Genomic DNA, 42,462 nt, shown 5'->3' with positions numbered 1-42,462 from the left:
GGGAACAAGTGGTTTAGGTGTTTTGATAGGTGTCCCGTTTTCAGGGTTCACTTCAAAGTATTGGGGCTTTTTCTCATTAGCTATAGTGAATAAGGTTGTGGTGGATTCTTCAAGAGGAAAGAGTGAATGAAGTCTAATGTAAATGAAATGAAACCTTGAGTGATGCTTAGTTATAACGCAGTCTTATTCAGGGGTTCGTTAGTTCATTTTCTAAATTTAGGGAATAAATATAGCTTAGTACCTTGCAATAAACAATACCAAGTGGTATATTATGGATAAAACAGGTACCGTGTATTGAACAGTACTAAGATAGGAAAGGAGGATGGCACTTGAACGTTCAGTTTAAAAAAGGTGTGCTTGAACTTTGTGTATTAGCACTTGTAAAACGTAAAGATAGTTACGGTTATGAACTTGTTCAGCAAATTTCTAATAAATTTTTAATATCGGAAGGGTCAGTATACCCTTTATTGCGCCGTTTGACGAAAGAAGGGTATTTTCAAACGTATTTAAAGGAATCTACGGAAGGGCCACCTCGTAAATATTATCAATTAACAGAGCAAGGGGAAACGCAATTTCATTTGTTAGTAACAGAATGGCGTGATTTTGCGAAAGGGGTACAAGAAATTATTGAAGGGGTGGAATGGGATGAGTAAAGAAGGGTTTCTTAAAGAATTATCAAGTTATCTTAGAAAGTTACCAGAGGAAGAGAGGCAAGATATTTTATCGGATTATGAAGAGCACTTTCAGTTTGGGATAGAAGAGGGGAAAACTGAATCAGAAATAATACAGGGCCTCGGTTCTCCGAAAGTAATCGCAAAAGAATTACTTGCGATGTATCGCTTCGATGAAATGAAAAAAAATCCATCGACTTCAAATGTGACAAGAGCTGTTATGGCAGCGATTGGACTTAGTTTGTTTAATTTTATTATTGTGTTAGGCCCGTTAGTCGCAATTATTGCTTTTATATTTTCTTTTTGGATTGGTGGTATTGCTAGTGTAGTAACACCATTTTTCGTGATTGGAAAAGTATTTATGGGTACTTTTATATGGTTGGATCTTTTCGTTAGTATAACGTTTGTTGGAGTAGGTTTATTATTATGTATTATCGCTTTTTATAGTACAAAGTGGTTTAAGAGATTGTGTGTACGATATGTAATATGGAACTTCAAAATGATAAAAGGAGAGTAAATGATGAAAAAACTATTTTTAATCGCTATCGCTTGTATCATTATTGGAGTAATAGGAATTTCCCAAACATATGAAAAAGCAGTACAAACTGCTGAAAAAGGCGATAAAGAAAATATAATTAAAAACGAAACATTAAAAAATATAGAAGTTAAGTTAGATGCCGGGGATATTATTGTCCAAAAATCTCCTGACTCTTCTTTTTATATCAAGCAATCAGGAGATGTACGTAAACAAGAGATTCGTATCGCAGAAGATGGTGACACATTAAAAATTATTGGGGAAAGAGAAAAAGGTGCTTCATTTGATTTTTCTTTTTACGATTTTAGGTTTCAAACGTCTAAATTGACTCTCCTTGTGCCCGAACGCTCTTACCAAGATGTAAAAGTAAATTCATCTGCTGGACAAATCGAAATGAGTGATGTGAAAAGTGATAGCGTAAGTGTTAGAACACTTGCTGGAGAAGTAGAGTTGAAACAAGTAACGGCTAAGAATGTGGAGGGATCGACAAAAGCTGGTGAGGTGAACTTTAAGAAGGTATTAGGGAAAGTGACCGCAAAAACAACAAGTGGGGAAATAAATATTCAAGATCATGATTCTAAGTATAATCTAGAAGCAAGTTCAACTGCGGGAGATATAGATATTACTTTATCGGAAAAACCACAAGATGCGGTAATTACTGGGCAAAGTGCTGCCGGAGATGTAACAATTTTTAATGAAGAAAATAATAACGTAACAATTGGAAATGGTAGTAAAAAGATTAGCGGTAAAACGGCTGCTGGAGATGTGACGATTGAAACTCGTTAATAAGAAATAGAATGTATGGAAATCTATCAAAATACAAAAAAGAAGATAATTACCGTATATAAATAAGGTAATTATCTTCTTTTGTTATTTTTAATGTAAATCACGATATACGCCAATTACTTTCCCGATAACTGACACTTGTTTTAAAATGATAGGTTCTAATGAAGAGTTTTCTGGTTGTAGACGGAAATGGTCTTTTTCTTTATAGAAACGTTTAACAGTTGCTTCGTTATCTTCTGTTAAAGCGACTACAATTTCACCATTATATGCAGACTGTTGTTGGCGAACAACAACTAAATCTCCATCGAAAATACCAGCTTCAATCATACTATCTCCAGAAATACGTAACATGAACACTTGGTCTGCTCCAGCAACAATACTAGCTGGAAGTGGGAAATGTTCCTCTACGCTTTCGACAGCTGTAATTGGTAAACCAGCAGTAACTTTTCCGACAATTGGAACTTGAATAACAGATTGTGTTTCTGTATCGATTCGGTCTACGCCTAAAATTTCAATCGCTCGTGGTTTCGTTGGATCGCGTCGAATGTATCCTTTTTCTTCTAATCGTGATAAATGTCCGTGCACTGTAGAACTAGAAGCGAGGCCGACTGCTTGACCGATTTCACGTACGGAAGGTGGATATCCTTTTTCTTGTACTTTTAGCTTAATAAAGTCGAGAATGTCTTGCTGGCGTTTCGTTAACTTTTCCATGTTTTCTAACACCTCGTTTTCTTTCATTTTTCTTATTAATAAGTATAACATGTGAAAAAACATTCTACAAACATAAGTTCGAACAAATGGCTGATTTATGTTACACTATAGGGAAATAATAGGGAGAAAGAGGGGTTCAAAATGAATGCAATTATTTATGCACGTGTGAGTACAACGAAAGAAGCACAAGAAACATCATTATTACGTCAAAAAGATGAATTATTGCATTTAGCTGAGCGCTATCAAATGAATGTTTCTAAGGTGATTGAGGAGCAGGCTAGTGGATATACAATTGAGCGTGACGGTATATTAGAGGTGTTGGATACAATTCGAGACGAACAAATTGATGTGTTACTTATACAAGATGAAACGCGACTTGGTAGAGGAAATGCGAAAATCGCATTAATGCATTGTTTACATAAAGAAGGTATAAAAGTATATACGCATACACATAATGGTGAATTACAATTGTCGGATTCTGATTCGATGGTATTAGATATTATTGGTATTGTTGAAGAATATCAAAGAAAGATTCATAATTTGAAAATTAAACGAGGTATGCAACGTGCAGTAGAAAAAGGCTATCGTCCAGAAAAAAATTTAAAAAATCGGCATTTAAGTGTAGGAAGAGAGAAAAAAGAAGTGCCAATTGAGGAAATTGTACGTTTGCGAAAAAGTGAACTCACGTTTGAAGAAATTGCAGCAACACTACGTGGATTTGGTCATAATGTTTCAAAGGCGACTGTACATCGTAGATATGTAGAGTATACGAAGCAATTGCTTGATAAAGAAGAGTAACTATTGTATGATAATAATCAGTTTTGATTAGAAGGGGGATTCGAGATGATTAATCACGAACTCGTTGAACGCATTAACTTCTTAGCGAAAAAAGCAAAAGCTGAAGGTTTAACTGAAGAAGAGCAACGTGAGCGTCAATCGCTACGTGAACAATATTTAAAAGGATTTCGTCAAAATATGTTAAACGAACTTAAAGGAATTAAAGTTGTTAACGAAGAAGGTACAGATGTTACACCGACGAAATTAAAAGCTTTAAAAAAGCAAGATAATGCAAAATTAAATTAAAAGATGGGCGAAGCCCATCTTTTTTTATTTGTAAAAATCGTTATTTAATAACTTTCCAGTTGTTATTAACTGTTGCTTCTATCGTTTTATGTTCCAATATATAATTAGCGATAAGTTCAGACATATCTGTTGGTATATCTTTTACTACCGGTTTGTTTTGAAACATAAAGAAATTTCCACCGCCACTTGCACGATAATTATTCATTACAACGTCATATTCTTCATTCATATTAAGAGGAACACTGTTGTGCTGTAAAGATTCTACTCTTTCACCAATTGGTTTTGAAATGTTTAATACGTATGAAATCCCTTCCCACATATCGTAATTATAATGTTGTGGCTTTGGTTCTATGTAGGTAGGACTTACGATGATGGACCCATCTGTTTTTAATGTGAAATAAGAAGCAGAGAGTTCAAGAGCATCTTTTATATCTGCTCCAGTTATTCTAATTACTTTTAATGTGTTTGGATAAATATAATTAGAAACGATGTCACGCATTGTTACATGTTCCGGAAAACCTGGAGATGTATTATGGAACAAACTTGTACAAGAAATGGATACATTAGCTATATCCATCTGTATTTTATTTATAAATTCGATAAAAGGATGATCATGCAAACGAGTTTGCATAGCATCTGAAATTTGCATGTTTCCCTGAATGATTCCAATAGGTTGATCAAGCCACTTTTGTGTTTTCTCTTCGTAATCGGCTACCAATGAAAGTACATTTTGGTCCGCTTCAACTCCTTGTACAGATAATAATTCAGAAGAGCTCTCTTTTTTCACCCATTTATGTTTTGTTTTTTCGAATGTTACTTTTACTTTTCCAACTGAGTGTCCATTGCATCCGGTCTGTAAAATTGTTATACCGTTAGCCATTGTGTGAGAAATTTCTCGGTGTTGATGACCTGTTAGTAAAAGGTCTATACCTTCAATTTCATGGCACATTGCATATCCTTGGTTTTCACCTGTTAACACTTCAGTCGGTTCCCCAGTTTGTAAATCTCTTTCGAATCCACCGTGATAGGCTACGACTAATAAATCTGGTTTCTCATGTTCGTGAATATAAGAAACCCATTTTTTTGTAGTCTTTAATGCATCTTCAAATAGTAAATCTTTAATGTGATGGGCCTGTTCCCAATTTGGGATGTAATGTGTTGTTACCCCTAAAATAGCAATTTTTATATTGGATTCAATCTGTTTGATTATATAAGGTTTTCCGAAATAGGGTTTTTTTATGTTTTTATCTAAAATATTTGCTGATAGGTACGGGAAGTTCGCAGTAGTCACAGCATTATTTAATATATCCATTCCGTAATTAAATTCATGATTGCCGATAATTGCAGCGTCATACTGTAAGTGATTCGCTAATAAGGACATTGGGTTTTTTTTGTTTTTTTCGTATGTAACATAATGATAAGTAAATGGTGTTCCTTGAATAAAGTCGCCATTATCAATTAAAAGAACGTTTATATTTTGGGAACGTTCTTTTTTTATAAGAGTAGAAATTTTAGCTAAACCAAGTTCTGCTGGGGAGTTATCTTGGTAGTGAATGGGATAAACAGTGCCATGTATATCGCTTGTTAATAAGATGTTTAAAGTTACAGTTTGATTATGTTCCAATATGACTCACCTTTTCTATTGTTATCTTCCAATTAATCATATCAAATATGTGAAGTGAATTTTGATGTGAATGTATAGAATGTGTAAAGATTCTGTAAATAACCAATTGTGTATCAAAATATGTGATATATTTCTTCATGTTTACGGAAGGTTATTTTATAACAAGAAAAATGGAGGCATTAATATGTTGAAAAAAGTTTTTGCAATGAGTACAACAGTTGTACTAGCGGCCGGATTATTAAGTGGCTGCGGGACGAAAGAGTCAAGTGCAAGTAAAAATGAAGATACGAAAAAAGGTTATGTACCAAAGACCTTAAATGTTCAATTTGTTCCTTCTCAAAATGCGGATACGTTAGAGGCAAAGGCAAAACCATTGGAAAAGCTATTAAGCGATAAATTAAATATTCCGGTAAAAGTTAGTATTTCAACTAACTACAATACAATTGTAGAAGCGATGGCATCTAAACAAGTAGATGTAGGGTTTTTACCACCAACAGCGTACGTATTAGCACATGAAAAGAAGGCTGCAAATGTAATTTTACAAGCGCAACGTTTTGGAGTAGAGGATGAAACAGGAGCTCCTACAAAAGATTTAGTAGACTATTATAAATCTGAATTTGTTGTTAAAAAAGACTCTAATATAAATAGTGTAAAAGATTTAAAAGGTAAAAAAATTGGTTATCAAGATGTAACATCATCAGCAGGGTATGTATGGCCTGCAGCTGTTCTATTAAAAGAGGGAATTGATCCGCTAAAGGATGTGAAACCTGTTACATTAAAAGGTCATGATCAGTCACTTATTGCTCTTTTAAATGGTGATGTAGATGCAGCTGTTGTATTCCAAGATGCTCGTAATATTGTAAAAAAAGATTATCCAAATATATTTGATCAAACGAAAATAGTGAAATTTACTGAGAAAATTCCGAACGATACAATTTCTGTACGCTCTGATTTAGATGCAGAGTGGAGCAAGAAATTACAAGATGCTTTCATTGAAATTGGAAAAAATGAGGAAGGCCGTAAAATCATTAAAGAAGTATATTCCCATGAAGGATATATTAAATCTGATGATAGTAAATTTGATATTGTTCGTGAATATGGAAAGACAGTGAAGACGCAATAATACATAGTGAACTGGCGGCTAGCTGGAAGGTGTGAGATTTCAGTTAGTTTGCCGTTTTTTAGTTATTGATAATACATTGAAAGTAGGTAAGATGTGTGATAGAGTTTCGAAATGTTTCCAAAATGTATCCGAATGGCACAAAGGGATTGAATAATATAAATTTAAAGATTCAAAAAGGTGAGTTTATTGTAATGGTCGGGTTATCCGGAGCTGGAAAATCTACACTTCTCAGATCCGTAAATCGTCTTCATGAGATTACCGAAGGAGAAATCATTATTGAAGGTGAGTCTATTACTTCTGCGAAAGGAAAAGGATTAAGGCGTATGCGCCGGGATATCGGTATGATCTTCCAAAGTTTTAACCTTGTAAAGCGATCAACAGTATTAAAAAATGTATTAGCTGGTCGTGTTGGCTATCATTCCACATTACGTACAACGTTAGGTTTGTTTCCGAAAGAAGATGTGGAACTCGCATTTCAAGCATTAAAAAGAGTGAATATTTTAGAAAAAGCATATGCACGTGCTGATGAATTATCAGGAGGACAACAGCAACGTGTATCGATAGCTAGAGCATTGGCGCAAGAAGCAAAAATCATATTGGCAGATGAGCCTGTTGCATCGTTAGATCCACTTACGACAAAGCAAGTGCTAGATGATTTGAAAAAAATTAATGAAGATTTTGGAATCACGACAATTGTAAATTTACATTCTATTGATTTGGCTAGACAATATGCGACACGTATTATCGGATTACATGCAGGAGAAATTGTTTTTGACGGTTTAGTAGAAGAAGCAACGGATGAAAAATTTGCTGAAATTTATGGGGACGTTGCTCAGAAAAGCGAATTATTAGAGGTGGCAGTAAAATGAATGACGTGACGATATATTCAAATGAAATACCGAAGCCGCCGAGTAAATTGAAACATATATTAACGTTTATTTTAGTTATTTTAATGCTGTGGAGTAGTAGTGTACAAGTAGATGCATCATTTTCAAAACTGGTAGACGGTTTTCCAAATATGGTAGATCTATTGAAAGAAATGGTGCCACCTGATTGGAGTTATTTTCAAGTTATTACAACAGCGATGTTAGATACAATACGTATGGCGATTATTGGGACGACTTTAGGAGCGATTTTAGCCATTCCACTTGCATTGTTTGCAGCAAGTAATGTGTTTACTAACACATTTTTATACAGTCCAGCTCGAATGATTTTAAATTTTATACGAACGATACCAGATTTATTATTGGCGGCTATTTTCGTAGCAATTTTTGGAATTGGGCCACTCCCAGGTATTTTGGCTCTTACTTTTTTCTCAATTGGACTCGTAGCGAAATTGTTGTATGAATCAATTGAATCAATTGACCCTGGCCCACTAGAAGCGATGACAGCTGTAGGGGCTAATAAGGTGCAATGGATTGTTTATGGAGTCATTCCACAAGTAAAAGCGCACTTTGTTTCCTATGTACTATATACATTTGAGGTGAATGTACGTGCAGCAGCTGTCCTAGGTTTAGTAGGAGCAGGTGGTATTGGACTATATTATGATCGTACACTTGGATTTTTACAATATCAACAAACTGCTTCTATAATTATTTATACCCTTATTGTTGTTTTGTTAATTGACTACATTAGTACGTTGTTGCGGGAGAAACTATAATGAATAGAACGACGATGATTGTTCCAAAACCGAAGAAACCGAGTATATATCGCTGGATTATTTTAATAGCACTTACAGTTGTATATGTATGGGCCTTTTCAGGAGTGCCATTAGAAGGGATAAAGGACACAGCAGGTGAAATCACGAAAGCAATTATGACAGGGATATTGAATCCAGACTGGTCGTATGTATCTTTGCCAGATGGTGAAGATTTATTACATGGATTAATTGATACGTTGGCAATTGCGATATTAGGTACATTTATTTCTGCATTTTTATCTGTTCCGTTTGCCTTTTGGGCGGCAACGAATATGAGTAGTGGAAAATTAACTTCAGGATCTGGGAAATTTTTACTTAGTTTTGTTCGTACGTTTCCTGAATTAGTTATGGCTCTTTTATTTATAAAAGCTGTTGGTCCAGGCTCTTTTGCAGGAGTATTAGCCTTAGGATTACATTCTATTGGAATGTTAGGGAAACTATATTCAGAAGGAATTGAAAACATAGATAAAGGACCGACGGAAGCGTTACTAGCAACAGGAGCAAATCGTTTTCAAATACTTTGGTATGCAGTGTTACCACAAGTGTTACCGGATTTTCTATCGTATACGTTATACAGATTTGAAATTAATGTACGATCCGCTGCGATTTTAGGGGTTATTGGAGCAGGAGGGATTGGTACACCGTTAATTTTTGCGCTGAGTTCACGGAATTGGTCTCGTGTTGGGATTATTTTATTAGGTATCATTTTAATGGTAATTATAATTGATTTGATTTCAAGTTCGATTCGGAAACGGATTGTTTAACTTATTTGAAAAGCATCGAAGTTAGATGCTTTTTTATGTTTTTAAAAACATATTGAAAAAAGTAAGTATAGAAAAGAAGTTTGTATAAATATACAGATAATTCTCTTTCTTTTTAAAATAAAAATAATGAAAAAGTATGTCATATTGAATGCCCATACATTCCCGGAAACATTGATTTTTTTATGAAAAACCAAAAAAATATCAACATATTTGTCGATACATGTTGTATAATCTTGCGTGGGAAGCTATCATATAAATGTATAAAACGTTTACTAATATAAGCGAAGGGAAGAATAGCATGTCACATTCAATCGAACAACTTTCTATCAACACGATTCGCACATTATCCATCGATGCGATTGAAAAAGCAAACTCTGGTCACCCAGGAATGCCAATGGGTGCAGCACCAATGGCTTATACATTATGGACTCAATTTATGAAACACAATCCAAATAACCCAACGTGGTTTAACCGTGATCGTTTCGTATTATCTGCAGGTCATGGTTCAATGTTATTATACAGCCTACTTCACCTATCTGGTTATGATGTAACAATGGATGACTTAAAGAACTTCCGTCAATGGGGAAGCAAAACTCCAGGACATCCTGAGTACGGTCATACAGCTGGTGTAGATGCAACGACTGGTCCACTTGGACAAGGTATTGCAACTGCTGTAGGTATGGCAATGGCTGAAAGACATTTAGCTGCTAAATATAACCGTGATGCGTATAATGTAGTAGATCATTATACATACGCTATTTGTGGTGATGGAGATTTAATGGAAGGCGTTTCTGCTGAAGCATCTTCATTAGCTGCTCATTTACAATTAGGTCGCCTTGTTGTGCTTTATGATTCAAACGATATTTCATTAGATGGCGATTTAAATCGTTCATTCTCTGAAAGTGTAGAAGATCGTTACAAAGCATACGGATGGCAAGTAATCCGTGTTGAGGATGGAAACGATATTGAAGCAATCGCGAAAGCAATTGAAGAAGCGAAAGCTGACGAAAAACGCCCAACGCTAATTGAAGTAAGAACGACAATTGGTTTCGGTTCTCCAAACAAATCAGGAAAATCAGCTTCACATGGTTCTCCACTTGGCGTAGAAGAAACAAAATTAACGAAAGAAGCATATGCTTGGACTGCTGAGCAAGACTTCCACGTAGCAGAAGAGGTATACGACAACTTCCGTAAAACAGTACAAGATGTTGGTGAAACTACGCAAGCAGAGTGGAACACTATGCTAGGTGAATATGCACAAGCATACCCAGAATTAGCAAACGAATTCCAAGCAGCAATGAACGGTCAACTTCCAGAAGGTTGGGAGCAAAACTTACCAACTTATGAATTAGGATCAAAAGCAGCAACTCGTAATTCTTCTGGTACTGTAATTAATGCAATTGCAGAGTCTGTACCATCATTCTTCGGTGGATCTGCTGACCTTGCTGGTTCTAACAAAACATACATGAATAACGAAAAAGACTTTACAAGAGACGATTACAGCGGTAAAAACATTTGGTACGGTGTACGTGAGTTCGCAATGGGTGCAGCAATGAACGGTATTGCACTACATGGCGGTTTAAAAACTTACGGTGGTACGTTCTTCGTATTCTCTGATTACTTACGTCCAGCAATTCGCCTTGCAGCATTAATGCAATTGCCAGTAACGTATGTATTCACACATGACAGTATCGCTGTTGGTGAAGATGGTCCAACACATGAACCAATCGAGCAATTAGCAGCGCTTCGTGCAATGCCAAACGTTTCTGTTATCCGTCCAGCTGATGGTAACGAATCTGTTGCAGCTTGGAGACTAGCTTTAGAATCTACAAACAAACCAACTGCTTTAGTATTAACTCGTCAAGACCTTCCAACATTAGAAGGTGCAAAAGATGATACGTATGAAAAAGTAGCAAAAGGTGCATATGTAGTTTCTGCAAGCAAGAAAGAAACGGCTGATGTAATCTTACTTGCAACTGGATCTGAAGTAAGCCTAGCTGTTGAAGCTCAAAAAGCATTAGCAGTAGACGGCGTTGACGCATCTGTTGTCAGCATGCCATCTATGGATCGCTTTGAAGCTCAAACTGCAGAGTACAAAGAATCTGTATTACCAAAAGCAGTAACAAAACGTTTCGCAATCGAAATGGGTGCTACATTCGGATGGCACCGTTACGTAGGTCTTGAAGGAGATGTGTTAGGTATCGATACATTCGGTGCTTCTGCTCCTGGTGAGAAGATTATGGAAGAGTATGGATTTACTGTAGAGAACGTTGTTCGTAAAGTAAAAGAAATGCTTTAATGATTTCAGAAAAATCTCTCCGGCATGGAGAGGTTTTTCTATGTAAATGAGTTTTTTCGACAGAAAAAGTTTTTTATCTCTCCGCAGTCAGACAATCATTGCAAATTTTCTTATATATAATGAAGAGAAAAGGTTGTCCAGATTGGGAGTGGAAAAATGAAAACGTATGAATTGTATTTAATTCAAGAGGATATTGCGAAAGCTTATTTTGGTCGTGAATATTTGTTTTTTGATTTATTTGCTCGATTTTCAGAATCTGGGTCCCTTTCGGAGAAAAAAGTGTTATATAAGCAAATGATGTATATAACGATGCCATTGCAAGTAATGAAAATTCATCATAAATTAGAACAAGCTTTGCGCGTTCTTGGTAAATATGATAGAACACATCATACACATACACTTTATACGGGAGCGGAGTACGGCGAAATAATGGTGAAACCGCACTATATTCGTATGAATACCTCTGGAAATGTCTCTATGGAAACGACTTTCTTTGAGGTGTTAAGAAAGTGTGAATTAACATTTTTAGCTATGGATTATGAAAATACAAAGTACGGATGGCTGAATCCTCTAAAACAAGTACGAACATATGTGTAAAAAATGTCGAATTGTATCTTGTCTTATTGAAAAGGTTTTAGTACACTGTAAGGTAGACAACATGAAGGAGGAAAATATATGCCAATTTGGTTAGGTATTCTAGTGGGCGTAGTAGCACTAGTAGCAGGCGTGGCGTTAGGATTTTTCATTGCCCGCAAATACATGATGAATTACTTACAAAAAAATCCACCAATTAACGAACAAATGTTAAAAATGATGATGATGCAAATGGGACAAAAACCTTCCCAAAAGAAAATCAATCAAATGATGAGCGCTATGAACAAGCAACAAATGAAATAAGCGCTAAAAGACACTCGCCAAGAGTGTCTTTCTTTTTGTTAGTTATAGTTTTTAAAACTTTTAAAAATTCTGTATTTTTGATAAACTGAAAACATCGCTCATTTTAAGGGAGGAGGAAAAAAATGAAAGTGTTTATGAATTTAGCGTGGTTTTTTAAACAAGAAAAACGAGCGTACATAACCGGAATTATTTTATTATTTGGCGTTGCACTTTTAGAACTTGTAGCACCAAAAGTAATTGGAATCGTTGTAGATGAAATTAATGATGGAACATTGACGACCGATAAGTTACTAAATTGGGTTGTACTATTAGTAATTGTAGGTATTACGATGTACATATTACGCTACATATGGCGTATTATGATTTTCGGGTCTTCGTTAAAATTAGCTCGCCAATTACGAAAAAATTTATATGAACATTTTACAAAGATGAGTCCATCTTTCTATCAGTCAAATCGAACAGGTGATTTAATGGCACATGCGACCAATGATATTCAAGCGATTCAGCAAACTGCTGGAGCGGGTGTTTTAACGCTTGTTGACTCATTAGCTGTTGGGGGATGTGTACTCGTAGCGATGGGTTTTACAATTAGTTGGAAGTTAACATTGTTAAGTTTAATTCCGATGCCGATTGTAGCCATTTCGACAAATTATTATGGAACGTTATTACATAAAAGGTTTCATAAAGCACAGCAATCGTTTTCGGAAATTAACGATAAAGTGCAAGAGAGTATGAGTGGAATGAAAGTGATTCGATCGCTTGGACAAGAGAAAGAAGATTTGCAGGCGTTTCGAAAAAAATCAGAAGATGTTGTGCATAAAAATGTGTTAGTCGCACGTATTGATTCGTTATTTGATCCGACAATCGCTCTTATCGTTGGATTTTCTTTTTTAATTGCAGTATGTTACGGATCGGTATTAGTTGTAAGAGGTGAACTAACAGTAGGTGATCTCGTTACATTTACGACATATTTAGGTACCCTCGTTTGGCCAATGTTAGCGTTTGGATGGTTGTTCAATATTATGGAGCGTGGGCGTGCTTCATATGACCGTGTAGAAAAAATTCTTTCACAAAAATCAGATGTAGTAAATAGAGAAAATGCTGTACATACAATAGCGAGCGGTAATGTTTCGTTTGCTGTTGATTCATTTTCGTATAAGAAAAATGAACTGTTACATTTAACCGATATTCACTTTGATTTGAAGAAGGGCGAAACGCTAGGAGTTGTAGGACGTACAGGTGCAGGGAAAACGACTTTATTAAAATGTTTAATCCGTGAGTATGATCATTTTAATGGTGAATTAAAAGTTGGGGAGCGAGATATTCGAGATTTAACACTTCATGGTGTCCGTTCTGCTATTTCATACGTGCCGCAAGATCATTTTTTATTTTCAGCAAGTATTGGTGAGAATATTGCCTTTGGAAAGGCGGATGCTACATATAATGAAATTACCCAAGCTGCAGAGATTGCTTGTATTCATAATGACATCCTCCAATTTTCAGAAGGATATGAAACAGTAGTAGGGGAAAGAGGCGTTTCGTTATCTGGTGGTCAAAAACAGCGAATCTCTATTGCTCGTGCTTTATTAACAAATGCTGAAATTTTAATTTTGGATGATTGTTTATCAGCGGTAGATGCAAAAACAGAAGAGACGATTTTAAGTGCCTTAAAGAGGGAAAGAGCAGGGAAAACGACGATTATTACTGCGCACCGATTAAGTGCAATTCAGCATGCCAATCTTATTCTTGTTGTTGATGAAGGTAGAATTGTACAAAGAGGTACACATGAGGAATTAATGAAGGAAAACGGCTGGTATAAGGAAATGTATGAAAGCCAGCAATTAGAAGCTTTAGTCGAGAAAGGAGGCGTATGATGGTAGAGAAGAAGCGAAGTGATTTAAGTAGATTGCTTTCTTATATGAAGCCATATAAAGGGTTGCTATCTTTAGCATTTATTTTTTTAGTTGGTGCGACAGTAACGGAAATGATGGGGCCTTTTTTAATTAAACAATTCCTCGATGAACACCTAGTACCGCGGGATTTTGAACGATCAGCACTCGTTACTTTATTTGTAATTTACATAGTTGCTCATTTATTAAAAGTATTATTTACGTATTTAAATCTATTGTACTTTCAGAACATTGCTTTTAAGATTGTTCAAGATATGCGAGTTGAAGTATATGAACATGTTCAAAAGCTGTCATTAAGTTTCTTTGATCGTACGCCAATTGGTACGCTCGTATCTCGTATAACGAATGATACGGAAGCGATTAAAGATTTTTATGTCAGTGTATTATCAACATTTGTGAAAAATGTAGTCTTTTTAGTAGGTATTTTAATAGCGATGTTTTTATTAGATGTAAAATTAGCGCTATTTTCTCTCGTATTAATTCCGATAATGTTCGCGATTATGGTATTATATCGCCGGAAAAGTGCAGCTTTTTATTTAGAAGTACGTAATCAACTAAGCGTGTTAAATGCAAAATTGAACGAGTCCATACAAGGAATGAATATTGTTCAAGTGTTCAGACAAGAAAAACGTATGAGAAAAGAGTTTGAAGAAGTGAATAATAAACATTATAGTGCAGGGCGACGTACTTTGAAGTTAGACGCATTACTTTTACGACCAGCTACGGATTTAGTACATATTGTAGCTATTGCGTTAGTACTAGGTTTATTTGGGATTGATGCTTTAAAGAGCCCTGTTGAAGTAGGAGTTTTATATGCTTTTGTTAACTATATACATCGTTTCTTCCAACCTGTAAATGAGATGATGATGAAATTGTCCTTTTTCCAACAGGCACTTGTTTCGTCATCACGTGTATTTCATTTAATGGACGAGAAAGATTTAGCACCGGTTCAAAAAGGCAATGAGAATCCTCAAGTTGTGGATGGAGATATTGAATTTAAAAATGTTACTTTTTCGTATGATGGAAAGCGTGACGTTTTAAAAAATGTATCATTTCACGTGAAACAAGGGCAAACGGTTGCTTTTGTTGGGCATACTGGTAGCGGAAAAAGTACGATTATGAATTTGTTAATGCGATTTTATAATATTAAGTCAGGAAATATTGTAATAGACGGTGTAGATTTAGAAAAATTTGAAGAACGAGAAATTAGAAAGAAAATAGGACTCGTATTGCAAGATGCATTTTTATTTGCTGGAAATGTAAAGCAAAATATTCGTATGTATAATGAAGAAATTACGGATGAAGAAGTAAAAGAAGCTGCTCGATTTGTGCAGGCGAATACGTTTATTGAAAAGTTACCAGAGCAGTATGAAACAGAAGTAGTAGAAAGAGGTGCAGCATTTTCAAGCGGTCAACGACAATTAATTGCTTTTGCTAGAACGATAGCAACGAATCCGAAAGTATTAGTATTAGATGAAGCAACAGCTAATATCGATACAGAAACAGAAGAGGCTATTCAAACAGCGTTGCAACAAATGCGAAAAGGTAGAACGACGATAGCCATTGCGCATAGGTTATCTACAATTCAAGATGCAGATCAAATTTTTGTGATGCATGATGGAGAGATAGTAGAAAGAGGAACACATCAAGAATTACTAAGTGAGCAAGGTTTGTATTATAATATGTACTTGTTACAAAATAAAGGGAGTTTGCAAAAGGCCTTGTAAATACAAGGTCTTTTTTATTTTGTATACAAAATATATTTACTCTTTGTTTCTATAGCATAAATGTCGTGTCCTCTTATGAAACTTGTACATATTGTATGTATACGAAGTAAAAAAATTGATAGGAGATTTTATATGCAAAATAGATCGAGTTCAAATGTTACGTTTATTGATGTGTCTCATTGGGAAGGGAATATTGATTGGAATGCAGTGAAGGCATCTGGAATTCCAGCAGCGTATGCAAAAGCGACAGAAGGTGTAAATTACATTGATCCTACTTTTACTAAAAATGTACAAGCAGCCCGAAGTGCGAATATATTAATTGGTGCATACCATTTTGCACGCCCAGAACAAAATGATGCAATTTCAGAGGCAAAATATTTTGTGAGTATATTACAAAGTAACCAGACAGACTTAATGCCAGTTCTGGATTTAGAATCACCAACAGATCCGAGTAATAGTAATTTAACTGGTAGCGCTATATCGAATTGGGCAAGAAGCTTCATAAATTATGTGAAACAGGCTACTGGAAAAGATGTAATGTTATATACAGGAGTTTGGTATATTAATGAGTTCGGAATCAGCGGATTAAGTGATATTCCACTTTGGATTGCTAAATACTCGAGTACACCGCCTGCTGATGCTGGTGGATGGACAGCGTGGACAGCATGGCAGTACACAGATTCTGGACAAATTTCAGGTGTAGGAAATTGTGATGTATCAGCTGCAGTTTCACTAGAAGCTTTACAAGGGAATGGAGCAAGTGGTGGAGGGAATGTTTCTCCGCCTAATAATGCAACTCCAGTGTATGGGGTTGCTATAATTAATGGAGATAATGTGAATTTGAGAAGTGGACCATCTTTGCAGTCTAGTGTAATTCGCCAATTGAATCGTGGCGAAACATATGAAGTTTGGGGAGAACAAGATGGATGGCTTTGTTTAGGGACAAATCAGTGGGTATATAATGATCCGAGTTATATTCAGTATAAACATTATGTGGCGACTATTACTGGTGATAATGTAAATTTGCGTGACGCTCCATCATTAAAAGGAAATGTTATAAGACAGTTACATCATGGTGAATCGTATCGAGTATGGAGTAAGGAAGATGGATGGCTTTGCTTAGGGACAAATCAATGGATATACTACGATCCAAGTTATATTCAGTATGGTGTACAATAGAGTAAAAATAAAAGGTGCCCCGTCAGAGGTGCCTTTTATCCCGCATTAACTGGCGGTAAGACCCCCACCTCAAAATTCAGCGGAAGCAAAGAAGTTAGGTGGGGGATCAATTGCCAGTAAACGCCCGATTGGTTCAACTAATAATCAGTGGGGAATGAACAAAACCCCCACTGATTAAAGTTTCACTTTATTAAAAATGTACAACTTTTACAAAGTCTATATCGAAACCATAGTATACTATAGTAGATATATTTATAAAAAATAATAGAAAATGAAATAAAGGGGTAAAAATATGAATTATGTGCTAATAGGTGCGGTTTTAATATTATTAGCTGTAGTATTTGTGCTGTTTTATAAAAATAAACAGTTAGAATCAGAGAGTCAGCAAGTAGAATTTGAAAAGAAACAAGCAATTGAAACGTATGAAAATGAAATTGCAGCTACGGTGATAGAGCATAAAGAACAACAAAATAATTTAAAAAATATGGAACAGAAAAAATACAATGATTTACAAGTAAGTGCAAATAGAGAAATTGAAAATATGCGTATGATGAAAAATCAATTAGCTATACAACATAGTAAAGAACGTAGTGAAATACAAAATAAACATAATAACGAAATACATATGTTTCAAAAATTAATTGCAAATTTACGAGAATATACTAAAAACGGCGCTGAAATGAATACGTACGAAACATTACATTATATGAAGCGAGGATTCATAGAGCAAGGCATCATATTAGATGCTGAAATTGAAATCATGCCGAATGTTTTTATTAAAAATAATAGTGAAATAAACGATAATCGAATCCATCATCTCATCTTGTGCAAAACTGGTATTTATCTACTTGAGACGAAAGAATGGGAAGAGAAATTAATTCATGGTTTAACGAAAGAAAATGCTGGTATATATTCATTTATGATTGATGAAATGGGTAAGTATCAACAAGAAGTTGAAAAAGAAGAGACATTTGAATATATAGTAGGTAAAGATTCGTCAACTATACAAGTGAAAAATGAAGGGAACCCAGTATATAAGGCGAAGAAACTATCTCAAATTTTATACAATTGTTTGAAAGAAATGCAGGCTAATAGTATAAAAGAAAAGGTAAAACCAGTTGTATATTTTTATAATGAAAATGGAAAAGAAATAATAGATCTTTCAAGTGAGGAAACACCTAGATTAAAAGATCGGGAGCAAATTGTAACGTTCTTCAGAAATGAAATCTTAGCAGGGAAAATAGTATATACAGTGCAAGAATTAGAACAGATTCGAGAAATGATTAGCAGGATGAATTATATAGTGAGTTAAAAGGGGAGATCTTTCTGAGCGCTATGTTACGTGGCATTTTGTATGTCTATTTTTGTTTGTATATAGTAATGTACATTCTATTTATATTCGTCATCGATATGATCCATATGCCCTTAAGTGTAAGGAGCATTTTTGTAGTATTCATACCATTTGTTTTATTAGTCATGGTTCAAAGGGCTATTTTATATGTTTCTAAAAATCGTAATGAAGAAAAGAAGCAAATGTCTGGGGTTTTAATAGTAGCACTCATACCATTAATAGTATGCACTGTACAACTAAGTGTAAATGAATATACGTCAAAGTTTAATCAAAATAGATGGTTAAATCATGCAGAGAAACGGGTATATATGGTAGATGATCTATTACAAAAATATAAATTAATAGGGAAATCAAATGAAGAAATTACACAATTGTTAGGAGCTCCAACGGACACGAGAAGTGGGGAAGAAGGAGGTATCACTTTGTATTATCTTGGGACTGAACGTGGCTTTATTCCAATAGATAGCGAACAGCTTGTTTTACAATTTGATAGAGATGGTAAAGTCATGGAATATACGGTGCATAAAGATTAAAGAAACGTAGAGGGAAGCTATATGTTATAGCTTCTTTTTTATTTTTCAATATGTCACGGAAGGGAGAGAAGGTTTTTGAGTGGAATAAGGAATGAAAGCGGAGGTGATGCATATATATAGATGCATTGGGTGATTATTAACCCGATTGATGAGGGTTAATAATCAATAAGGGTGGGCAAAAACCCCACTGATTAAAATTTCACTTTATCATATTGTATAAATGAAAAGGAGGTAAGACGGTGAAAGCAATCCCGACTGATGTCCTGAGTAAAGAATTGATGGAAAGAGAAGGAGTTATATCTATTACAGTAAAGGAATTTGAAAAGATAGAAGTAGCTGGAGTAGTGGTCGCTGGTCCAGCGGTTATTTTGATTAATCAAGATTAAGTACATATCATTGAAATAAAAAGCATCCGTCTAGGATGCTTTTTATTTGTATGTAAGGATAAATATGATGGATAATTGTGTTACTGGAGGGAAAGTCTGTGGCAATTATTATAACAATGTTAGTAATGGGTATTTTATTAGGATTTGTTGGAGCTGGAGGAGCTGGGTTTATTATCGCGGTACTCACTTTAGTATTCCAAATTCCTATTCATGTTGCTCTTGCAACATCTTTAACTGCAATGGCATTTACGACATTATCAGGTGTTGTAAGTCATTACCGTGAAGGCAATGTTGCACTTATTATAGGCGGGATTGTTGGGGGATTTGGCGCAATTGGCTCTTATATTGGTTCTAAATTTGGTTCACTTATACCAGCACATCTTCTTCATTGGTTTACAGCTGGGATGTTATTTTTATCGGCAATTTTTATGTTTATTAAATTAATTATGTTCAAAAACAAAGAACAGTCGTCTTTATATAAACATAAAGAGTTTTCCGCGAACTACTTGTTGAAATGTGTATGCCTTGGATTAGTTACTGGAATGATGGCTGGTTCATTTGGGATTGGTTCTGCACCGTTTATTCAACTTGGATTAATGGTTCTATTGGGACTTACGATTCAGCAATCTGTAGGGACAACAATGCTTGTTATATTACCGATTGCAATTGGAGGCGGGCTAGGATATAGTTCGGAAGGATATTTAGATTATATATTGTTATTGCAAGTATTGATTGGGACCATGTTAGGGGCATACATTGGCGCGAAGTTTACAAATTATGCACCGCGAACGCTTTTGAGGTTTTCGATGATTATGACACCGGTTTTAGCTGGATGTATGCTATTGATGGAATAAAGTGAAATTATAATCAGTAGGGGGTTACTGCCTACAAATAGCGGGATAAAATTAATATAGCAAACTATTAATATATTTTACGAATGAATTATATAGGTAATTCATATTTCCCATATAAAAGGATTTGTTTTAATATTATGAGTGTAAAGTTCGAGTATTCGAAGTACTACTTGAATTATATCCCTATCCCTTTTCTAAAAATGCGAACAAGTTTTGCCCTATTCTATTCAATAGTTAATTGCATAGAAATATATTGTTCGATGACCATTATGGAACGTACATAATGGGAAAATCCCGATCCTTAAAGAGGATGCCCCTAATCTTCATGTGAAAATATGATCGGATATGAAAGCTGACCAATTTATGGTCAGCTTTCTTTTTGTTCGAAAATTATTTCTTCTTTAATTTCTGTTTACAATAATACAGTTTTTCCGAAGCGACGTTTGCATTCCGCGCGCACTTTTTCAAGGGCTAGTAGCTGAGTAGTGGCGGGAACTGTGACAATAGCTTGGCGAGGTTTTCGATTTTCTTCACAAAAGACACATTCCACAACATAATTAGAAATCATATTTTCATCCTTCCAGTTTTAATTTCTAAGAAGGGATTGTCTATGAAGTTGATGTAACTTTTCGTCATTGTTTTATTATTTTCCTCTTTTTTTCAAGGGGAAAATAATAAAGAAGGCGAATTTTAGTAGGGGAGGGATGTTTATGGAGAGATGGATAGGTAGTGCAGCGGTATGTGTAAATGAAAAAAATGAAGTTTTAATGGTATTGCAGGGCAAAGAGGGAGAAGAAAAAAGGTGGTCTGTCCCAAGTGGAGGACTTGAAAAGGGAGAGACACTAGAAGAATGTTGTATCAGGGAAGTTTGGGAAGAAACAGGTTACAATGTGGAAGTTGTAAATAAAATATATGAAAAAGAGGGTATTACATACGGAATTCCAGTGTATGTCCATTATTATTTTGTTAAACAAATAGGCGGTAATATGAAAATCCAAGATCCTGATGAGTTAATACATGAAATTGCTTGGAAAGGGATATATGAAGTTGAACAATTGTGTTTAGCTTTTCCAGAGGATTATGAATTGCTGTGCCAATATATAAATAAAGAAGCAAGTATGTAAATACTTGCTTCTTTAATGTATCCAAGACAAGAAAAGCGGAACGATAACTAAACTAGCGCCTGCTGTTAAAAGCATGGATAAACTTGCAATTGTTCCTTCCACAGGACCGATTTCGAATGCTTTTGATGTACCGGTTCCGTTTGCGCTCGTTCCTAACATAATACCTTTTGCAATTGCTGTTTTAATACGGCAAATACGTATGAGAGAAGGACCGAGCAATGCTCCTGTTAAGGCAGTTAAAACGACAAAGACAGCAGTTAATTGTGACATACCACCAATCATTTCTGAAATAGCCATTGCGATTGGTGTTGTTACGATATGTGGCGCTAAACTATGTTCTAGTGATGAATCAATTTGAAAATAATTTGCTAGTAGTGCTGAAGTAATGACTGATAAAAACGAACCGACAATGACATTAAGTAAGATAGCCATTCCGTGTTTCTTTAATAAATCAAAGTATTTATAGATTGGCCATGCAAAAGCAACTGTTGCGGGTTTTAATAATTCAGTTAACCAGTGACCACCAGTTTCGTATGTTTCATAAGGTGTATCTAATCCGAGCAATAAAGCAATTAAAATAATGGGACAGACGAGAAGAGGAGAGAGTAGACTCCAATTCCAGCGTTGATATATTTTTTTTGATATCCAATATGTGAATAGTGTTAATAGTAAACAAAGAAATCCGATCATTGCGTTGATCCTTTCCGCTTTAGTAGCAATTCTGTTAAAAGTCCTGTAACTAAGGTAACGCAAAGAGTGCTAATCATAATAATTAAAATGAGATCGATTCCATATTGTGTTAGTGTATCTCTGTAACGTATGACAGCGACTGCAGAAGGGATGAAAAATAAAATAAGTTCTTTTAATAAAAAATCTGCTCCGTCCTGTATCCATTCTTTTTTAACTAGGTTAAATTTTAATGAAATTAATAATAAAAAAATACCGATTATACTTCCTGGAACTGGGAGGTGTGCCTGTTTTGCAATCCATTCACCTGTCCAAGCGAAACAAAATAGTAATAAAATTTGTCCGCTTAACTTCCACCATTTCATACAGTAACCTCTCTTTCTTTTTTTACATAAAAATTGTAAAAAAGAATTAACAATTTCTACTATACGTTCATTCAAAATATTTGTCTAATATATAAATTATATGTTATTAATATATTAGACATATTAATCGAAAGTGAAAAGGGTGTCCAAAAATGGAATTACGGCATTTGCAATATTTTGTTGTTGTGGCAGAAGAGTTACACTTTGGACGGGCGGCTGCTCGTTTACAAATGACACAACCACCACTTAGTCAACAAATACAGCAATTAGAAAAAGAAATGGGAGTTACATTATTTTCAAGAACGAAAAGAAAGGTTGAACTAACAGAAGCAGGAGAAATGTTTTTGAAAGAAGTAAAAAAAGCGTTTGAACAAATTGAAAAAGCAGTAGAAGTTGCACAAAGTGCGCAAAGGGGAGAAGTAGGATCACTTTCAATTGGTTTTGTAGGTGCGGCGATATATGATATTTTACCATCAATTGTTAGGGAATATAGAAAGAAATTTCCGAGAGTGTCTGTTGCATTACATGAATTGTCAACACCAGATCAAGTTCATGCACTTCATGATAACCGTATTGATATTGGCTTTTTACGTCCACCAATTCCAACGCAATTATTAGAATTAGAGCCAATTCAAAGGTTATCTTGCACCTTATGTTTACCAAAGGCACATCCGCTTGCAGAGAAAAGTGAAATACATATAGAAGATTTACGAGATGAGCCGTTTGTATTTATTACGAGACCAGTATGGCCAGCTTTGTATGATACAATTTTATCTCTTTGCAGAGAAGTTGGATTTAGTCCGCGTATTGTACAAGAAGCAACAGAGTATCAAACAGTTATGGGGCTTGTAGCAGCAGGGATTGGAATTACAGTAATACCCGTGTCGGCAAATAAGTTATATAAAACAGAAGTTGTATATAAAGAGTTATATGATTCTAATTTTGTTGCAGAAATGTCAGTGGCTTACAAAAAAATGAATAGTAATCCAGAGCTGCTAGAGTTTTTAAAAATTGCAAGAGAGAAGAAAAGAATAGAAGTAGAAGACGAGTAATAGTAGTAACAGAAAATGGATTTAATTCAAATCCATAAAAGTACACCTTATTAAACAATAAAGCGGAAATGCAACTTAAGTTGCATTTCCGCTTTATTGTTCTTTTTTTAGCTCGATACTAAATAGATAAACGTGTTCATTTTCTTTTAAGAGTAGATCAATACCTGTTTCTTCATCAATGATAGGAACGCTTACAGTTTCTTTACTGGTTTGGATTACAGCAGCTAAAATTGTTTTTTGATTGTATTTTAGATTTTTTATAGATTGGATTGTAGTAGTTGCAGAGCTATTTACGCTTGGTGGCGCTTCTTCAGGAACAAGTGTTGAACCACCATTAATATTAATATACCATTGCCCTTTTTCTTGTACATCTTCATTAAAGTGGGGGTATGGCGATATGAAAGAGAGTTTTATTTTCTTTTCTAGAAAATGTGAGGTAGCAATGTAAGCAATTTCTTTTGTTTTTTTACCATTGTTATAATAATCAATTGTAGCATTTAATTCATCTTTATCATTTTTAAGCGTAATGTTATAAAACATGCTATTTCCTTCTTGAAAAGGAGTCATTTGTAAAATAGAAGCTTGCTCTTTTGTTAATTTGTATGGCTCAACAATGGCAACTTCATTGTTTTTTATTTGGCTACAACTTGTGAGTAATAATAAACACAAGATTGATAGTAATTTTATACGCATGCAATCTCCTCCTTTTTACAATTATATTCTAAATGTGATTTTTTATCATTTCGTTTTCTAGGACTAAAGACTTAGAAGAAATTCCGATTGTAGTGCGATGTTTAAAATGTCATATTTTTATACACTAGTAGTATAGAATGCGTATGTAATAAGGTAGGGGAAGAATTTTATGTCTTTATGTCGGTTAGCGAGAAAAAATATTAGAACATTTGCTACCAAAAGGATGAAGCAATTTATTTGGATTGCTATGAGTACTATGATTTTGTTTTTTATGATATCGTTACAATTTAATGAAGGAGCTATTTTGAAAGTAGGGGATACATTTGTATTTCAAATGTATTTTTACACACTGTTTATTGTACTAATTTTCATATGTATTTTTACTACATATAAAATGATGTACTCCCTTTTGCTAGTGAGGAGAGAGGAGTTTACATCTTATGTAGCAGAAAATATGAAAAGAAAAGAAGTACTATGTTTATTATGTCAGGAGCAATTATTCATTTATGGAGCAGCATTTGTTTTCGGATTAATTAATGGGATGCTATTTTTGAAATTATTCACGGTTATCTTTATGAAAATCGCAGGGATACAAGGAGTAAATAGTGCGCCAATTACAATATATGCAGTTGTAATTATTAGTGTAATTATGATGACTGTCGTTTTAATATCGATGATGCAATGTTATCGATTTGTTCGAAGTTTAAAAGATGAAAATTCGTTGCGGTTTAAAGAAAGGGCATGAGAAATCATGCTTTTTTCTATTTTACACATAAAAATAATCATGTTACAGTGAAAAGACCTGACAAAGAATGGGAAGGAAAGGTTGTATAGAATGACAAATGAACAATCAATTGTAAAAGTCGATCGGTTAACGAAGCGAATCGGCTCAAAGACACTTGTACAAAATATTAGTTTTGAAGTGAAAAAAGGCGAGGTTGTCGGTTTACTCGGACCAAACGGTGCTGGAAAAACGACTTTAATGAGAATGATGGTTGGTATGATCCGTATGACAGAAGGTGAAGTATGGATTGATGGTCAATCTGTGAAACAGCAATTTGAAAAAACCGCTGCGAAAATTGGGGCGGTAATTGAGACACCCGAATTTTATCCTTTTTTGAGCGGGTATGAAAATTTAACATATTTCGGACGAATGAATGGTAATGTGACCGAAGAACGTATCGATGAAGTAGTGAAATTGTTAGGAATGGGACAAGTAATTAATCGTAAAGTAAAAGCATATTCACTTGGCATGAGACAACGTTTAGGAATCGCTCAGGCGCTTATTCACGATCCGGATGTGTTGGTACTAGATGAACCGACGAATGGATTAGACCCTAGTGGAATACATGAAATGAGAATGTACATAAAAAAAATTGCACATGAACAAGGAAAAGCTGTACTTGTATCGAGTCACTTACTTTCAGAAGTTGAATTAATGTGTGACAGAGTTATCATTATTCAGCACGGGGAATATGTGGCTACGCAAAACATTCAGCATAGTCAAAGTGAAGAGATGGAGACGATCCGTATACGTGTAGATGATGCGAATAAAGCAGCGGAAATGTTAGGGCATGATGTTTTAGTAAAAGATAATGAATTAATTATTAACGTAAAAGATGAAGAAATCCCAAATGTTATTCGTACATTGCTTGAGAAAAACATTCAAGTGTATCGTGTATATGAAGAAAGAAAAACGTTAGAAGAGCAATTTTTAGAATTAACAGGGGGAAAAGATATTGTTTAATTTAGTATATAACGAACTGTATAAAATATTTAAGCGGAAGCGAACGATTATTCCATTTGCGGTTATTGCAGTATTAATAATCGGATTAGGGTGGGTTACGGTAAAGTATTTTGAACCAGAAACAAAAGGATGGAAAGTAGATTATACAGAACGTACTGTAGAAATTGAGAAAAAGCTTGGCATGAAAAAAGAAGCTATTTTAGCAGAAAAATCAGGGGATGAGCTTGTAAAAGAATACCAGCTTAAGATGAAGCATTTAGATACGGATACAGCACCGGCAAGCAGTTCTCCACTTTCTTTCATGAGAGATACAGGTTTTATCGTATTTCCAATTTTGCTCCCATTTATCCTCGTGTATGCAAGTACAATTTTTGCAAATGAATATAGCTGGGGAACATATAAATTTTTAACAATCCGTCCGGCGAGTCGATTTAAAATTTTAACAGCAAAGTTTTTAGCGATCGTTATATTTGCAGCTTTATTGTTTATATTTAATATGATTTTCTCCGTTTTATGTGGACTTGTTATTTATAAATTCCAACAGCCTGCATGGAGTGAGTTTATTTTCCAAGATGGAAATATAATAAAACAAAATATTTTTGTGGAAGCAAGTAAATATTATGTTTTATCGTGGTTACCAACGGTTGTGTATGCATCGTTTGCATTTATGATTTCTGTGTTAACGAGATCTAGTGGAGGTGCAATTGGTATTTCACTATTCCTTGCTTTATCAGGCAATATTGCGTTATTAGCAGCCACTAGATATAACTGGGCGAAATATTTATTGCCAGCAAACACAGATTTATATAGTATTTCAAAGAATGGAAGTTTTATTGATGGAGTAACATTCCCGTTTGCATCATGTATGTTACTACTTTATTTGTTCGTATTTTTATGTATTTCATATACTGTGTTTTTAAAACGTGATTTAACTTAATAAGAAAAGCCGTTCAGGGTGCTGAGATGCACTTTGAACGGCTTTTTTTATGAGAATTGTTTAAGTGCTCTTTCGGCTAGTAAAGCAAAGTATTCGGCACTTATAGGCAGTGCCTCTTCATTAATTGTAAAAGCAGGATGATGCCATTCATGTGTACCGCTCGTTCCCATAAAGACGAATGAACCTGGTATTTCCTGTTGGTAAAATGAAAAATCTTCTCCAGCCATTGACGGACTAGGCGAGATGATATTAAGATTCATCTTTGTGGCAACGTGAGTAGATAAGTCTGTAAGAGCTTTATCGTTGTGAACAGCAGGAGGACCTGAAAAAAAACGGAATTCCGTTTTTACACCTAATGCATCAGATACACCTTTAATAATACGCTCCATGAGTGCTGGGATCTTTTCACGTGTTTCAGCTTGGAACGTGCGAATAGTTCCTTCTAACGTAGCTTTTTCAGGAATCACGTTCCACGTATTTCCTGCATGAATATTTGTAACACTAACAACCGCATTATGAGATGAACTTATATTTCGGCTTACAATTGTTTGCAGTGCCATCACAAGTTGAGAGGATGCGACAATAGGATCTACGCCAGCATCTGGTACAGCCGCGTGTGTACCAACTCCGTGAATTTCAATTTCAAATCGATCAACTCCGGCCATCAGTGGACCATCTTTAATGCCAATTGTACCTACTGGTAAATCAGGTTTATTATGCATGCCGAAAATCGCTTGCACATTACGTAAATGTCCAGCATCAATAACTTTGCAAGCGCCATTACTACTTTCTTCAGCTGGTTGGAATATGAAGCGAATCGTTCCATTTAGGGAAGATTCTCTTTCTTTTAATAAGAAAGCAGTACCTAAAATAGCAGCTGTATGAAAATCGTGTCCACAAGCATGCATTTTCCCTCGTACTTTAGATGCATAGGACAAATGTGTTTCTTCTTGAATAGGAAGGGCATCAATATCAGCACGAACTGCTACAATTGGCCCGTTTTTATTACCAGACACTTCAGCGATAATTCCTGTTTCTAAATTGGAATCAATGATAGTAATGTTTTTCTCTTCTAACCAATTTTTTATTGCTTTTGTTGTTTCGAACTCTTCATATGATAGTTCTGGATACTCATGTAAATGTCGGCGGATGGAAATAAGTTTTTCTTTTAGTTGATTTGAAATAGATACCATGTAGTATGCCTTCTTTCTTCAGCAAAATATTTACCATAAGTATACAACAATAAAAGAGAGGATTCTCAAATGAAAATCCTCTCTCGTTTATCCCATAAAAGCCCGATTGGTTCAACTAATTAAAGTTTCACTTTATGCTGCGACTTTTTTATGCGTATGATGTTTACGATAACGTCCACGCATTGCGTATGCAATTTGCGGGATTGCAATCCCAATTAATATAAGTGATACACCGAACCATTGTGAAGATAGTACAGCCTCTTTTAAAACGAATACTGACATAATTGTTGTAACTGGTAGTTCCGCTGCACCAAGAATAGTCGCTAAGCCAGAACCGATTTTTGGAATCCCGATTGTAAAGGCAATAGATGGAATTACGATACTAAATGTTCCTAATCCTAAACCGTATTTCCAAAGACCTTGAGAAATGGCACCATTAAAAATAAATGTTGGTGGGAATACAATCATGACTAAAGTTAAAGCACCAGTCATTAAGAGAACACCGCGCGGTAATGAAGGTACTTCAACAGCAACTTTTCCGCTCACGAAAATGTATGTTGCGAATGTAACAGCAGATAATAAACCTAAAATGATCCCAGTCGTATCGAAAGCACCTGCTGATTGTTCTAGTAAACCACTTGATAAAAATGTCCCTACAAGTAAGAAAATAACAGAAATAACTTTTTCTTTTGAAGGTAATGTTTTTGTTGCGACTGCTTCAATGATAATTCCGACCCAAACGAATTGGAATAAAAGAATAATTGCAATAGAAGCTGGTACAGTTTTTAAGGAAGCATAATAAAAAATTCCGGTAAAACTTGCAGATGTTCCTGCAACGAATAAAAGTAATGCTTGCTTTAAAGGAACGCGATGTCTAGAAAATAGGAGTGTAATAGCAAGCAAAATAATCCAACCGAACAAATATTGGCTGCCAATTACCTCTCCAAGTGAAAATCCTTCTGCATATGCAAGCTTAACAAAAATAGCTAAAATTCCATAACTACACGCTCCTAATAAAACTAAAAGAGAATAACGAAGCATGAAAAATTCCTCCCATCTATATGAAGTTGTTCCGTATCGAAAATATATAACTAGAGGGAAGTATACAAAATTAGAAATAAAGGGTCAAATGAAAGAAAAGTATGACATTTTATAGAATAATAATAAAAGTATGATATTTATGCATAATCTTGAAATTATTAATAGTAGAAGTATTATAAAATCAACTTTGCATTGTATAGAGACAGCATTTGAAAAAAATATTTTTTAAACCAATATGTATATAGACGTACTAGTAGCGTGCTAATTATTTGAGAAACTATGTTGCCTTTGTTATGGTAATAACAATTAAAGGAGTTTCATAATCCATTTGAGTTTTTTCTATATAATAGAAGGAAATGAAAACGTTTTATTAGAAACTGTGAGGAAGTATGTTTTTCTTATTACCACGTTGTAAAAGTGATTTCACGAATTGTTCATAGTATTTTTATGTGTTTTTGTTACAATATTTAGGGAGAGGAGTGGAATGATGCAAGATATTAGTATTTTTTTAGCGTTTGGCGCCGGGTTCTTATCATTTATTTCCCCATGTTGCTTACCGCTTTATCCGGCATTTTTATCGTACATAACAGGTATGTCGGTTTCTGAATTGAAAGAAGAAAATGCAATGCTTCGCAAAAGAAGTATGATACATACAGCGTTTTTCTTACTTGGATTTTCAATTATATTTATTGCAATTGGATTTGGTACAAGTTTTATTGGAGGAATCTTTACTGACTATAAAGATTTAATCAGACAGTTAGGTGGTATCTTTATCATCGTGTTCGGTTTAATTATTGTCGGGGTGTTTAAGCCGAAATTTTTAATGCAAGACCGTAAATTTACATTTAAAAATCGTCCAAGTGGCTATTTTGGATCAGTACTAATTGGATTAGCCTTTGCAGCAGGGTGGACGCCATGTACCGGACCAATTCTAGTGTCCGTAATTGGATTAGCAGCAACAAACCCAGAATCAGCAATGATTTACATGATTGCTTACATACTAGGGTTTGCTATCCCGTTTTTCGTACTGTCATTCTTTATTACGAAAATGTCTTGGATTAAAAGAAATAGTATGGCCTTCATGAAAATCGGAGGATATATTATGATTGTTATGGGTGTCTTCCTATACTTTAACTGGATGACGAAAATTATCGTATATTTCTCAAGTTTATTTGGTGGTTTTACCGGTTTTTAGTATTATTCTGCGAAAATGTTGGAAATACTAACGGAAAAGCATATAATGAAAGTATATTTTGCATATAGCCACAAAAAAGGATGAGAAAATATGAACATAGTTGTTTTATCCAGTATCGTTGCTGTTTGTATGGCTGTCGGTGCGATGTTTATTCGTTTAAAAGCAGCTAAGAAACCTGCAACATTGAAAAAAATTATACTTCCACCATTTTTTATGAGTACGGGCGCATTGATGTATGTTTTTCCTGAATTTCGATTAACTCCAGCAGAAATGTTAGAAGCGATTGGTGTCGGTTTGATTTTCTCTATTTTTCTTATTAAAACATCTAAATTTGAAATTAGAGGACAAGAGATTTATTTGAAGCGTTCAAAAGCCTTTGTTTTTATATTAATTGGATTACTTGTAGTGCGGATTGTATTTAAAACATACTTAAGTCAATCTCTTGATTTAGGACAACTTAGTGGCATGTTCTTCTTACTAGCGTTTGCGATGATTGTGTCATGGAGAATTGCAATGTATCGTTCCTTTACGAAATTACAGAAGGAAATGGAAAAAGAAGATGGTTTTTATAATGAAAAAGATATGAAGTTAACTTAAAAACTGTATATGTACTAAATAAAAAGACAGCGTTAAAGGCGCTGTCTTTTTATCGAAAATAATATGAAGTTACTTTGCGAGTAAAGATTGATAGTTAGAATAATCAATCTTTTTTTCTTGTAGTTTTTTTATTAAAAATTTATGATCACGCTTTGGTGTGGCAATGATATATCCTTTAATAATTAAGTCTTGTGTAATTTGAGAGGCATTTTCTTGTAATGCAAGTTCCCCGATTTTTCCAGCGATCTTTGATTTTGCAACATCGCGAAATAGTTCTGGAACAGGACTTACAAGCTCTTCTAACAATTGTTTTTGTTCGTCAGCCCATAAATGTCTCGTTTTATTTATGTAGTGTTCTTCCCAATCTAGAATGGACATGCCGTCTTCTTTTGGTAAACGTTTTAAAAATTTTCTGAACATAAAGTATCCACCGATAGACATAAGCCCTAATAAAATAACCGTCCATAATACAATGAACCAACTGAACCATCCTTCGAGCAAGCATATCCCCCCCTTAATGATAGCGGTTTTCTTTTATTCATATTATATACAGTGAGATTCATAGAAAGCAAGAACGCTTGGTCATTTTGACCAAGCGTTATAGTTTAAACGAAGTATAGTTGTTCAACACATAAATTATTATTATCGTCTTCAACATACTCAATAATAAGTGTGCCAACTTTACGATCTTTATCTTCAGTTGTGAAAATAGAGTAAGAAGTAAAACGTGTTTTTGATAGGCCGCTTATATGTGTAGGTAAAGAAATGTAGTCGTTATCGCGGAAGAATTCCATTAGTTCAATATCCTCAAATTCTTTTCGGTCAACTTGTTTGTTTGTATAGCGGCGTTGAAGTTGTTTTAAAGATTCATTCCAAGAAATTGCTTTTGTGTCGTATACCATTGTTCTATCTCCTTACTGTATGTAATTATTAAGAACATACGTTCTAATATAGTATACTCTTTTTATTAGAAAAGGGAAAGCAAAAAATAATGTAAGCTTGGATTTCCAAGCTTACATTATTGATGCGTCCGTCATAATCTCTATTTTTCATTATAAGTTAGATAAGAATAAGAAACAAGATGATATATATAATGTTGAGAGTTTTCAAAATTCTGTATATTATAGGTGTACTAAAGTGTAAGGGAATGATAGGCGTGGCATACGTAATTTCACTGCAAGGGCCGATGGCTAGCGGAAAAACAACATTAGCAAAAAGATTAGAAAAGAGAGGGTTTCGAGTTATATATGAAAATCCATATCCAATTGTAGAGAAGCGAAAAAAATTGAATTTAGATATGAATTCAAAAGTAGGGTTTATTATGAATCAAAAAATGTTTATGGAAGCAAAAATTAAGGAGTTTCAAAATGTGAAAGATTCAGTCGTAATTTTTGATCGCGGACCAGAAGATATTGAGTTTTTTACACTCTTTTATCCAACGATTATAGGGGAAGAGTGGGATATAGAAGCTGAATTGAAAGATGAATTATATGAATTAAGAGAATGCCGTTCGGATGCGATTTTTTACTTAGATGTTACGAAGAAGAATGTATATGATAGAAAAAATAATGATAGAACAAGAAACAGAAGTACGTTTGAGGAGCAATTTAAATTAGTAGAAACTGAAAAAGACTGGTATAAACAATTTCCTGTAACTTATGTGGACACGAATAGATTAACAGTGGACGATTTAGAGGTATATTTTATGGACTGGTTAAAGGAGAGAGAGCTATGAAAAAAATACTTTTACTTGTATACCCAACATTTGCAGAGTTTGAAATAACAGTAGCAACGGCATTGCTGAAGAATAAATTTGAAATCATTACAGCGGGCTTAACAAAAGAATTGATTATAAGTGAAACAGGTTTGCAAGTGCAACCACATATAGAATTAAGGGAAGTGCATGTAGAAGAATATGAGGGAATTATTATTCCAGGCGGGGATGAGATACATATGAAGGATGCAGAAGGACTCTTTTCAGTCATTCGCCAATTTCACGAACAAGAAAAATTAGTAGCTGCTATTTGCGCTGGACCGTATGCGCTAGCAAAAGCAGGCTTATTCAAAGAAATCTCGTATACAGTGACCATAGATTATCAAAAACTTGATTGTTTTCCAGTAGAAAATTTTGTGTATAAAGAAGTTGTGCAACACTCAAATATTATTACAGCACAAGGACATGCATTTGTACCATTCGGAATAGCGATTGCCTCTTACTTTGGGATAGCGAACGAACATAATACAAATTTTTATGGCGGTAAGGGTAATGTGATGATGGAGAAACTTTTATCTGAAAATGTATAAAAGCTAGCGAATGCTAGCTTTTTTCTTTTTTACACCGATAAATAACTAAAGTTTTCGGATCGCGCCATATACCGTTATGAAGTGATAATTCATTTTCTACTTCTTCTTTTAGCCATACCTTCATTTCCGCGTGAAGAAGTGTATTATCAGGTATATTTAGCGACGGAAACATGCTAGAAATATAGTTTACTATTGGGGTAGAATGATGAAAAACGAGCGCATTATGAATAACTGTTTCTTCAACCGTTGGAAAAACGGATTGTAATATCTCTTTACCATTTTCTAAACAAAATGGAGTGACTGATGATGTTGTTTTCGGTAAATCAAATGCGTCTAACATGCGGTTACACATTTCAACTATACGAGGTAATGTAACACTAGAATTTGTTGTAGCTAAAAGTGAGCCACCGGGACGAATTACTTTATGGAATCCTTGAATTGTTTTTTCAACATCTTTCATGTGATATAACATATGTCTTGCGATTATTAGGTCATAATAATTTGTTTCGAAAGGGAGTTTACTAGCATCCCCTCGTTTCCATTCTATTAAGTTATTCGTCTTAGCAGCTTCAGCAAGCATAGCTTCGGATTGATCCAACCCGGTTAATGGGCCTTTATGACCATTTGTTTGTAAAAGGGAAAGGGATTTTCCGCTAGCGCACCCAACCTCTAATATGTTTTCTTCCCCTTGAAGTTGTAAATGTTCAATAACGATTTCATCTAAATTCACTTGTTTTTCTTCGTAATGTTCATGCGTATCGATACGTGTTTGTAAATTGTTACTGACGCTATATTGCCTTTTTACATCATTCATTTTTTCATATTCCACTTTCGTACAAAATTGTTGGATCGCATGTGTTAATACATCCGTTTTCTTTAAACCTTCGTAATGGAGTGCAGCTTCAAACCTTGCAAGTAATTTTTCTTCAATTCGAAAATGAATATCTTTTCGCTTCGTCATTGAAATCTCGCCCCTTTGCATCTGTTAGTGAGACTATAGCATGCTTGGAAAAATTGTGTAAATAATTTGTGTACACAAATGGAGGGGATGAAAAAATTGTTTGAATGTGAGTTTAAACTATTGACGATTTAACCGTTTTCATATATTCTTAAATTAAGTAATATTCAAATAATTCAAAAGAAATGAGAGAGTCACATGCTTCTTCAAGGAACACATCGAATTGGTCGTATGGCCATGCTGTTGGCACTTGCGGATGAAAATGAAAGTCCTGTATTATCCATTCCGAAAGGTTGGAAGTATTGTACGGGGAAAGTGGGTTCGATGAATTCGCAAAAGGTTGTCGCAGCAATGGAAACAGCGGCTAAGAGCAACCAAGTTATTGAAACAGATGTTTACAGAGAAACACATGCACTTTATCATGCAATTATGGAAGCTTTGTACGGAGTGACGAGAGGTCAAATTCAGTTAGCAGACGTTCTTCGTACAGTAGGACTTCGGTTTGCGATTGTGCGCGGTACACCATACGACGGAAAAAAAGAAGGCGAATGGGTTGCTGTTGCATTATATGGAACGATTGGTGCACCTGTAAAAGGATCTGAGCATGAGGCGATTGGTTTAGGAATTAATCACATATGATTTGCCCATAGTCTATTAGTTAGAAGGGGGCCTTACTTTTTTTAGGACAGAAGTCTGTCTTAAAAAGATAAGGTCCCCTTTTGCCTTTTTAAGGAGGAAAAATGATGATTACGTTAACAGGACATACATTGACAGTTGAAGAAATGAAGAGGTTATTACTTGAAGGAGAAGGTGTAACAGCTTGTCCAACTAGTATGCAAAAGGTAGCGGAGTGCCGCGAAGTAGTTGAGAAAATTGTAGAGGACGGAAAAGTCGTTTACGGTATTACAACTGGATTTGGAAAGTTTAGTGATGTGCTAATTCAAAAAGATGATGTAAAGGCACTTCAACATAATTTAATTCAGTCACATGCATGTGGGATAGGTGATCCATTCCCGGAAGAAGTATCGCGCGGAATGTTAATTTTACGAGCAAACACGATGCTTAAAGGAGTATCAGGCGTAAGACCGCTTGTTGTAAATATGCTTCTTGAGTTTGTAAATCGTAAAATTCACCCAGTTGTCCCGCAACAAGGTTCGCTTGGTGCGAGTGGAGATTTAGCACCTTTATCTCATCTTGCGCTCGTATTATTAGGCGAAGGTGAAGTGTTCTATAAGGGGAAACGCGTTCATGCAATGGTTGCTCTTACAGAAGAAGGTCTTGAGCCGATTGAACTTGAAGCGAAAGAAGGTCTTGCATTAATTAATGGTACGCAGGCGATGACAGCGCAAGGAGTTCTTTCTTATATAGAAGCAGAAGCAACGGCGTATCAAGCTGAATTAATTGCTTCGATGACAATTGAAGGGTTACAAGGCATTATTGATGCATTTGATGAAAATGTTCATAAAGCACGTGGTTATAAAGAGCAAGTGGATGTAGCAAGCAGAATTCGTGACATTCTTCATGATAGTAAGTTAACAACAAAACAAGGAGAACTACGTGTACAGGATGCCTATTCACTTCGCTGTATCCCGCAAGTACACGGTGCTTCTTGGCAAGTTTTAAATTATGTGAAAGAAAAGCTAGAAATTGAAATGAATGCAGCGACAGATAACCCACTTATTTTTGATGGCGGAGAAAAAGTAATTTCAGGTGGTAACTTCCACGGTCAACCAATTGCATTTGCGATGGACTTCTTAAAAGTAGGGATGGCAGAACTTGCAAATATTTCAGAGCGTCGTATTGAGCGTTTAGTAAATCCGCAATTAAATGATTTACCTCCATTTTTAAGTCCAGAACCAGGACTTCAGTCTGGTGCAATGATTATGCAGTATGCAGCAGCGTCACTTGTTTCTGAAAATAAAACGTTAGCACATCCAGCGAGTGTAGATTCAATCCCGTCGTCAGCTAACCAGGAAGATCATGTAAGTATGGGAACAATTGCTTCACGCCATGCACATCAAATTATTCAAAATGCAAGACGTGTTCTTTCAATTGAGATGATTTGTGCGATGCAAGCGGCAGAATATCGCGGAATTGAAAATATGAGTACAGTGACGAAGAGTTTCTACCATCAAGGGCGTCAGCAAGTACCTTCTATTACAAATGACCGCATATTCTCAACGGATATTGAAAATATTGCACATTGGTTAAAAACGAATTATTCGATAAAAGAAAGATTAGATGTAAACGCAGCACTATAAAATGAGAAAAGGGAGAGATTGAAATGGAAAAAGTACAACAAACAATTCGCGCGCCAAGAGGTACAGAGTTACAAACAAAAGGTTGGGTGCAAGAAGCAGCACTTCGAATGTTAATGAACAATTTAGATCCTGAGGTAGCTGAAAAACCAGAAGAATTAGTTGTATATGGCGGAATTGGCCGTGCAGCTCGTAATTGGGAAAGCTACAATGCAATCGTAGATTCATTAAAAACGTTAGAAAGCGATGAAACGTTACTTGTTCAATCAGGAAAACCAGTAGCAATTTTTAAATCGCATGAAGACGCGCCGCGCGTTCTATTAGCGAACTCAAACTTAGTACCAAAATGGGCGAATTGGGATCACTTCCGAGAACTAGAGAAAAAAGGACTTATGATGTACGGACAAATGACAGCTGGTAGCTGGATTTACATTGGAACACAAGGGATTCTACAAGGAACATATGAAACATTTGGTGAGGCAGCTCGTCAACATTTCGATGGTTCATTAAAAGGTACATTAACACTTACTGCTGGTTTAGGTGGTATGGGTGGTGCACAACCTCTTGCTGTAACGATGAATGGCGGTGTTGTCATTGCGATTGATGTAGATAAGCGCAGCATCGATCGTCGTATTGAAAAGAGATATTGTGATAAGTATACAGAATCATTAGAAGAAGCATTGGCTATTGCAAACGAGTATAAAGAGAAGAAAGAGCCTATTTCAATTGGATTATTAGGTAATGCAGCAGAAATTTTACCTGAGTTAGTAAATCGTAATATTATCCCTGACTTAGTTACGGACCAAACATCTGCTCATGATCCATTAAACGGTTATATTCCAGTAGGTTATACGTTAGAAGAGGCAGCGAAACTTCGTGAAGAAGACCCAGAACGTTACGTACAATTATCAAAAGAAAGCATGACAAAGCACGTAGAAGCAATGCTTGCGATGCAAGAAAAAGGCGCAATTACATTTGATTATGGAAATAACATTCGACAAGTTGCTTTTGATGAAGGTTTGAAAAATGCTTTCGATTTCCCGGGATTTGTTCCAGCATTTATTCGTCCATTATTCTGTGAAGGAAAAGGACCATTCCGCTGGGTAGCTCTTTCTGGTGATCCAGAAGATATTTATAAAACAGATGAAGTAATTTTACGAGAATTCGCTGACAATGAGCATTTATGTAACTGGATTCGTATGGCGCGTCAACAAGTGGAGTTCCAAGGACTTCCATCACGTATTTGTTGGTTAGGTTACGGTGAGCGTGCGAAGTTTGGCCGCATCATTAATGAAATGGTGGCAAATGGTGAATTATCAGCACCAATCGTTATTGGTCGTGACCATTTAGATTGCGGTTCAGTAGCATCTCCAAACCGTGAAACAGAAGCGATGAAAGACGGTAGTGATGCAGTAGCAGACTGGCCAATTTTAAATGCATTAATTAATAGTGTAAACGGTGCGAGTTGGGTATCTGTTCACCACGGTGGCGGCGTTGGTATGGGTTATTCACTTCACGCTGGAATGGTTATTGTTGCAGATGGAACAGAAGCAGCAGCAAAACGTATTGAGCGCGTATTAACTTCTGACCCTGGTATGGGTGTTGTTCGTCACGTTGATGCAGGGTATGACTTAGCAGTGGAAACTGCGAAAGAAAAAGGCGTTAACATTCCAATGATGAAATAAGGGGGAGAAAACATGCTGGACACTTTACTAATAAATATCGGTCAATTACTAACAATGGATCAAGAAGATGGCTTGTTAAGACGGGAAGCGATGAACACGCTTCCTGTTATCGAAAACGGTGTGGTTGGAATTGAAAATGATGTAATCACTTTCGTTGGAACAGCGGAAGAAGCGAAAGGACTTCAGGCGAAAGAAGTTATTGATTGCGGCGGAAAAATGGTTTCTCCTGGTCTTGTCGACCCGCATACTCATCTTGTATTTGGTGGATCTCGCGAAAATGAAATCGCACTAAAATTACAAGGAGTTCCGTACTTAGAAATTTTAGAACAAGGCGGAGGCATTCTTTCGACTGTAAATGCAACGAAACAGGCGTCGAAGGAAGAGCTTGTTCAAAAAGCGAAATTCCATTTAGACCGTATGCTATCTTTCGGAGTTACTACTGTAGAAGCGAAGAGCGGTTACGGATTAGATGATGAGACGGAATGGAAACAATTAGAGGCAACTGCACAATTACAAAAAGAGCATCCGATTGATTTAGTTTCCACATTTTTAGGTGCTCATGCAGTTCCGAAAGAATATAAAGGTAGATCGAAAGAATTTTTACAATGGATGTTAGACCTACTACCAGAAATGAAAGAGAAGCAATTAGCGGAGTTCGTTGATATTTTCTGTGAAACAGGTGTGTTCTCTGTCGAAGAGTCAAAAGAGTTTTTATTAAAAGCGAAAGAGCTTGGCTTTGATGTGAAAATTCATGCAGATGAAATCGACCCTCTTGGTGGTGCGGAAGCAGCGGCAGAAATTGGTGCAGCATCAGCGGACCATTTAGTTGGCGCTTCTGATAAAGGGATTGAAATGCTTGCAAATTCGAATACAGTAGCAACGTTATTACCAGGAACAACTTTCTATTTAAATAAAGAAAGCTTTGCTCGTGGTCGTAAAATGATTGATGAAGGTGTTGCAGTTGCGTTAGCTACAGACTTTAACCCAGGTAGCTGTCCAACTGAAAATATTCAGCTTATTATGAGCATTGCGATGCTAAAACTGAAAATGACACCAGAAGAAGTGTGGAATGCCGTAACGGTTAACTCATCATATGCCATTAACCGTGGTGATGTAGCTGGGAAAATTAGAGTTGGTCGTAAGGCAGATTTAGTTTTATGGGATGCTTACAATTATGCTTACGTACCGTACCATTACGGTGTAAGCCATGTAAATACAGTATGGAAGAATGGTAATATTGCATATACAAGAGGTGAACAATCGTGGAGCACGGCCACTATTTAAAGAAAAATGCAAAGTTTATTGATCGTGAAGTGACAAAATGGAGTGAGATGATTAAAGATTGGGAGGAAGGCGTAGAAATATTCGGTGCTGCCTTAATTGGAGCACCCCTTTCTAAACCATCTATTAGTCATTCAGGAGCAAGTTTTGCTCCAAAAACAATTCGTGCGATGTTAGATGCATACAGCACATATGCAATTACAGAAGAACACGATATGAAAGAAAGTGTCTTATATGATTGCGGCGATATTACGATGCATGTGACGGATATAAAAGAAAGTCATAACCGAATTGCGAAAACAGTTGGTCATGTAACGAAAGTAAATCCGAACATGATACCAATCGTTCTTGGTGGTGACCACTCGATTAGTTTTCCGAGTATAACAGGCTTTGCAAACAGTAAAGGAAAGGTCGGGATTATTCAATTTGATGCTCATCATGATTTACGTAATTTAGATGATGGAGGCCCGTCAAATGGTACACCATTCCGTAGTTTACTAGAAAATGATGTCATTACAGGAAAACAACTTGTTCAAATTGGAATTCGTAATTTTTCTAACGCACGTGCGTACCATGAATATGCAATAGAGCATGGCGTAACAGTGTATACAATGAAAGACGTACGAGAGCGAGAAATAAAAGATATTATCACGGAAAGTATTGAAGTATTAAGAAAACAAGGTGTGACTTCTATTTATATTTCTCTTGATATGGATGTACTAGACCAAGCGTTTGCACCAGGTTGTCCAGCAATTGGGCCTGGTGGAATGGATAGTACGACTTTACTAGATGCGATTGAATTCCTTGGTAAAGAACCGCTCGTTCAAGGGATGGATATAGTAGAGATTGATCCAACTCTTGATTTCAGGGATATGACGAGTAGAGTAGCAGCGCAAGTGATTATGAGTTTTCTTTTAGCGAGGGAAATAGTTAGTAAGCAGGTTAGTATATAGACGGAAAAGTAGATCTTTATCTATGCCTTATCAAAAACACATTACTACTCAAATGTAGTGATGTGTTTTTATGTTAAAAGAGAATGGATGTTTGTGGAACCGTTAATAAAATTGCAGGTTTTTATAGTGTATTATGTAAATTTAATTTCTTGCTTCTGAAGTATTGACGTGTAAAATAATTTTATGATAAAATAAAAATTTTGCTAAAAAACTAAAAGTATGTTAAGCTTGAGAAGGTTACCATATATGGAGGTGGATTATTTGTTTCAAATTGGCGATAACATTGTTTATCCAATGCAGGGAGCAGGTATAATTAAAGCCATAGAAGAGAAGGAAGTCTCAGGAGAAAAACAACAGTATTATGTTATAAAAATGTCGGCTAGTAATATGGAACTAATGATTCCAGCAGGGAGAATATTGAATTCGAATATACGACCAGTTACGGATATAACCGCATTAGCACACATAATGCATATTTTTCAACATGGGGAATCAGATAGATTACTTACGTGGAAACAAAGGTATAAATTGAACACTGATAAAATAAAGACGGGTAAAATGCAAGAAGGTGCTGAAGTTGTGCGTGATTTAATGCGTATACAGAAAGAAAAAGCACTTAATGCAAGCGAAAAGAAGATGTTAGATAACGCATATGAATTTTTGATTAGTGAACTGGGATTAATTGAAGGTATCACAGAAAATCAGATAAAAAGCTTTTGTTAAGGTTCATTACAAATAATGTATTATATCCCAAAAAAGATCTTGAATTTTTTGGGAACATAATTATAGAAAATTTATCATTTCAAAGACATTCAACTCTTTCACACCACTTTTAGAGCATTACCTCTATTGTTATTACTACAATCAAATCCATTTTTATTTTTAAATTTCATTTATGAATGTTCGAAGTTTAATTGAATACTTCGATAAAATAGTTACTTGATTTTTGCAATCCTGATTCACACTGGCACGGACGAGGAGCCGTAAGGATGAAAGAGAGGTAGGGCTTTCATTGTTTTAGGTATATAAGTTATTATTTTTAGAAGAATACTGAACCATATTCACTTCTATTGATAAGGTATTTTTTATATTAAAGAGATAAATGAATTGACAGCCATATATGTTCAACAAAAAAGGTTTCCTTCTAAGGAAACCTTTTTAATATTATTTATAGTATTTTATTTTTTTGATATTCGAATGTTTTATTGTAAAGTCGTAAAAATTGACGTTACTATCTAAAAGTAAGTATGATGCGATTATAGTAAGATTTTTTAGGGGGAAAAAAGATGACAAGTTCAAGTAATAAAGCAGCGAGTATTTATGAAGGAACAAATGTAAACGCTGGTGGATCTTTTGAAAACGTTGAAGAAACAAAGTTGTTTGATCCAATTCAAATTGGAGCTTGGTCTCTTCGTAATCGTATAGCAATGGCACCGATGACAAGATGCTTTGCAGATAATGAGACTGGAGTAGTTGGCGCTGATGTAGTGGAATACTACAGAAAACGTGCTGCGGATGGAATTGGACTAATTATTACAGAAGGAATTGTCATTAGTCCGAGAGCAAAAGGGAACCCAGGAGTACCAGGTATTTATACACAAGAACAAATCAATTCTTGGAAACCTGTTACAGAGGCAGTACATAAAGAAGGCGGGACGATTATTGCTCAAATATGGCATGTTGGGCGTATGAGTCATCATGAAATAATTGGTGGTCAAATGCCGCAAGCACCATCTGCTATCGCTGCAGAGGGAAATGTTCCACGTTTTCGTAAACCGTTTGATACGCCAGAAGCAATGACGTTAGAAGAAATACAAGAAGTGATCGGTCAATACGCACAAGCTGCGAAAAATGCGATCGAAGCTGGATTTGATGGAGTAGAAATTCACGGTGCACACGGATATTTAATCGATCAATTTACGTATGAGTTTGCGAATAAGCGAACAGATAAATATGGCGGTAATTTAAAACAAAGGTTAACGTTTATGAAAGAAGTAACGGCGGCTGTAATAGAAGCTGTTGGAGCTAATAAAACACTTCTTCGTTTCTCTGCTTTCAAAGGTGATAATCCTGCTTATATGTGGGAAAACCCTGAGCTTGCAATTGAAACGTTCGTAAATATGTTCAAAGAAGTTGGATTAACGATGATACATCCTTCAACGATGAACTATACGCAAGAGATTGCTGACGGAAAGAATTTTCATCAACTAGTAAGAAAATATTGGGATGGTACGATTGTAGGGGTTGGTAATTTAAATCC

46 protein-coding genes and 1 pseudogene (1 of these 47 cut by a window edge) are annotated in these 42,462 nt (G+C 35.4%); 36 read left to right on the top strand and 11 right to left on the bottom strand.

The genetic code is table 11. The features are described from left to right. Positions 1-329: 329 nt before the first annotated feature. From ACODS7_RS04330 to ACODS7_RS04320, 3 genes are read left to right on the top strand one after another with little or no spacing between them, the layout of a single operon-like run. A complete protein-coding gene (locus ACODS7_RS04330; protein WP_001102628.1) occupies positions 330-653 on the top strand; it encodes a PadR family transcriptional regulator in 324 nt (107 codons plus the stop codon). Beyond that, positions 646-1,188: a DUF1700 domain-containing protein gene (locus ACODS7_RS04325; protein ID WP_016080612.1), complete on the top strand. Its 543-nt coding sequence runs from the start codon at positions 646-648 to the stop codon at positions 1,186-1,188. Before ACODS7_RS04330 ends, ACODS7_RS04325 begins: the two co-directional genes overlap by 8 nt. Continuing rightward, complete coding sequence (locus ACODS7_RS04320; RefSeq protein ID WP_016080613.1) at positions 1,189-1,992, top strand: DUF4097 family beta strand repeat-containing protein; 804 nt, start codon at positions 1,189-1,191, stop codon at positions 1,990-1,992. 90 nt (positions 1,993-2,082) lie between these two features. Here ACODS7_RS04320 and lexA read toward each other — a convergent pair whose 3' ends face one another. After that, positions 2,083-2,703: a transcriptional repressor LexA gene (gene lexA / locus ACODS7_RS04315; RefSeq protein WP_016080614.1), complete on the bottom strand. Its 621-nt coding sequence runs from the start codon at positions 2,701-2,703 to the stop codon at positions 2,083-2,085. Between the two features lie 141 nt (positions 2,704-2,844). Between lexA and ACODS7_RS04310 the strand changes: the two genes are divergently transcribed. Both ACODS7_RS04310 and ACODS7_RS04305 read left to right on the top strand, forming a co-directional pair. Next, positions 2,845-3,501, top strand: a complete 657-nt coding sequence (locus tag ACODS7_RS04310; protein WP_016080615.1) for a YneB family resolvase-like protein — start codon at positions 2,845-2,847, stop codon at positions 3,499-3,501. A 45-nt stretch (positions 3,502-3,546) separates the two neighbouring features. Next, entirely contained in the window at positions 3,547-3,786 is a 240-nt protein-coding gene (locus tag ACODS7_RS04305; RefSeq protein WP_000607015.1) for a DUF896 domain-containing protein, read from the top strand. 40 nt (positions 3,787-3,826) lie between these two features. Here the strand turns inward: ACODS7_RS04305 and ACODS7_RS04300 are convergent, their stop codons facing one another. Next, positions 3,827-5,410 (bottom strand): bifunctional metallophosphatase/5'-nucleotidase, encoded by a 1,584-nt coding sequence (locus ACODS7_RS04300; RefSeq protein WP_224981429.1) that lies wholly within the window; start codon positions 5,408-5,410, stop codon positions 3,827-3,829. 184 nt (positions 5,411-5,594) lie between these two features. On the opposite strand from ACODS7_RS04300, the gene ACODS7_RS04295 reads away from it, so the two are divergent. From ACODS7_RS04295 to ACODS7_RS04230, 14 genes are all read left to right on the top strand, one after another. Beyond that, on the top strand, positions 5,595-6,533 hold the full coding sequence (locus tag ACODS7_RS04295; protein ID WP_000915063.1) for a phosphate/phosphite/phosphonate ABC transporter substrate-binding protein: 939 nt from the start codon (positions 5,595-5,597) through the stop codon (positions 6,531-6,533). 95 nt (positions 6,534-6,628) lie between these two features. Continuing rightward, positions 6,629-7,402, top strand: coding sequence for a phosphonate ABC transporter ATP-binding protein (phnC, locus tag ACODS7_RS04290; protein ID WP_000569232.1), 774 nt, complete (start codon positions 6,629-6,631; stop codon positions 7,400-7,402). Continuing rightward, positions 7,399-8,193, top strand: coding sequence for a phosphonate ABC transporter, permease protein PhnE (gene phnE, locus ACODS7_RS04285; protein WP_016080618.1), 795 nt, complete (start codon positions 7,399-7,401; stop codon positions 8,191-8,193). Before phnC ends, phnE (ACODS7_RS04285) begins: the two co-directional genes overlap by 4 nt. Continuing rightward, a complete protein-coding gene (phnE, locus tag ACODS7_RS04280) occupies positions 8,193-8,996 on the top strand; it encodes a phosphonate ABC transporter, permease protein PhnE (protein WP_016080619.1) in 804 nt (267 codons plus the stop codon). Before phnE (ACODS7_RS04285) ends, phnE (ACODS7_RS04280) begins: the two co-directional genes overlap by 1 nt. A gap of 298 nt (positions 8,997-9,294) precedes the next feature. Then, entirely contained in the window at positions 9,295-11,295 is a 2,001-nt protein-coding gene (tkt, locus tag ACODS7_RS04275) for a transketolase (RefSeq protein ID WP_016080620.1), read from the top strand. A 156-nt stretch (positions 11,296-11,451) separates the two neighbouring features. Further along, the gene (sirA, locus tag ACODS7_RS04270) at positions 11,452-11,892 is read left to right on the top strand and encodes a sporulation inhibitor of replication protein SirA (protein WP_000860645.1); all 441 of its coding nucleotides are present in this window, start codon (positions 11,452-11,454) and stop codon (positions 11,890-11,892) included. Positions 11,893-11,970: 78 nt separating this feature from the next. Then, complete coding sequence (locus tag ACODS7_RS04265) at positions 11,971-12,192, top strand: YneF family protein (protein WP_001123317.1); 222 nt, start codon at positions 11,971-11,973, stop codon at positions 12,190-12,192. Between the two features lie 122 nt (positions 12,193-12,314). Further along, the gene (locus ACODS7_RS04260) at positions 12,315-14,066 is read left to right on the top strand and encodes an ABC transporter ATP-binding protein (RefSeq protein ID WP_050844429.1); all 1,752 of its coding nucleotides are present in this window, start codon (positions 12,315-12,317) and stop codon (positions 14,064-14,066) included. Then, positions 14,066-15,829, top strand: a complete 1,764-nt coding sequence (locus ACODS7_RS04255; protein ID WP_043936452.1) for an ABC transporter ATP-binding protein — start codon at positions 14,066-14,068, stop codon at positions 15,827-15,829. The genes ACODS7_RS04260 and ACODS7_RS04255 overlap by 1 nt, the downstream gene beginning before the upstream one ends. Positions 15,830-15,961: 132 nt before the next feature. Next, positions 15,962-17,008: a GH25 family lysozyme gene (locus ACODS7_RS04250; RefSeq protein ID WP_050844428.1), complete on the top strand. Its 1,047-nt coding sequence runs from the start codon at positions 15,962-15,964 to the stop codon at positions 17,006-17,008. A 292-nt stretch (positions 17,009-17,300) separates the two neighbouring features. Further along, positions 17,301-18,320, top strand: coding sequence for an NERD domain-containing protein (locus ACODS7_RS04245; protein WP_029443063.1), 1,020 nt, complete (start codon positions 17,301-17,303; stop codon positions 18,318-18,320). 23 nt (positions 18,321-18,343) lie between these two features. After that, positions 18,344-18,892, top strand: a complete 549-nt coding sequence (locus ACODS7_RS04240; RefSeq protein WP_243168266.1) for a hypothetical protein — start codon at positions 18,344-18,346, stop codon at positions 18,890-18,892. 239 nt (positions 18,893-19,131) lie between these two features. Beyond that, on the top strand, positions 19,132-19,278 hold the full coding sequence (locus tag ACODS7_RS04235) for a BC1881 family protein (protein ID WP_000644411.1): 147 nt from the start codon (positions 19,132-19,134) through the stop codon (positions 19,276-19,278). Positions 19,279-19,376: 98 nt separating this feature from the next. After that, the gene (locus tag ACODS7_RS04230) at positions 19,377-20,132 is read left to right on the top strand and encodes a sulfite exporter TauE/SafE family protein (RefSeq protein ID WP_243168267.1); all 756 of its coding nucleotides are present in this window, start codon (positions 19,377-19,379) and stop codon (positions 20,130-20,132) included. A 412-nt stretch (positions 20,133-20,544) separates the two neighbouring features. On the opposite strand, the gene ACODS7_RS04225 is transcribed toward ACODS7_RS04230, so the two are convergent. Then, positions 20,545-20,700 carry a DUF3903 domain-containing protein gene (locus tag ACODS7_RS04225; protein WP_050589713.1) on the bottom strand — a complete coding sequence of 52 codons (156 nt, stop codon included), beginning with the start codon at positions 20,698-20,700 and terminating at the stop codon, positions 20,545-20,547. A 142-nt stretch (positions 20,701-20,842) separates the two neighbouring features. Here ACODS7_RS04225 and ACODS7_RS04220 point away from each other — a divergent pair, with 142 nt between their 5' ends. Continuing rightward, entirely contained in the window at positions 20,843-21,256 is a 414-nt protein-coding gene (locus tag ACODS7_RS04220) for an NUDIX hydrolase (protein WP_000442974.1), read from the top strand. 12 nt (positions 21,257-21,268) lie between these two features. Here ACODS7_RS04220 and ACODS7_RS04215 read toward each other — a convergent pair whose 3' ends face one another. Both ACODS7_RS04215 and ACODS7_RS04210 read right to left on the bottom strand, forming a co-directional pair. Then, positions 21,269-21,946 (bottom strand): LrgB family protein, encoded by a 678-nt coding sequence (locus ACODS7_RS04215; protein WP_029443060.1) that lies wholly within the window; start codon positions 21,944-21,946, stop codon positions 21,269-21,271. Further along, a complete protein-coding gene (locus ACODS7_RS04210; RefSeq protein ID WP_000872365.1) occupies positions 21,943-22,308 on the bottom strand; it encodes a CidA/LrgA family holin-like protein in 366 nt (121 codons plus the stop codon). Before ACODS7_RS04210 ends, ACODS7_RS04215 begins: the two co-directional genes overlap by 4 nt. A gap of 152 nt (positions 22,309-22,460) precedes the next feature. Between ACODS7_RS04210 and alsR the strand changes: the two genes are divergently transcribed. Further along, positions 22,461-23,360 carry an acetoin biosynthesis transcriptional regulator AlsR gene (gene alsR, locus ACODS7_RS04205; protein ID WP_029443059.1) on the top strand — a complete coding sequence of 300 codons (900 nt, stop codon included), beginning with the start codon at positions 22,461-22,463 and terminating at the stop codon, positions 23,358-23,360. Positions 23,361-23,453: 93 nt separating this feature from the next. On the opposite strand, the gene ACODS7_RS04200 is transcribed toward alsR, so the two are convergent. Next, a complete protein-coding gene (locus tag ACODS7_RS04200) occupies positions 23,454-24,053 on the bottom strand; it encodes a hypothetical protein (RefSeq protein WP_029443058.1) in 600 nt (199 codons plus the stop codon). Between the two features lie 169 nt (positions 24,054-24,222). On the opposite strand from ACODS7_RS04200, the gene ACODS7_RS04195 reads away from it, so the two are divergent. The 3 genes from ACODS7_RS04195 to ACODS7_RS04185 all read left to right on the top strand — a co-directional run bounded on the left by ACODS7_RS04195 (position 24,223) and on the right by ACODS7_RS04185 (position 26,737). Then, entirely contained in the window at positions 24,223-24,798 is a 576-nt protein-coding gene (locus ACODS7_RS04195; protein ID WP_043936448.1) for an ABC transporter permease family protein, read from the top strand. 90 nt (positions 24,799-24,888) lie between these two features. After that, the gene (locus ACODS7_RS04190; RefSeq protein WP_000180626.1) at positions 24,889-25,800 is read left to right on the top strand and encodes an ABC transporter ATP-binding protein; all 912 of its coding nucleotides are present in this window, start codon (positions 24,889-24,891) and stop codon (positions 25,798-25,800) included. Then, the gene (locus ACODS7_RS04185; RefSeq protein WP_000482760.1) at positions 25,793-26,737 is read left to right on the top strand and encodes an ABC transporter permease; all 945 of its coding nucleotides are present in this window, start codon (positions 25,793-25,795) and stop codon (positions 26,735-26,737) included. Before ACODS7_RS04190 ends, ACODS7_RS04185 begins: the two co-directional genes overlap by 8 nt. A gap of 47 nt (positions 26,738-26,784) precedes the next feature. Here ACODS7_RS04185 and ACODS7_RS04180 read toward each other — a convergent pair whose 3' ends face one another. Together ACODS7_RS04180 and ACODS7_RS04175 are read right to left on the bottom strand one after the other, a co-directional pair. Further along, positions 26,785-27,930: a M20 peptidase aminoacylase family protein gene (locus ACODS7_RS04180; protein WP_016080632.1), complete on the bottom strand. Its 1,146-nt coding sequence runs from the start codon at positions 27,928-27,930 to the stop codon at positions 26,785-26,787. 132 nt (positions 27,931-28,062) lie between these two features. Then, positions 28,063-28,971, bottom strand: coding sequence for an EamA family transporter (locus ACODS7_RS04175; protein WP_029443056.1), 909 nt, complete (start codon positions 28,969-28,971; stop codon positions 28,063-28,065). 322 nt (positions 28,972-29,293) lie between these two features. Between ACODS7_RS04175 and ACODS7_RS04170 the strand changes: the two are divergent. The 3 genes and pseudogenes from ACODS7_RS04170 (at position 29,294) to ACODS7_RS04160 (ending at position 30,763) form a co-directional block, all read left to right on the top strand. Continuing rightward, a pseudogene (locus ACODS7_RS04170) lies at positions 29,294-29,442 on the top strand (peptidase T). Between the two features lie 16 nt (positions 29,443-29,458). Further along, positions 29,459-30,166 carry a cytochrome c-type biogenesis protein CcdA gene (ccdA, locus tag ACODS7_RS04165; protein ID WP_001152674.1) on the top strand — a complete coding sequence of 236 codons (708 nt, stop codon included), beginning with the start codon at positions 29,459-29,461 and terminating at the stop codon, positions 30,164-30,166. 90 nt (positions 30,167-30,256) lie between these two features. Beyond that, the gene (locus tag ACODS7_RS04160) at positions 30,257-30,763 is read left to right on the top strand and encodes a CcdC family protein (RefSeq protein WP_001028640.1); all 507 of its coding nucleotides are present in this window, start codon (positions 30,257-30,259) and stop codon (positions 30,761-30,763) included. Positions 30,764-30,832: 69 nt separating this feature from the next. Here ACODS7_RS04160 and ACODS7_RS04155 read toward each other — a convergent pair whose 3' ends face one another. Further along, positions 30,833-31,264: a DUF2621 domain-containing protein gene (locus ACODS7_RS04155; RefSeq protein WP_000889371.1), complete on the bottom strand. Its 432-nt coding sequence runs from the start codon at positions 31,262-31,264 to the stop codon at positions 30,833-30,835. Between the two features lie 104 nt (positions 31,265-31,368). After that, entirely contained in the window at positions 31,369-31,665 is a 297-nt protein-coding gene (locus ACODS7_RS04150) for a hypothetical protein (protein ID WP_000262400.1), read from the bottom strand. 245 nt (positions 31,666-31,910) lie between these two features. Here ACODS7_RS04150 and ACODS7_RS04145 point away from each other — a divergent pair, with 245 nt between their 5' ends. Both ACODS7_RS04145 and ACODS7_RS04140 read left to right on the top strand, forming a co-directional pair. Then, positions 31,911-32,498: an AAA family ATPase gene (locus ACODS7_RS04145; protein ID WP_042969035.1), complete on the top strand. Its 588-nt coding sequence runs from the start codon at positions 31,911-31,913 to the stop codon at positions 32,496-32,498. Beyond that, positions 32,495-33,067, top strand: a complete 573-nt coding sequence (locus ACODS7_RS04140; RefSeq protein WP_016080634.1) for a DJ-1/PfpI family protein — start codon at positions 32,495-32,497, stop codon at positions 33,065-33,067. The genes ACODS7_RS04145 and ACODS7_RS04140 overlap by 4 nt, the downstream gene beginning before the upstream one ends. Before the next feature lie 13 nt (positions 33,068-33,080). On the opposite strand, the gene ACODS7_RS04135 is transcribed toward ACODS7_RS04140, so the two are convergent. Further along, positions 33,081-34,028, bottom strand: a complete 948-nt coding sequence (locus ACODS7_RS04135; protein WP_029443054.1) for a class I SAM-dependent methyltransferase — start codon at positions 34,026-34,028, stop codon at positions 33,081-33,083. A 195-nt stretch (positions 34,029-34,223) separates the two neighbouring features. On the opposite strand from ACODS7_RS04135, the gene hutP reads away from it, so the two are divergent. The 7 genes from hutP to ACODS7_RS04100 all read left to right on the top strand — a co-directional run. After that, a complete protein-coding gene (gene hutP / locus ACODS7_RS04130) occupies positions 34,224-34,664 on the top strand; it encodes a histidine utilization transcription antiterminator HutP (protein WP_000926516.1) in 441 nt (146 codons plus the stop codon). Between the two features lie 104 nt (positions 34,665-34,768). Then, positions 34,769-36,286: a histidine ammonia-lyase gene (gene hutH / locus ACODS7_RS04125; RefSeq protein WP_000631871.1), complete on the top strand. Its 1,518-nt coding sequence runs from the start codon at positions 34,769-34,771 to the stop codon at positions 36,284-36,286. Positions 36,287-36,309: 23 nt separating this feature from the next. After that, on the top strand, positions 36,310-37,968 hold the full coding sequence (gene hutU / locus ACODS7_RS04120; protein ID WP_000416938.1) for a urocanate hydratase: 1,659 nt from the start codon (positions 36,310-36,312) through the stop codon (positions 37,966-37,968). A gap of 12 nt (positions 37,969-37,980) precedes the next feature. Further along, the gene (hutI, locus tag ACODS7_RS04115; protein WP_000887549.1) at positions 37,981-39,252 is read left to right on the top strand and encodes an imidazolonepropionase; all 1,272 of its coding nucleotides are present in this window, start codon (positions 37,981-37,983) and stop codon (positions 39,250-39,252) included. Next, the gene (gene hutG, locus ACODS7_RS04110) at positions 39,231-40,202 is read left to right on the top strand and encodes a formimidoylglutamase (protein WP_016080638.1); all 972 of its coding nucleotides are present in this window, start codon (positions 39,231-39,233) and stop codon (positions 40,200-40,202) included. The genes hutI and hutG overlap by 22 nt, the downstream gene beginning before the upstream one ends. Positions 40,203-40,463: 261 nt before the next feature. Further along, a complete protein-coding gene (locus ACODS7_RS04105) occupies positions 40,464-40,925 on the top strand; it encodes a CarD family transcriptional regulator (protein WP_172452095.1) in 462 nt (153 codons plus the stop codon). Positions 40,926-41,488: 563 nt separating this feature from the next. Next, positions 41,489-42,462: the 5' portion of an alkene reductase gene (locus tag ACODS7_RS04100; RefSeq protein ID WP_029443053.1), read on the top strand. It continues 154 nt past the right edge of the window; the window shows 974 of its 1,128 coding nt (coding positions 1-974); it begins with the start codon at positions 41,489-41,491; its stop codon lies off the right edge, out of view.

It is taken from the genome of Bacillus sp. FG16, from assembly GCF_057809515.1.
Note: the sequence above shows the minus strand (reverse complement) of the source record. Positions and strands in the feature narration are given on the sequence as shown.

Bases quoted from the DNA above. Each gene is read 5' to 3' on its own strand.
- ACODS7_RS04160 (WP_001028640.1), top strand. From the start codon at position 30,257: ATGAACATAGTTGTTTTATCCAGTATCGTTGCTGTTTGTATGGCTGTC.
- ACODS7_RS04150 (WP_000262400.1), bottom strand. From the start codon at position 31,665: ATGGTATACGACACAAAAGCAATTTCTTGGAATGAATCTTTAAAACAA.
- ACODS7_RS04245 (WP_029443063.1), top strand. From the start codon at position 17,301: ATGAATTATGTGCTAATAGGTGCGGTTTTAATATTATTAGCTGTAGTA.
- ACODS7_RS04325 (WP_016080612.1), top strand. From the start codon at position 646: ATGAGTAAAGAAGGGTTTCTTAAAGAATTATCAAGTTATCTTAGAAAG.
- lexA (WP_016080614.1), bottom strand. From the start codon at position 2,703: ATGGAAAAGTTAACGAAACGCCAGCAAGACATTCTCGACTTTATTAAG.
- ACODS7_RS04260 (WP_050844429.1), top strand. From the start codon at position 12,315: ATGAAAGTGTTTATGAATTTAGCGTGGTTTTTTAAACAAGAAAAACGA.
- sirA (WP_000860645.1), top strand. From the start codon at position 11,452: ATGAAAACGTATGAATTGTATTTAATTCAAGAGGATATTGCGAAAGCT.
- hutH (WP_000631871.1), top strand. From the start codon at position 34,769: ATGATTACGTTAACAGGACATACATTGACAGTTGAAGAAATGAAGAGG.
- ACODS7_RS04200 (WP_029443058.1), bottom strand. From the start codon at position 24,053: ATGCGTATAAAATTACTATCAATCTTGTGTTTATTATTACTCACAAGT.
- hutU (WP_000416938.1), top strand. From the start codon at position 36,310: ATGGAAAAAGTACAACAAACAATTCGCGCGCCAAGAGGTACAGAGTTA.
- ACODS7_RS04175 (WP_029443056.1), bottom strand. From the start codon at position 28,971: ATGCTTCGTTATTCTCTTTTAGTTTTATTAGGAGCGTGTAGTTATGGA.
- phnE (WP_016080619.1), top strand. From the start codon at position 8,193: ATGAATAGAACGACGATGATTGTTCCAAAACCGAAGAAACCGAGTATA.
- tkt (WP_016080620.1), top strand. From the start codon at position 9,295: ATGTCACATTCAATCGAACAACTTTCTATCAACACGATTCGCACATTA.
- ACODS7_RS04250 (WP_050844428.1), top strand. From the start codon at position 15,962: ATGCAAAATAGATCGAGTTCAAATGTTACGTTTATTGATGTGTCTCAT.
- ACODS7_RS04215 (WP_029443060.1), bottom strand. From the start codon at position 21,946: ATGATCGGATTTCTTTGTTTACTATTAACACTATTCACATATTGGATA.
- ACODS7_RS04295 (WP_000915063.1), top strand. From the start codon at position 5,595: ATGTTGAAAAAAGTTTTTGCAATGAGTACAACAGTTGTACTAGCGGCC.
- phnE (WP_016080618.1), top strand. From the start codon at position 7,399: ATGAATGACGTGACGATATATTCAAATGAAATACCGAAGCCGCCGAGT.
- ACODS7_RS04265 (WP_001123317.1), top strand. From the start codon at position 11,971: ATGCCAATTTGGTTAGGTATTCTAGTGGGCGTAGTAGCACTAGTAGCA.
- hutI (WP_000887549.1), top strand. From the start codon at position 37,981: ATGCTGGACACTTTACTAATAAATATCGGTCAATTACTAACAATGGAT.
- ACODS7_RS04220 (WP_000442974.1), top strand. From the start codon at position 20,843: ATGGAGAGATGGATAGGTAGTGCAGCGGTATGTGTAAATGAAAAAAAT.
- ACODS7_RS04210 (WP_000872365.1), bottom strand. From the start codon at position 22,308: ATGAAATGGTGGAAGTTAAGCGGACAAATTTTATTACTATTTTGTTTC.
- ACODS7_RS04305 (WP_000607015.1), top strand. From the start codon at position 3,547: ATGATTAATCACGAACTCGTTGAACGCATTAACTTCTTAGCGAAAAAA.
- ACODS7_RS04225 (WP_050589713.1), bottom strand. From the start codon at position 20,700: ATGATTTCTAATTATGTTGTGGAATGTGTCTTTTGTGAAGAAAATCGA.
- ACODS7_RS04140 (WP_016080634.1), top strand. From the start codon at position 32,495: ATGAAAAAAATACTTTTACTTGTATACCCAACATTTGCAGAGTTTGAA.
- ACODS7_RS04195 (WP_043936448.1), top strand. From the start codon at position 24,223: ATGTCTTTATGTCGGTTAGCGAGAAAAAATATTAGAACATTTGCTACC.
- ACODS7_RS04180 (WP_016080632.1), bottom strand. From the start codon at position 27,930: ATGGTATCTATTTCAAATCAACTAAAAGAAAAACTTATTTCCATCCGC.
- alsR (WP_029443059.1), top strand. From the start codon at position 22,461: ATGGAATTACGGCATTTGCAATATTTTGTTGTTGTGGCAGAAGAGTTA.
- ACODS7_RS04255 (WP_043936452.1), top strand. From the start codon at position 14,066: ATGGTAGAGAAGAAGCGAAGTGATTTAAGTAGATTGCTTTCTTATATG.
- ACODS7_RS04145 (WP_042969035.1), top strand. From the start codon at position 31,911: ATGATAGGCGTGGCATACGTAATTTCACTGCAAGGGCCGATGGCTAGC.
- ACODS7_RS04310 (WP_016080615.1), top strand. From the start codon at position 2,845: ATGAATGCAATTATTTATGCACGTGTGAGTACAACGAAAGAAGCACAA.
- ACODS7_RS04135 (WP_029443054.1), bottom strand. From the start codon at position 34,028: ATGACGAAGCGAAAAGATATTCATTTTCGAATTGAAGAAAAATTACTT.
- hutP (WP_000926516.1), top strand. From the start codon at position 34,224: ATGCTTCTTCAAGGAACACATCGAATTGGTCGTATGGCCATGCTGTTG.
- ACODS7_RS04240 (WP_243168266.1), top strand. From the start codon at position 18,344: ATGTTACGTGGCATTTTGTATGTCTATTTTTGTTTGTATATAGTAATG.
- ACODS7_RS04320 (WP_016080613.1), top strand. From the start codon at position 1,189: ATGATGAAAAAACTATTTTTAATCGCTATCGCTTGTATCATTATTGGA.
- ACODS7_RS04190 (WP_000180626.1), top strand. From the start codon at position 24,889: ATGACAAATGAACAATCAATTGTAAAAGTCGATCGGTTAACGAAGCGA.
- ccdA (WP_001152674.1), top strand. From the start codon at position 29,459: ATGCAAGATATTAGTATTTTTTTAGCGTTTGGCGCCGGGTTCTTATCA.